At 41.2% G+C, this 57,671-nt stretch carries 52 protein-coding genes and 3 pseudogenes (2 of these 55 running past the window's edge); 27 read left to right on the top strand and 28 right to left on the bottom strand.

Features of this window, described 5'->3' with window-relative positions:
* Positions 1 to 654 carry the 5' portion of a glycosyltransferase family 4 protein gene (locus V7K76_RS15445; protein ID WP_334780137.1) on the bottom strand. 612 nt of this gene lie to the left of the window's left edge, so only the first 654 of its 1,266 coding nucleotides appear in the window; it begins with the start codon at positions 652 to 654; the stop codon falls past the left edge of the window.
* A 406-nt stretch (positions 655 to 1,060) separates the two neighbouring features.
* Here V7K76_RS15445 and V7K76_RS15440 point away from each other — a divergent pair, with 406 nt between their 5' ends.
* Entirely contained in the window at positions 1,061 to 1,468 is a 408-nt protein-coding gene (locus V7K76_RS15440) for a hypothetical protein (protein WP_334952792.1), read from the top strand.
* Positions 1,469 to 1,705: 237 nt separating this feature from the next.
* Here V7K76_RS15440 and V7K76_RS15435 read toward each other — a convergent pair.
* Positions 1,706 to 2,515: pseudogene (locus tag V7K76_RS15435) on the bottom strand (proprotein convertase P-domain-containing protein); the annotation flags it as partial.
* Between V7K76_RS15435 and V7K76_RS15430 the strand changes: the two are divergent.
* Positions 2,501 to 3,327, top strand: a pseudogene (locus tag V7K76_RS15430) (RNA-guided endonuclease InsQ/TnpB family protein); the annotation flags it as partial. The pseudogenes V7K76_RS15435 and V7K76_RS15430 overlap by 15 nt on opposite strands.
* Before the next feature lie 74 nt (positions 3,328 to 3,401).
* Here the strand turns inward: V7K76_RS15430 and V7K76_RS15425 are convergent.
* Complete coding sequence (locus V7K76_RS15425; protein WP_334780135.1) at positions 3,402 to 3,650, bottom strand: Ycf34 family protein; 249 nt, start codon at positions 3,648 to 3,650, stop codon at positions 3,402 to 3,404.
* A gap of 86 nt (positions 3,651 to 3,736) precedes the next feature.
* On the opposite strand from V7K76_RS15425, the gene V7K76_RS15420 reads away from it, so the two are divergent.
* From V7K76_RS15420 to V7K76_RS15405, 4 genes are all read left to right on the top strand, one after another.
* Entirely contained in the window at positions 3,737 to 5,053 is a 1,317-nt protein-coding gene (locus V7K76_RS15420; protein WP_334780134.1) for a CCA tRNA nucleotidyltransferase, read from the top strand.
* Positions 5,046 to 5,252, top strand: coding sequence for a hypothetical protein (locus tag V7K76_RS15415; protein WP_334780133.1), 207 nt, complete (start codon positions 5,046 to 5,048; stop codon positions 5,250 to 5,252). Before V7K76_RS15420 ends, V7K76_RS15415 begins: the two co-directional genes overlap by 8 nt.
* A 218-nt stretch (positions 5,253 to 5,470) precedes the next feature.
* On the top strand, positions 5,471 to 5,650 hold the full coding sequence (locus V7K76_RS15410) for a hypothetical protein (RefSeq protein ID WP_334780132.1): 180 nt from the start codon (positions 5,471 to 5,473) through the stop codon (positions 5,648 to 5,650).
* Entirely contained in the window at positions 5,637 to 5,855 is a 219-nt protein-coding gene (locus tag V7K76_RS15405) for a hypothetical protein (protein ID WP_334780131.1), read from the top strand. Before V7K76_RS15410 ends, V7K76_RS15405 begins: the two co-directional genes overlap by 14 nt.
* 128 nt (positions 5,856 to 5,983) lie before the next feature.
* On the opposite strand, the gene V7K76_RS15400 is transcribed toward V7K76_RS15405, so the two are convergent.
* From V7K76_RS15400 to V7K76_RS15390, 3 genes are all read right to left on the bottom strand, one after another.
* Complete coding sequence (locus tag V7K76_RS15400; protein WP_334780130.1) at positions 5,984 to 6,133, bottom strand: Na-translocating system protein MpsC family protein; 150 nt, start codon at positions 6,131 to 6,133, stop codon at positions 5,984 to 5,986.
* Complete coding sequence (locus V7K76_RS15395; protein WP_334780216.1) at positions 6,123 to 6,191, bottom strand: hypothetical protein; 69 nt, start codon at positions 6,189 to 6,191, stop codon at positions 6,123 to 6,125. Before V7K76_RS15395 ends, V7K76_RS15400 begins: the two co-directional genes overlap by 11 nt.
* A gap of 151 nt (positions 6,192 to 6,342) precedes the next feature.
* The gene (locus V7K76_RS15390) at positions 6,343 to 6,624 is read right to left on the bottom strand and encodes a hypothetical protein (RefSeq protein ID WP_334952796.1); all 282 of its coding nucleotides are present in this window, start codon (positions 6,622 to 6,624) and stop codon (positions 6,343 to 6,345) included.
* Positions 6,625 to 6,879: 255 nt separating this feature from the next.
* On the opposite strand from V7K76_RS15390, the gene V7K76_RS15385 reads away from it, so the two are divergent.
* Together V7K76_RS15385 and V7K76_RS15380 are read left to right on the top strand one after the other, a co-directional pair.
* Positions 6,880 to 7,362 carry a tetratricopeptide repeat protein gene (locus V7K76_RS15385; protein WP_179065562.1) on the top strand — a complete coding sequence of 161 codons (483 nt, stop codon included), beginning with the start codon at positions 6,880 to 6,882 and terminating at the stop codon, positions 7,360 to 7,362.
* A gap of 162 nt (positions 7,363 to 7,524) precedes the next feature.
* Positions 7,525 to 7,701, top strand: a complete 177-nt coding sequence (locus tag V7K76_RS15380) for a hypothetical protein (protein ID WP_334780129.1) — start codon at positions 7,525 to 7,527, stop codon at positions 7,699 to 7,701.
* Positions 7,702 to 8,209: 508 nt separating this feature from the next.
* On the opposite strand, the gene V7K76_RS15375 is transcribed toward V7K76_RS15380, so the two are convergent.
* From V7K76_RS15375 to V7K76_RS15365, 3 genes are all read right to left on the bottom strand, one after another.
* Positions 8,210 to 9,439, bottom strand: coding sequence for an ABC transporter substrate-binding protein (locus V7K76_RS15375; RefSeq protein WP_334780128.1), 1,230 nt, complete (start codon positions 9,437 to 9,439; stop codon positions 8,210 to 8,212).
* Positions 9,440 to 9,627: 188 nt separating this feature from the next.
* The gene (locus V7K76_RS15370) at positions 9,628 to 9,906 is read right to left on the bottom strand and encodes a type II toxin-antitoxin system RelE/ParE family toxin (RefSeq protein ID WP_334780127.1); all 279 of its coding nucleotides are present in this window, start codon (positions 9,904 to 9,906) and stop codon (positions 9,628 to 9,630) included.
* Positions 9,903 to 10,166 carry a type II toxin-antitoxin system ParD family antitoxin gene (locus V7K76_RS15365; protein ID WP_334780126.1) on the bottom strand — a complete coding sequence of 88 codons (264 nt, stop codon included), beginning with the start codon at positions 10,164 to 10,166 and terminating at the stop codon, positions 9,903 to 9,905. Before V7K76_RS15365 ends, V7K76_RS15370 begins: the two co-directional genes overlap by 4 nt.
* 297 nt (positions 10,167 to 10,463) lie before the next feature.
* On the opposite strand from V7K76_RS15365, the gene V7K76_RS15360 reads away from it, so the two are divergent.
* The 3 genes from V7K76_RS15360 to V7K76_RS15350 all read left to right on the top strand — a co-directional run bounded on the left by V7K76_RS15360 (position 10,464) and on the right by V7K76_RS15350 (position 14,128).
* On the top strand, positions 10,464 to 11,813 hold the full coding sequence (locus V7K76_RS15360) for an FAD-binding oxidoreductase (RefSeq protein ID WP_334780125.1): 1,350 nt from the start codon (positions 10,464 to 10,466) through the stop codon (positions 11,811 to 11,813).
* A gap of 166 nt (positions 11,814 to 11,979) precedes the next feature.
* Entirely contained in the window at positions 11,980 to 13,026 is a 1,047-nt protein-coding gene (rtcA, locus tag V7K76_RS15355) for an RNA 3'-terminal phosphate cyclase (protein WP_334780124.1), read from the top strand.
* A gap of 499 nt (positions 13,027 to 13,525) precedes the next feature.
* Positions 13,526 to 14,128: a hypothetical protein gene (locus V7K76_RS15350; protein WP_334780123.1), complete on the top strand. Its 603-nt coding sequence runs from the start codon at positions 13,526 to 13,528 to the stop codon at positions 14,126 to 14,128.
* 330 nt (positions 14,129 to 14,458) lie between these two features.
* On the opposite strand, the gene V7K76_RS15345 is transcribed toward V7K76_RS15350, so the two are convergent.
* The 5 genes from V7K76_RS15345 to V7K76_RS15325 all read right to left on the bottom strand — a co-directional run bounded on the left by V7K76_RS15345 (position 14,459) and on the right by V7K76_RS15325 (position 16,737).
* Complete coding sequence (locus tag V7K76_RS15345; protein WP_334780122.1) at positions 14,459 to 14,563, bottom strand: element excision factor XisI family protein; 105 nt, start codon at positions 14,561 to 14,563, stop codon at positions 14,459 to 14,461.
* Entirely contained in the window at positions 14,548 to 14,664 is a 117-nt protein-coding gene (locus V7K76_RS15340; protein ID WP_334780121.1) for a hypothetical protein, read from the bottom strand. The genes V7K76_RS15345 and V7K76_RS15340 overlap by 16 nt, the downstream gene beginning before the upstream one ends.
* On the bottom strand, positions 14,661 to 14,810 hold the full coding sequence (locus V7K76_RS15335) for a hypothetical protein (RefSeq protein ID WP_334780120.1): 150 nt from the start codon (positions 14,808 to 14,810) through the stop codon (positions 14,661 to 14,663). The genes V7K76_RS15340 and V7K76_RS15335 overlap by 4 nt, the downstream gene beginning before the upstream one ends.
* Positions 14,798 to 14,935, bottom strand: coding sequence for an element excision factor XisH family protein (locus V7K76_RS15330; protein ID WP_334780215.1), 138 nt, complete (start codon positions 14,933 to 14,935; stop codon positions 14,798 to 14,800). The genes V7K76_RS15335 and V7K76_RS15330 overlap by 13 nt, the downstream gene beginning before the upstream one ends.
* 350 nt (positions 14,936 to 15,285) lie before the next feature.
* Positions 15,286 to 16,737: an MFS transporter gene (locus V7K76_RS15325; protein WP_334780119.1), complete on the bottom strand. Its 1,452-nt coding sequence runs from the start codon at positions 16,735 to 16,737 to the stop codon at positions 15,286 to 15,288.
* 74 nt (positions 16,738 to 16,811) lie between these two features.
* Here V7K76_RS15325 and V7K76_RS15320 point away from each other — a divergent pair, with 74 nt between their 5' ends.
* The gene (locus tag V7K76_RS15320) at positions 16,812 to 17,321 is read left to right on the top strand and encodes a phosphoribosyltransferase (protein ID WP_334780118.1); all 510 of its coding nucleotides are present in this window, start codon (positions 16,812 to 16,814) and stop codon (positions 17,319 to 17,321) included.
* Positions 17,322 to 17,696: 375 nt separating this feature from the next.
* Positions 17,697 to 18,257 carry a 2'-5' RNA ligase family protein gene (locus V7K76_RS15315; RefSeq protein WP_334780117.1) on the top strand — a complete coding sequence of 187 codons (561 nt, stop codon included), beginning with the start codon at positions 17,697 to 17,699 and terminating at the stop codon, positions 18,255 to 18,257.
* Between the two features lie 272 nt (positions 18,258 to 18,529).
* On the opposite strand, the gene V7K76_RS15310 is transcribed toward V7K76_RS15315, so the two are convergent.
* The 4 genes and pseudogenes from V7K76_RS15310 to V7K76_RS15295 all read right to left on the bottom strand — a co-directional run bounded on the left by V7K76_RS15310 (position 18,530) and on the right by V7K76_RS15295 (position 21,727).
* Complete coding sequence (locus V7K76_RS15310) at positions 18,530 to 19,132, bottom strand: hypothetical protein (RefSeq protein ID WP_334780116.1); 603 nt, start codon at positions 19,130 to 19,132, stop codon at positions 18,530 to 18,532.
* 82 nt (positions 19,133 to 19,214) lie between these two features.
* The gene (locus V7K76_RS15305) at positions 19,215 to 20,264 is read right to left on the bottom strand and encodes a J domain-containing protein (RefSeq protein ID WP_334780115.1); all 1,050 of its coding nucleotides are present in this window, start codon (positions 20,262 to 20,264) and stop codon (positions 19,215 to 19,217) included.
* A 260-nt stretch (positions 20,265 to 20,524) separates the two neighbouring features.
* Positions 20,525 to 20,680, bottom strand: a pseudogene (locus V7K76_RS34605) (Tab2 family RNA-binding protein); the annotation flags it as partial.
* Between the two features lie 237 nt (positions 20,681 to 20,917).
* Complete coding sequence (locus V7K76_RS15295) at positions 20,918 to 21,727, bottom strand: ice-binding family protein (RefSeq protein ID WP_334780114.1); 810 nt, start codon at positions 21,725 to 21,727, stop codon at positions 20,918 to 20,920.
* 787 nt (positions 21,728 to 22,514) lie between these two features.
* On the opposite strand from V7K76_RS15295, the gene V7K76_RS15290 reads away from it, so the two are divergent.
* The gene (locus tag V7K76_RS15290; protein WP_334780113.1) at positions 22,515 to 23,387 is read left to right on the top strand and encodes a phosphodiester glycosidase family protein; all 873 of its coding nucleotides are present in this window, start codon (positions 22,515 to 22,517) and stop codon (positions 23,385 to 23,387) included.
* A 2-nt stretch (positions 23,388 to 23,389) separates the two neighbouring features.
* Here the strand turns inward: V7K76_RS15290 and V7K76_RS15285 are convergent, their stop codons facing one another.
* Both V7K76_RS15285 and V7K76_RS15280 read right to left on the bottom strand, forming a co-directional pair.
* A complete protein-coding gene (locus V7K76_RS15285; RefSeq protein WP_334780112.1) occupies positions 23,390 to 23,542 on the bottom strand; it encodes a hypothetical protein in 153 nt (50 codons plus the stop codon).
* Positions 23,543 to 23,580: 38 nt separating this feature from the next.
* On the bottom strand, positions 23,581 to 24,063 hold the full coding sequence (locus V7K76_RS15280; RefSeq protein ID WP_334780111.1) for a DUF4174 domain-containing protein: 483 nt from the start codon (positions 24,061 to 24,063) through the stop codon (positions 23,581 to 23,583).
* 265 nt (positions 24,064 to 24,328) lie between these two features.
* On the opposite strand from V7K76_RS15280, the gene V7K76_RS15275 reads away from it, so the two are divergent.
* A complete protein-coding gene (locus V7K76_RS15275; protein WP_334780109.1) occupies positions 24,329 to 24,541 on the top strand; it encodes a hypothetical protein in 213 nt (70 codons plus the stop codon).
* Between the two features lie 250 nt (positions 24,542 to 24,791).
* Here the strand turns inward: V7K76_RS15275 and pbpC are convergent, their stop codons facing one another.
* Positions 24,792 to 27,125: a penicillin-binding protein 1C gene (gene pbpC, locus V7K76_RS15270; RefSeq protein ID WP_334780108.1), complete on the bottom strand. Its 2,334-nt coding sequence runs from the start codon at positions 27,123 to 27,125 to the stop codon at positions 24,792 to 24,794.
* A 692-nt stretch (positions 27,126 to 27,817) separates the two neighbouring features.
* Here pbpC and V7K76_RS15265 point away from each other — a divergent pair.
* On the top strand, positions 27,818 to 33,487 hold the full coding sequence (locus V7K76_RS15265) for an alpha-2-macroglobulin family protein (protein ID WP_334780107.1): 5,670 nt from the start codon (positions 27,818 to 27,820) through the stop codon (positions 33,485 to 33,487).
* A 323-nt stretch (positions 33,488 to 33,810) separates the two neighbouring features.
* Here V7K76_RS15265 and V7K76_RS15260 read toward each other — a convergent pair whose 3' ends face one another.
* A complete protein-coding gene (locus tag V7K76_RS15260) occupies positions 33,811 to 34,044 on the bottom strand; it encodes a Nif11-like leader peptide family natural product precursor (protein WP_334780106.1) in 234 nt (77 codons plus the stop codon).
* A 551-nt stretch (positions 34,045 to 34,595) separates the two neighbouring features.
* Between V7K76_RS15260 and rplU the strand changes: the two genes are divergently transcribed.
* Positions 34,596 to 35,003, top strand: a complete 408-nt coding sequence (rplU, locus tag V7K76_RS15255; RefSeq protein ID WP_292850704.1) for a 50S ribosomal protein L21 — start codon at positions 34,596 to 34,598, stop codon at positions 35,001 to 35,003.
* A 29-nt stretch (positions 35,004 to 35,032) separates the two neighbouring features.
* Positions 35,033 to 35,332 (top strand): 50S ribosomal protein L27, encoded by a 300-nt coding sequence (gene rpmA / locus V7K76_RS15250; protein WP_334780104.1) that lies wholly within the window; start codon positions 35,033 to 35,035, stop codon positions 35,330 to 35,332.
* Positions 35,333 to 35,770: 438 nt separating this feature from the next.
* On the opposite strand, the gene V7K76_RS15245 is transcribed toward rpmA, so the two are convergent.
* Positions 35,771 to 36,763 carry a hypothetical protein gene (locus V7K76_RS15245; RefSeq protein ID WP_334780103.1) on the bottom strand — a complete coding sequence of 331 codons (993 nt, stop codon included), beginning with the start codon at positions 36,761 to 36,763 and terminating at the stop codon, positions 35,771 to 35,773.
* Between the two features lie 404 nt (positions 36,764 to 37,167).
* Between V7K76_RS15245 and V7K76_RS15240 the strand changes: the two genes are divergently transcribed.
* The 3 genes from V7K76_RS15240 to V7K76_RS15230 all read left to right on the top strand — a co-directional run bounded on the left by V7K76_RS15240 (position 37,168) and on the right by V7K76_RS15230 (position 39,435).
* Positions 37,168 to 37,425 (top strand): hypothetical protein, encoded by a 258-nt coding sequence (locus tag V7K76_RS15240; RefSeq protein ID WP_334780102.1) that lies wholly within the window; start codon positions 37,168 to 37,170, stop codon positions 37,423 to 37,425.
* 686 nt (positions 37,426 to 38,111) lie between these two features.
* The gene (locus V7K76_RS15235) at positions 38,112 to 38,708 is read left to right on the top strand and encodes a cytochrome b/b6 domain-containing protein (protein WP_334780101.1); all 597 of its coding nucleotides are present in this window, start codon (positions 38,112 to 38,114) and stop codon (positions 38,706 to 38,708) included.
* Positions 38,709 to 38,715: 7 nt separating this feature from the next.
* Positions 38,716 to 39,435 (top strand): molybdopterin-dependent oxidoreductase, encoded by a 720-nt coding sequence (locus tag V7K76_RS15230; RefSeq protein WP_334780100.1) that lies wholly within the window; start codon positions 38,716 to 38,718, stop codon positions 39,433 to 39,435.
* Positions 39,436 to 39,448: 13 nt separating this feature from the next.
* On the opposite strand, the gene V7K76_RS15225 is transcribed toward V7K76_RS15230, so the two are convergent.
* From V7K76_RS15225 to V7K76_RS15210, 4 genes are all read right to left on the bottom strand, one after another.
* Positions 39,449 to 40,237, bottom strand: coding sequence for a Uma2 family endonuclease (locus V7K76_RS15225; RefSeq protein WP_334952868.1), 789 nt, complete (start codon positions 40,235 to 40,237; stop codon positions 39,449 to 39,451).
* A 90-nt stretch (positions 40,238 to 40,327) separates the two neighbouring features.
* Positions 40,328 to 41,203, bottom strand: coding sequence for a GNAT family N-acetyltransferase (locus V7K76_RS15220; protein WP_334780099.1), 876 nt, complete (start codon positions 41,201 to 41,203; stop codon positions 40,328 to 40,330).
* Between the two features lie 320 nt (positions 41,204 to 41,523).
* Positions 41,524 to 43,614, bottom strand: coding sequence for a LysR family transcriptional regulator (locus V7K76_RS15215; RefSeq protein WP_334780096.1), 2,091 nt, complete (start codon positions 43,612 to 43,614; stop codon positions 41,524 to 41,526).
* A gap of 174 nt (positions 43,615 to 43,788) precedes the next feature.
* Positions 43,789 to 44,838, bottom strand: a complete 1,050-nt coding sequence (locus V7K76_RS15210) for an LLM class flavin-dependent oxidoreductase (RefSeq protein WP_334780095.1) — start codon at positions 44,836 to 44,838, stop codon at positions 43,789 to 43,791.
* A 666-nt stretch (positions 44,839 to 45,504) separates the two neighbouring features.
* Here V7K76_RS15210 and sfnG point away from each other — a divergent pair.
* The 3 genes from sfnG (at position 45,505) to V7K76_RS15195 (ending at position 49,432) form a co-directional block, all read left to right on the top strand.
* Positions 45,505 to 46,602: a dimethylsulfone monooxygenase SfnG gene (gene sfnG / locus V7K76_RS15205; protein WP_334780094.1), complete on the top strand. Its 1,098-nt coding sequence runs from the start codon at positions 45,505 to 45,507 to the stop codon at positions 46,600 to 46,602.
* A 197-nt stretch (positions 46,603 to 46,799) separates the two neighbouring features.
* Entirely contained in the window at positions 46,800 to 48,008 is a 1,209-nt protein-coding gene (locus V7K76_RS15200; RefSeq protein ID WP_334780092.1) for an SfnB family sulfur acquisition oxidoreductase, read from the top strand.
* A 371-nt stretch (positions 48,009 to 48,379) separates the two neighbouring features.
* Complete coding sequence (locus tag V7K76_RS15195; protein ID WP_334780091.1) at positions 48,380 to 49,432, top strand: hypothetical protein; 1,053 nt, start codon at positions 48,380 to 48,382, stop codon at positions 49,430 to 49,432.
* A gap of 323 nt (positions 49,433 to 49,755) precedes the next feature.
* Here V7K76_RS15195 and V7K76_RS15190 read toward each other — a convergent pair whose 3' ends face one another.
* Positions 49,756 to 51,390 (bottom strand): iron uptake porin, encoded by a 1,635-nt coding sequence (locus V7K76_RS15190; protein WP_334780090.1) that lies wholly within the window; start codon positions 51,388 to 51,390, stop codon positions 49,756 to 49,758.
* 656 nt (positions 51,391 to 52,046) lie between these two features.
* On the opposite strand from V7K76_RS15190, the gene V7K76_RS15185 reads away from it, so the two are divergent.
* The 3 genes from V7K76_RS15185 to V7K76_RS15175 all read left to right on the top strand — a co-directional run.
* Positions 52,047 to 53,231, top strand: coding sequence for an acyl-CoA dehydrogenase family protein (locus tag V7K76_RS15185; protein ID WP_334780089.1), 1,185 nt, complete (start codon positions 52,047 to 52,049; stop codon positions 53,229 to 53,231).
* Positions 53,232 to 53,675: 444 nt separating this feature from the next.
* Entirely contained in the window at positions 53,676 to 56,102 is a 2,427-nt protein-coding gene (locus tag V7K76_RS15180) for an arylsulfatase (RefSeq protein ID WP_334780088.1), read from the top strand.
* A 496-nt stretch (positions 56,103 to 56,598) separates the two neighbouring features.
* Positions 56,599 to 57,671, top strand: partial view of a hypothetical protein gene (locus V7K76_RS15175; protein ID WP_334780087.1) — the 5' portion only. 217 nt of this gene lie beyond the right edge of the window; only the first 1,073 of its 1,290 coding nucleotides appear in the window; the start codon lies at positions 56,599 to 56,601; its stop codon lies off the right edge, out of view.

The following is a 57,671-nucleotide window of genomic DNA, read 5'->3' as shown; positions in this document are numbered from 1 at the left end:
AAATTCAAATCTGGCTGCTTCTCGCCCAATGGAACCAAACTGCTGAATATTTGTACCACAGGGAATGATGTCGATATTGCCTTTAGTGGAAACTAGCGATCGCATGTGTTCTTGTTCTTGTGGACTTGTGGCCACAATTCGCTCTGCTGTTTCCAACACTTGTTTTTCTACTGCTAATCGCACACTAGCAATCAGAGGAATATTTTCTATAGTGTTATATTTTACTGCCCCTAAGGAGTGGTAGGTGTGAACTTGTTGACTCCCTTGGATTTTCTTTAACTCCATTCCCACCCAACTAGAGAGCCAGTAATTAGTGTGAACTAACTGGTATGTAATCTCATTTTTTACTTGAAATTTGAGGAAATTATCGATAAATTCAGGCAGATAATCAAAAAGCTCATCTCGCGGCACAAACTCAAGAGGGCCAGCTTTTAAACGAATAGTTCGACAATTGTCACTGTGTTCAACAATCGAGTCTTGCTCCAGACTCACCTTGCGGGTAAACATATCAACTTGCCATCCTAGCTGCGCTAGTGCTTCACCCACCTGGCGCACATAAACATTTTGTCCCCCAGCTTCTTCTTTCCCTATTTCAATCGCCGGGTCTCCGTGGACGGAAATCAAGGCGATACGTTTTTCGGTGGTAGAGTTCATAGTTTGTGTGTTGCTGATTTTAACAAAGTTTTAGGCTGTTCCAAGCTTGTGAATAACACACTTGCCTGAATTGTTTAGGAACTTTGATTAATATTGAATTTATTTTAATTTACTATACCTAATCTTTTTTTACATCCTCTGTCAGAAGTATACTTTTAGATTAAATACAAATATTTAATCTGTATTTAATTTCTTTAGATATAGGAAATTTTTATATTCGTATCTCATACTTTTGATAGATGAAAATTCTATTCTTAATTCAAATCTATAGGATTACTATTTGATTTTTGAACAAAATTATAGGAATCCGGTTTGATTTCTGAATCACTCGTAGAGGTAAGGAACTGGGGACTGGGGACCGGGAAGAAGGAATAAAAGTGTACTGAGTTTTGTTCAAAAATCAAATATGAGTCCTATAGGTACTGTATGTAATGGCGTGTCAAGGCTAAAATGTTGCAAAAAAATTGTAGCGACTGTCTTAAAAGTCAAGCGATCGTTACCTAAGAAAGCGGATGCAGCATACTTGGAACAAGTTGCTTGTATACAAAATGCTGGGTTTGCAACTTCCGTTATTTATTGGAAGTCGGCGGGAAACTCCATCCACAAGGGGATGGAGAGGGATAGCCGCCCGCTGATTTGGGGCATTGGGCATTGGGCATTGGGCATTGGTAACTTCTTCCCCATGCCCAAAAACTCCACCCACAAGGGGATGGAGTTTTTTATTTGGAGTCTCTGGGATCTGCGTTTAAATTTCAACTTTCAATTCACCACGAATTTATATGAAAGGGAATGGGGAGTAGGGAGTGGGGAGTAGGGAGTGGGGAGTAGGGAGTGGGGAGTAGGGAAACTAAGAAAGCTTTTCCAAAAAGCGGGGTTTCAACCAATATGCGATACAAGGATTTTATCGCCCACAAGGGCGAGGCTTAAAACCTAAATCGAGGGCTAATTTCTTCCCCTACTCCCTACTCCCTACTCCCTACTCCCGCCCCGAAGGGGTCGTAAAAAGGTTGGATAGAGCGATCGCTCTATCCATCCAACAATTATCCTGAACTCAAAATCCAATTTCAATGGTCAAACTCCGAATCTTTCCGATATCTGCGTTAGCTTTATCTGCAACTTCTAGAGTCCAGGTTCCTTGAGGACTTTTACCTTTGAAGGCAGCAAGTTTAGGGGTATTTACCTCATCATAAGTTGTTTTGATGTTATTTGTAGCTCCCCCCTGGCGATCGTGCAGAACTATTGGCAGTATGCCGATTTGCACTGGGGGAAGGAGAGTAACTATAAGATCCCCAATATAAGTATGCTCGATATCTACTAGAACTTTGATGGATTTCAGAAGGGTGGTATTAGCGATCGCCAACGATAATGTTGATACTTGCAAGTCATTAATTGGAATATCTTGGACTGCTTTAAATATGCTAATGGGCGATGTTTGAGCAGGCTTGGCTAATTCTACAGCTTTGAGAGCATTGATTCGACCGTAACCGTAGAAAGGGCTGTGACCATTGGCATCATACTTACCTCCAGTGGGATCAATGCGATCGCTAGAACGTTTAAAAATATCTCGCACTTCATCCCAACGCAGATTTGGATTTTTGGCAAGAATCAAGGCTGCAACACCTGCTGCACCTGGGCAAGCACTGGAAGTTCCGCCAAATTCATTTGTGTAGTTGCCTGCGGTGTCACCTAGATTCTGATTACCCGAATTATAACCAAGTACACCAGAGCGATCGGTCGTCCAAATTCCAGAGGTTTGAGAACTATCACCATTGTTGCTGGGGAAGGCGCACCAAACCGCTTGACCAAAGTCACTGTAAGCGCTTCTTTTACCGTAGTCATTAATTGCCAGTTTTGCATCGACCAAGACCGAATAGAAAAACGACAGCCAACTAATAAAACAGTTGGGTTAGATGTTGGTTTAAACTACTTTCTGACCGATAGTGATGGAAACCAAGTTGAGAATCCTCTTGCTTTGAGAAAGTCGGAAAAATCGGTTAAACGATTGCAACGTCGTTTCTCTAAAACCAAAAAAGGTTCTCAGAACAGGGCTAAGTTTAGAAATAAATTAGCCCGTAAGCACCTCAAGGTAAGTCGCCAACATAAAGACTTTGCTGTGAAATTAGCAAGGTGCGTAGTGATAAAACTTCATATCAGCTACGCTGTTGTTGTTGTTGTTATTTATGATTTAATAAGAGATAAGACATTGTGGCGTATGAAGACTTGAAGGTGCGAAATATGGTGAGCCAGCGCGTTGGGCGGGTTTCCCGACTTGAAGCGACTGGCGAACCCGTAAGGGTGAGGAACCATCACAAAGCCTTGTCAATTAGTGATGCAGCGTGGACTCAATTCCGGCAATGGGTTGAATATTTTGGCAAAGTGTTTGGCGTGGCAACTGTTGCGGTTCCACCCCATAACACGAGTCAAAATTGTTCTAATTGTGGTCAGGTTGTCAAAAAATTTCTTAGCACTAGAACTCATTCATGTCTCCATTGCGGAACGGTGTTAGACCGTGACCATAATGCAGCACTGAACATACTTGAGATCGGACTCCGTACCGTGTGCCCCACGGGAACGTTAACGTCTGTGGATGAGAACGACCTCTACTTGGGTGATGCAAATCCTCCAAGCAAGCCGACTCGTAGAAGCAGAAAACCTAAGAAGGCAACTTCTTAGAATTCCCGCCATTTATGGCTGGGGTGGATGTCAATTGGTGGATATTGAGAGGGCTGCATACTACTCTTAAATTATCAAGTCGGCACTAATTCACCAGGACGCAACTTCGACCACTTACCCGTTTCCCGCTTAAAGCTTAGACAACCAACAACGTCCCATTCCATTTCAATTACATCATCTTGAGTCCGAATGTTGACATTGATAGAAGGTTCATTCGGATCAAAATCTGGTGTTTCAGTCAAGTGAGGCTGTTGGTGCTGCCCTTCCACGGCATGATAGGTAACACAGGTGTCTACATAGTGGCAGTTCACGCAAATACACATAATAGAACCAACTCCAGGGGCCTTTATTGTTAATGTAACTTAAGCCCAACTGTTATTCATGAGTTGATGGGTTGATTTTTATTACAATGTACCAATCAGTTCCTTCTAGCCTAGCTCCCGAAAATTGGCCTTTTAGCTTGGAATTTTTGCCACAACCTGCTTATATGGTAGGTGGCGCTGTCCGAGATGCCATCCTTGGCAGAACTCGCGAATATCTGGATCTAGATTTTGTTATCCCATCTAAGGCGGTAAAGGTAGCGAGAGCGATCGCTCATCATTATAAAGCTGGTTTTGTGCTACTCGATGCCGAGCGACAAATTGCCCGTGTGGTTTTTCCCCACGCCACAGCAGACTTTGCCCAACAAGAAGGAAATAGCTTAGAAGTTGATTTGCACAGACGGGATTTTACAGTAAATGCGATCGCCTATAATCCCCATACGCAAGAAATTATCGATCCTCTGCAAGGTTGTGTAGACTTACAACAGGGCATTTTGCGAATGGTTTCACCCGCAAACCTAGAAGACGATCCTTTACGGTTAATGCGAGGTTATCGCCAAGCTGCCCAACTAGATTTTACTATTGAGCCAGCTACCCAAGCCGCTATTCGCTCTTTGGCATCACATATAAGCACAATTGCAGCCGAACGATTTAGGGTAGAAATTGGCTATCTACTGGCCAATTCTCTGGGTACTCCTTGGATTACAAGCGCTTGGGAAGATGGTTTACTTACTCCTTTCTTCAAAAACGCCACCCGTGAAAGCTTACTCAAGCTAGCAGCAGTTGACAATGCAGCTGCCTTACTTACAGAAAATTGGCAACAATTAGGGGCACAACTACAAGAGTCTGTCCGCGATACTATCAAAACCACTTGGTTAGGTATTGCCAAACTTGCAACTCTTGTCAACCCAAATCCAGAATTAGCAGAAATAGAGCTACAAGAACTAACTTATAGTCGTGCCGAAATCCGGGGTGTAACCACTGCACTGAAACTGTTACCGCAGTTTCAAGTAGTGGATATGTCCTTGCGAGAACAATACTTTTTATTCTATGATGCAGATATTGTGTTTCCTGCCACGGCAGTGCTAGCTGTAGCAGTTGATAATTCCGTAGAGGCGATATCTGGTGACAAGCTATTACACCCAGCAGTCGCTACAACAGAGGAAACCAAAGCAAAACGCTGGCAAGTCTTAGCATCTTTAATTAACCGCTACCTGAACCCTGATGATCTGGTCGCTCATCCCACTCCGCTACTGAGCGGGAAGGAGTTGATTATAGCATTAGATATTCCGGCTTCGCCAATCATCGGCCAATTATTGAAAGAAATTGCCGTAGCACAAGCTGAGGGGAAAGTCTCAACACCAACAGAAGCGATCGCTCTTGCACGTCAGTTACTTGATGGGTGAACTACCTGATGCAATGCCTGGGGCGATCGCTAATCTTTGTCGCAGTGCGGGATACACTTACGCAATTTTGGTATCTTCGCGTAAGGCTGGTAAATCCACAACCCCAAGTCCTTTACGTGTCACCTACTTAATAAAAAATCGCAATTCTTTTAGTCAACCTTTGCAAATACATACATCAGTTATGCTAATATTTGCTTGATGTTATGGTTATCTTGTTATATTGTCCCCTAAAATTCAGTGAAAATGAGCAATTTAATGGATTATACACCAGCCTATTCGTTTTATGCCTTAATTAGTTACCTGAATACGTCCTCGTACATTTACTTAAGTGCTTACTATAAAAAAAGACCTCAATCTTTTCCTGATGAATGGAATACTTATGCGTAGACTTTATTGGACAGGATTAACTGCTTACTTATGAATGAACAGCCTTTAATTTTGGTTGTAGAACAGAGTCTACATGATTTAGAACTACTTAATTCTCATCTAGGAACATTAAATTTCTCATGTATTTGTACCAAACAAGGAGTGAGGGCTGTGATATTGGCACAAACTCATCAACCAGATTTAATTTTGCTAGATTATGATGCTATCTAATTTGAGTGCAAACCAAGTCATTGATGACCTCAAACACGACTCAAAAACTGCTACTATTCCAATCATTGCAGTAGCACCTCCAGCAATGGCACAAGATGAAGCATCCCCAATGTTCACAGGATTTGATGATTGCATTACTAAACCCTATGATTTTAATCAATTAGAAGTAGTAATCAATCGCCACATCAGTCAGCCACATTCCTGACGTTTACCTTGGGATATAGATTTGGGATTACGAGCCTCAGATAATTGATTGAAAACCACAATAATTCCGGTACGACCTGTTGCTAAATTTGTGTTTATCATGAGGTCAAAGAGTGGCTTCCCAATAATTTACTCAATCAAACTTTTCAATTCTGGTTTAATTATTTTCTCTAAATATAATCGTACTTGTTCAGCTAAATTATCATAACCTCCCTTCAGTAGAGTTTTTTCAGTTTGGGTAACTGAGTTTTCTAGAGAAATGACAATTTCAGTATCCAAAAAAATGGCAAATGATTTGGCTATGAGGCTTACCTATTCTATCATTATAGAATTTGATGATCCGCTGTGATATTTCTCTTTCTAATGTTCCTAAGCGTTACATCTCCCAATCCAAGAATTAGGTTTTTTCATGGTATAAAAAAATATGCCTCACCCGTGCTTACAGCATCAACCCCAGCATCCATCCAAAATTCCCTGTCCTGCTCGTATCAGAGAACCAAACTTAAGCATTTAGCGAATTCATTGGAAGTCGGCGGGAAACTCCATCCCGCAAGTGGCGTGGAGAGTGAGCCAACTTGGGGCATTGGGCATTGGGCATGGGAATAGGGTTTAAGCCAAATTTTCAAGACGTTCACGGACACGAGAAAGCAAATCTGTAAGCATCTCAATACAGTTCGGTTAAGGTTTTTTGATGAAAATTCTAGATCGCTAAAGACGCGATAAATCGCCGTCAAGACAAAAGACTGATTATTGTCTTGACGGCGATTCATCGCGTCTCTTGCCCTAACCGAACCGTATTGGTAAGCATCTTGATTCTGAATTCCTGGATTCTGAATTCTAAATTCTTCTTCAAGACTCTAAATATCTAGCATGGTATTAGTCACATTGCTGGATACAGTCAAGAACACAGAAAATTCATAAATAGCAATTAATCACTGCAAATTTAAAGATGACTTTAAAAATGATTTAATCGATATATTTTGTGAGAAAGTTAATACAAAGGTATATTCACTGATTTCAAATTTATGGATTCTTTATCTATCAATTCCTTACTTGAAGAGTTAAAAAACCCCGATGCCACAGTTCGGGACAAAGCAACCAGAAAAATCTGGCGGATCTGGTTTCAGCAAAAGGGAATCTATGGGCTGGAAATAATTGACCGCAGTCAAAAATTACTGGATGCAGGCGAAATTGCTGAAGCTGAAACAGCGCTGACAGCACTAATTAAAGACCAGCCAGACTTTGCTGAAGCCTGGAATCGTCGAGCTTTCCTGTATTACAGTGTTGGTGATTATCAAAAATCTCTAGCAGATTGTCAGATGGTTGTGCAGATAAATCCAATACATTTTGGGGCACTTCACGGTATGGGTTTGTGTTATGCCGCACTAGGAGAGTATAGTCAGGCTATCCGAGCCTTTCAGCGCGCTTTAGAAATTCAGCCCTATTCGCTAGTGAATCAAAAGTTGATTCTAGAATGTACATTTAGATTTAGCTACAACGGCAGATAGGAGAGAAAATTATACTGTTTTATGAATCCGTGATCATCCTCATCAACAGCAATTCATCGCCTTAGTCGCCGCAATTTTATTCAATACGGTTCCATCTGCATTGGTAGCAGCGTTATTGCTGCTTGTACTAACAACAACCAACCGTCAACTAGCAGTTCTCAGTTGAATAAAGTTACCTTTGGTACAAACTGGATAGCACAAGCAGAACATGGTGGATTTTATCAGGCGATGTCTACGACGGGCTGCGCTGGCCCTCAGATTCTCGGTGGTACTCAATTGTTGATGGGGAGTGCGGTAGATTTCTTTATGGGTTATGGCATGAATACCTTGAACGTGTAGCACAAAATATTCCCAAAATCACAGTCACAGCAATTTTCCAGAAATACCCCTGGTGTCTGATTGCACATCCCAACCCAGCAATTAAAACCCATGCCAATCTTAAAAGCAAAGCAATTTATGTCTCTGTTGCTAACATTATTGGCCATTACTAGAAGCTAACTATGGTTTTACCGACGATCAAAAATGTCCCTACAACTTTAACCCGGCTCTTTTTCTGATTAACAAAAACTCAGCACAGCAAGGCTATATTACGTCTGATCTCTGTGCCATTTAAAAGCAGAGAGATTTTCAGCCAGTGGGATTTTTATTAGCAGATTATGGTTATCAACCGTATGCAATCACTATTGAAACAAAAAAATAACTAGTAGAAAAAATCCTGAATGAGTGCAGCAATTTGTTGATCCCTCAATTCAAGGTTGGTAATGTTACTAATACTTTCTAAGGTTTTGAGTTTTAACTAATAATTATGTTGACTATCAAACATGTTTCCAATTCGGTAATATTGCAACTATTTTATGCTTAAAAAAGAAAATTTACCATTGATCCCATTTGGCTCCATCTTAAGTTGAGCAACGTAAAACTCTTTTTGAATTACATCACCTACTGGTGTAAAAGCAATTTCACCGAGAGGAGTTTGAAAGCTTTTTGTTAGTAATTCCTTATTCAATTCTGCACGCAACTGTGGTAGCTTCAATTTGTTAATGTTGCTTTTTTTATCTAAAGATTGAAGAGACTCTACATATACCTGTAAAGCAGTAAAAGCTTGAGCGCTTACTTGGGGTGGTTCTCTATGATATTGTTCAAGATAGGCTTTGCGAAATGCGATGTTAATTTCACTGGGATATACAGGGCTATAAGCTTGAGCCACAATCACACCATCACAAAGCGCCCTGCACACAGAAAATATATGAGATGTGTTAAAACCATTGCCACCAACAATTATTCCTTTATAACCAAGTTCTCGTAATTGTTTAACTAAATTACCTCCATCTACAGCTAACCCGGATATAATCACTAAATCTGGTTTTAAATTAATAGCATCGCTGGCTTGAGCTTGAAAGTCTGTATCTGTAGTTTGAAATTTTTGGACTGTAACTAAATCCAATCCTAAATTTTTAACTGTTTTCTGAAATATTTCTGTTTCCGACTTATTGAAAGCATCATTTTGAGCGTAGAATACAGCTACTCTTTTGATTTTAGGATTTTGTTTTAGTGCAGCTTTCACCGAATAAGGAGCGACAACAGCGACAGATGAAGAAACACGAGCCACATAATCACCAATTTCGGGAATACCTTTAGCAGTATTTGATGCTCCAATAACTGGAACTTGATTGCGTTCTGCTACAGGATCAGCGCTAAAAGCTTGTTGTGATAAGGTAGGGCCAATAATACCAACAACTTTATCTTTACTAATTAAAGTTTGAAAAGCATTAATAGCTCCAACTTCATCGCCACTAGTATCTTGATAGACTAATTTAATTGGTCTACCATTAATACCTCCTTTGTTATTAAAATACTTTTCAGCAATTTTGACTCCATCAGTTCCCTCTTGACCAAGTAATGCTACATTGCTCGTTTGGGCAAAGGCAATACCGATAGGAATAGCATTAGCTACACCTGTTGTCACTGTTGGATTATTTGCAGAATTTGCATCATTATTGCCACTTTTACCACAAGCTACCAGCAGTATAGAGTATGTAAATAGTAAGGCAGTTTGATGTATGAACGCTTTTTTCATAATTATTAATTACATTGCAAATCACAGCTGTTGCTTTTATCGCTGCGGCTATTTCTGGTTTACTCATGGCGGTTTTATTCACTCAAAGCAAATGGATTTAACGCAGCTTATTTCCTTATGCAGTAATTTTACAAACAACTCTGATAGTTGCGATCGCATTCACAACTAAATTAATAATCTGAAAACAATCACTTCAAATCTCGCTTTTCACTAACAACACGGACAATTGTAATTTCATCTTCGATTACTTTATACAAAATTATATGACCATCGACAGGGATTCCTCGTAAAAAGGGAGCAATATCTTCGTAACTACGCCCCATATTTGGAAAATTTACAATGTTTTTGCACTTTTTCTCAAACTCCTGTATGAAACGTTCCCCAGCTTCAATATTAATATTTACAAAGTAATCTAAAATTTCAACCAAATCTCTGCTTGCAGTTTGAGAGATAGTGGAACGACTCATTTTTGAGCCTCGCGTTTTTGAAGCAATTTCTCTTTAAGTTGGTTAATGACAACTTCGGTATCTAGAACATCACCTCGTTCAATTTCTTCCAAACCAACTGCTACTTTTTGGCGAGTATCATTTAACCAAAGAGTATATTGGTCGTGTTCTTCCAATAATTGCAATGCAGTAGCAATTACTTCGTCTGCATTTGCGTATTTCCCGCTTTCAATTTTAGATAAAACAAATTGCTCGTGAGTAGGATTAAGCGATATGTTCATTTGTTCATCGTATATTTTGAGTACCAATATTTGATTATTTTAGCAATTTTCTATATGTTATACCACTTAAATATTAGGATATGTTAGCAAATGTTGAGTTTGCTTGCGTCAAAGCAAGGGATAATATCAAGTGATGACCTTCATTTGGTCGTAAAGCATCGCATTCACAACTAAATTAAGAATCTGAAAACAATGTTTTTATACTTTTTCTCAAATTCCTAGATAAAATGTTTCCCTGCTTCAATATTAATAATAAGCTATGAGGGGAAGCAACTTGGATACCCTGATTAATAAGTCATGACAAAAACTAACTTAGATGCCCTGATTAATTCTCTAGAAGGCATAGAAACCATCACCGATTCCGCCCAAGTCGCAAAATTATCCCAAGATTATCACACCTTTAGCCCAGTGCTAGTACCAAAACTAGAGGGAAAAGTCGGGGATATCGTAGTGCGTCCCGCCAATGAAGCAGAAGTTTTAAAAATTGCAGCCGCCTGTGCTAAATACCGCGTACCCATCACTGTACGGGGTGCGGGAACAGGGAATTATGGGCAATGCGTACCGTTGCATGGTGGCGTAATTTTAGATATGACGCGGATGCAAGAGATTCTTTGGGTAAAACCGGGGGTAGCGCGGGTAGAAGCCGGGGTAAAGTTGGCAGCTTTGGATAAAAAAACACGAGAAATCGGCTGGGAAATCCGCATGGCACCCTCCACGTACCGCACAGCGACAATTGGCGGATTTATTGCTGGGGGTAGTGGGGGCATTGGCTCAATCCAATATGGCTTACTAGCCGAACGCGGTAATATCTTAGCATTGCGAGTGGTAACTGTAGAAGATGAACCCCGTGCGATCGCATTACGCGGCGACGATGTGCAAAAAGTGAATCATGCTTGGGGAATTAATGGCATTATCACCGAAGTCGAAATCCCTTTGGGGCCAGCTTATCCTTGGGCAGAAGTCATTGTGACATTTGATCAGTTTATGACAGCAGCAAAGTTTGGTCAGGCTCTTGGCAATGCTGATGGCATGATTAAGAAGTTGATTTCTGTCTTTGCATCCCAAATTCCCCAATATTTTCACGCCCTACAAGAGTATATTCCTGAAGGAACTCACCCAGTATTTTTGATAATTGCTGAATCAAGTTTGGAATTCTTACCAGGTTTGGTGCAGCAATACGGCGGCCAGATTACATATAGAAAACCAGCAGAGGAAGCGGCTAAAGGTATACATTTAGCAGAATTTGGCTGGAACCATACCACCTTACTTGCCCGGAGTGTAGATACGGGTATTACTTACTTACAAAGTATGTTTCCTGGCAAGCACAGTTTGCAACTAATAGAGCAAATGTATCATCACTTCGGCGATGAGGTAATGATGCATTTAGAATTTTTTCGGGTGAATGGTGTTGTAGTTCCTGGTGCTTTGCAACTTGTGCGTTACACCACAGAAGAACGCCTCAACGAGATTATCCGCTATCACGAAGAACAGGGTGTGAGTATTGCTAATCCCCACACATATATTATTGAAGACGGCGGTAGAAAAGTTATTGATCCTGAGCAGTTAAAATTTAAAGAAATTGTTGATCCTTATGGGTTGATGAATCCCGGTAAAAGCAAAATTATTCAATTCCAAATTCAAAATTGAACTGGGGATTGAGGATTGGTAAAATTTGCATGGGTATACCGTAGCTAGTTTTTCTGTATATTTGTGTAACCTCATACCAAAAAGCTAGTTGCTGGGCGTTTATAATTTGTGGTTTGATTTTAAGAGCCGTGGAGATAACCCAAAATCCAACATCTCAGAATCGCCCATGATTGAAATTGACGGTTCCTACGGAGAGGGAGGCGGACAAGTTCTTCGCACTTCCTTAAGTCTAGCAGCCATTACTGGCGAACCCATACGAATTACAGGCATTCGCGCTGGACGCAAAAAACCAGGGTTAGCAGCACAACACTTAACAGCAGTTCGGGCTGCGGCAAGAATTTGTAATGCCCAACTACAGGGTGATGCTTTGGGTTCAACGCTGCTAGAATTCATTCCAGGTAGTGCTGTGCAAGCGGGAATTTATACCTTTGATGTTAGTAAAGCACAACAAGGTGGTTCGGCGGGTGCGATCGCTCTGGTTTTACAGACAATTCTCTTACCTTTAGCACTAGCATCTGGTAATTCCCAGGTAACACTTAAGGGCGGAACTCATGTGAACTTTAGCCCAACAGTGACATATATTGAGCAAGTTTATTTGCCGATACTGCAACGTATGGGAGTGGAAGCCCAAGTCAAGTTAGGCGCTTGGGGTTGGTTTCCCCAAGGTGGCGGAGAGGTAGAATTACAGGTGGATGGCGCTGGTAAACTCGGCGGGATCAACTTGTTGGAACGGGGCAATTTACAACAAGTGCGGGGAATAGCAGTGGTGACGGAATTGCCTTCGCATATTCCCCAACGGATGGCGAATCGGGCCGAAAATTTGTTACGTGAAGCCCATTTGAAAGTTGCTATACAGACTTTGCGAGAAAGAGGTGTAGCACCAGGGGCGGGTATTTTTCTCACTGCTGAGTATGAAAACAGCTTGACTGGCTTTGGTGGATTTGGGCGTTTGCGGTTGTCGGCGGAGACAGTTGCAGAGATTGCTTGTCAGCAACTCCTTGAGTTTCATTACACCGGCGCAGCAGTAGATGAACATTTAGCAGATCAGTTATTATTGCCAGCTGCTTTAGCGTCACAGGAAAGTCATTATCGGGTGGCTGAGGTGAGTAGACATTTGACGACAAATGCAGCAGTAATTGAACAATTTGGGCTGGCGCAAATTACAGTAAATGAAGCTGAGAGAATAGTGTCAGTAAAGAGTTTGACTAGATGAAATAAGTGTTTATCGAACAGAATTCAGTAGTCAGGAGTCAGAATTCAGAATGAATTTTGACCGAAAAAGCGGATAGTGTAGCGTTAGCGAGTCTTCTCCCAAGGGGAGACGCCAAGGGCGAACGAGCTTCTGAATAACCGGCGTTTTTGCACCCCCACAAAATCGTAGATTTGGTGGTCAACAAGAAAGTAGCGGGTCTGAATCCCCGATTGATTGATTCTGACTCCTGAATTCTTCTTCAATAGTGCTTTCTGATCAAGTATCATTGCGACGTTACGGGGCAGGATTACGATTCCATCATGCAGGAAGAGCTATGATCGAGCTACTTTGTTTGTTAGAGAGAGCGATCGCATTTTCCAAGAATCTGAGTCAATGATAGCGTGCCACTCTTTCAGTTGCGGAAATGTGTAGCGGTAATGGCGTGACTATGCTGTGTGGTAAAAGCAGAGTGATTACAGAGGCGATCGCGCTAGCTTGAAAAACAGATTAGGAAAACTTTATGCCTTATAGTAAATTTACTCTGAGTAAAGCTGTAGATGATTTTCAACTGACGATCGTTGAAGGCGATCCCTTTCTGTTAGAGATTTCCCCTGTCAATCCGACTTCTTTACTGAAAGATACGTTGAAAGAAACCCTGCCTTGGGCGATCGCAGTGAGTAGTGAAAAAGCGCGTTCTGAAGGCATTATCAATCCAGTCTTGCTAGAAGTTAAACGTCAGCTTAAAGGACAAATTAGCGTCTTTTCGGGTGAAGAGTTCAACGTGCAGCCAGAGGTTGATTTGACAGGCTATGTCGATTTCCTGATTAGTCGCTCTCCAGAGCAGTTGTTTATTAAAGCCCCGGCGCTGGTTTTGGTGGAAGCAAAGAAAGAAGACCTGAAACCAGGACTGGGACAATGTTTAGCCGAAATGGTGGCAGCACAACGCTTTAATCAACAGAAGCAGCAGCCGATTTCCACGATTTACGGAACAGTGACGAGTGGTACGGTTTGGCGGTTTCTCAAACTAGAAGGGCAAACTGTGACGATTGACTTGACTGATTATCCACTGCCACCAGTCGAGCAAATTTTGGGCTTTCTGGTTTGGATGGTGCAGAATGGTTGATGTAGGCGATCGCAGTTGGGTGAGGAAGTTGCGTAGGCCTAGCCCGTCGTAGACATCGCGCTCAGGTTAAAATGGCTTTGATGAAAGATGGGTGATCGCTATAAAGTTGTTATTTCCCTAATTGCCGTAGATTTCCTAACTCCTATGTCCTTCAACTAGCAGCAAACTCAATGAAGAGTGCTGAGTTCCGAGTGCTGAGTGCTGAGTTAAAAGACCGCCCACAAGGGGCGGGGTATCAACCTTCTCCTTGATAAAAAGATTCCGCCCACAAGGGGCGGGGCTTTTACCCAGTGCGAAAGTACTGAGTACTCAATCTTCTTTACTCAGCACTCAGCACTCAGCACTGAGTCTTGTAAATTTTCGTTTGTATGGGGCTTTAAAAGCCAAAACTATATCTTGTTTAGGAACTCCAGCTTCTACTAATTCATTAGCCACTCCGATTTCCGTTCCATCGCGTTCGATCCAAATTTTGCTTTAATTTCTACATAAATAATACAACCAAATATTCGCGTTAGCTCTTGCCAACCAATATTCATAACTTGATAGCGATGCCTGCGGCGGGGCAAAGCCCAACGCGCTCAGTATCAAATAAAAATTTGACTTCTGTCTGACTATTTGAGCGATTTTTGACATGAGTTTCCAGAATTTTTTGGACTATTTCTTGATAATTTAGTCTCTCCATATAACTATCTCCTCTAGCTCTGGATTAAAAATTAGTAATTTTAGTTGATATTCGCCAATAATTCTTTGAATAAACTTCCGACTAAAAAACTCATTATAAACATCTACCGGAACGGCTAAATACAAAATCCGAAGAATCAAGCTATAAAGCCAGCATTTGAGCGTTTATTTTCTAACAGAATGACTTAAATCAAGGTTTTTTCGCAAAATTATTATTCTGTAAGGATTCTAGATTATTCTCTAGCAGAAGTGATAAAAGAGGGCTAAGTAGGTTGGTACAATAAAAACCCCTTTAAAATCTAGTTTCCAGCCTCTTGGCTGGAAATGCACCTCAAAGCGGCTCTGCCGCAAGTCAAGAGGCGGAGCCTCTCATAGGCATTCCCAGTCAGAGACTGGGAACGAGACAATCCCCTCCCTCAAAGTTTCGTAGGAAAATGATGTAAAGCAACCGATTAAAATTATTTCCCCCTGCTCCCTTAACTCCCCCTCTTCTCTTGCCGTTCTTTGAGTTTCAGCATGATTTCTGCGTGCATCTCGCGGGTAATTGGGTAAAAATACGTTAAAATCAAGCCCAGAATCAAACAAACTGTAGGTATGGGGCCGACGGCAACGCGAATCGCAAACAGTGCCGATGCCGGTTGGATGGGCGATGGACTTCCGGCTACAGATGCTTGAAAACCGGCTACTTGCAAAGCATTTCCCACCAAAAACAGCCCGAAAGCTAAACCAAATTTTTGCAGCAAAACCATGAAGCCATAGAAAATGCCTTCTCTGCGTTGTCCGGTTTGGAGTTCATCTAATTCAATCACATCTGGAATCATTGACCAGGGAATTAAATAAGCTGTGGATACGCCAAAACCTGCCATCACAGCCATCACATACATCAAAACTATTTGACCTGGTTGTAAGAAAAATAGTCCGGCTGCGGCTATAATCCATAAACTCATTCCCAGAAAATAAACAACTTTTTTCCCAAGTTTTTTACTCAGCGCCCCCCAGACAAATAGCATTAGTAGGGCAGTTCCTTGCACTGCAATCAGTATTGTCGGCACATCTGATTGTTTGAGACCCATGCAATTTACTACAAAATAGGGAATAATGCTGGCTGTAATCTGCACACCTAGCCAAGAAAAAAGATATATACCAATAACAAATAGAAAAGGTCGGTTGCTGAAGACAATTTTTAGCTGTTCCAAGAAGGGGAGAGATGCAGGTTCCTCAGTTTGGATGCGTTTGGACTCAAAAGCCATGATGCGATCGCGGACTCCAAAAACGCACCAATATAATCCTACAATCGAAATTACCGTACAAATTGCTGCTAAAACGATAACTTGTTGTTGGGGATCGGCAATTTGGGAAAAAACAATTTTCATTAAAATCAATGACAGAATGCTACCACCAATAGAAAATGTAAAGCGAAAGCTGTTAAGTCCGGTGCGTTCGTCGTAATCTTGAGTTAGTTCTGGAGTCATCGCCGTATAAGGCAAATTTACAACCGTGTAAAAAGACTGAGATATCACCCCAATAATTACGTAATACCAGAATAACGGCCAAATATTATCACTGTGATTTGCACTAAATTGCGGTATAATCCACTGCAAGAAAAAGAAAATCCCAAAGGGGATTGCTCCATAAAACATCCAAGGAAGACGACGACCCCAGCGACGAGATTTCGTTTTATCACTCAGGAACCCAACAAGCGGATCGTTTACACCATCCCAGATTTTGCTAATCATCAAAATGCTGCCAGCTAAACCCGCAGGGATACCAGCGATATTGGTAAAGAAAAACAGCAGATAAAAGACGGAGATATTTGCAGTGATTGCTGGGCCTAAATCTCCTGCACCGTAAGCCAGCTTTGTTTTTAAATCGAGTTTTTTACTGAGAATATCTCGTTGGGCATCGCCATCAGCAGCAGAATCGTTCATAATAACTTGCACTCATACTAAGATAAATTTGCAATCGCCATCAATATTAGCTATCTACCACTCCCCTTAGCCTTATGCCAGACCTTTATGTTTCTTGGTCAGATTATCACCAAAAAATCGAACAACTGGCTATTCAGATTTATGAATCCGGTTGGAAATTTAACCAGATTATCTGTCTTGCTAGAGGAGGACTAAGAGTTGGAGATATTCTTTCTCGGATATACCAGCAACCACTGGCAATTTTAGCAACCTCATCTTACAGTGGCCCTAGTAAACAAGATAGAAGTAATTTAATTGTCTCCCACCACTTAACAATGACTGCTGAAAAGCTAGGTTCGCACATTCTTCTAGTGGATGACTTAGTGGACTCTGGGGTAACACTGGAACAGACTATACCTTGGCTCAAGCAATATAGTGATTTCCCCATTGAGGAAATTCGCACCGCCGTACTTTGGTATAAAGCCTGTTCAGTTCTAAAACCCGATTACTATGTCGATTACTTAGCTAACAATCCCTGGATTCACCAACCCTTTGAACACTACGAGCAGATGAACCCCGCAGAACTAGCGGCTAAGGCGAGTTAAGGAGACAGGGGGCAGAATGAGAAAGGGTTTGAGGCTTATTTACTTTTCTTCACACAGTTTGCTTTTATTGTGCCGACTTACTTATAGACCAATACGGTTCAGTTAGCGCCAAAAACCCCTCAGATGCGTAGGTTGGGTGGAGGAACGAAACCCAACATTTTCGCGGGTTTGTTGGGTTTCACTTCGTTCCACCCAACCTACGATTATCCTTAACCCAAGCGTATTGACTTATGGACTTCCAAATAAAAAATATCCAATTAACTCTTGTGGGGTGGGCATCTTGTCCGCCCTATGAACTAGGCGCTCATGTTGCCCACCCCACAAAATTGGATAATTTATTTATTGGAGTTCCCTTACGAATTACGAATTATTTTAATGAGCCGTTTTTTTCTCGCCCTTTTACCACCGCAAGATATTCAAGATTACGCTAACCAGGTTAAACAGTACTTTGCCGATCGCTATGCTAGTAGCGGGGCGCTAAAGTCTCCGCCTCATATTACTTTGCAACCGCCCTTTGAATGGGCAGATGCTAACCTGTCATTGCTAGAAGCATCTTTGAAAGAGTTTGCTAGTGGACAACAGCCAGTAGCAATTACACTCAGGGGGTTTAGTGCCTTTGTGCCTCGCGTCATATACATAAATGTAGTTATAAGTCAAGAGATTTTAACTTTGCAAGCTGATTTAATGGCTTACACAGAAAGCAACTTGGGAATTGTTGACAAGGTTTCTAAAACTCGCCCTTTTGCACCTCATATAACGGTTGCGTTTCGGGATTTAACAAAGCAGAATTTTAAAGCTGCTTGGCCAGAATTTGAAAAGCGTCAGTTGGATTTTGAGTTTACCGCCGACAAATTAACGCTACTGCTTCACGACGGTAGGCGCTGGAATGTTAAATCGGAGTTTGCTTTTGCTGATGATGGTTTAATTCTCAGTTAGTTTTAACCGCAACTGGAAGCATGATTGTAAACTCTGTTCCTGGCTAATAGCTTAAGTCTACTGAAGTAGACTGGAGATTTTTGACGATATTTAATTTAGTCATCTGAAGATGACTTTAGCTATGAGACGGGAATTTCAATTCCCGGCGGACAAGCGGTTTCGTGTGAAGTTGACACCAATGGCCGACGGCAGCCCCTTCATCCCCTTTTGTAGTAATTTGAATAATGATTGAGTTTTTGAGTGTGGCAACTGGTGACTATGACTTGAAAATTTTAAAAGTCATTATCCGTAAAGGGAACTATGGATGGTGAAAACATTTTCAGTGATGGGTAAAATTCTAACCTCGCGGCATAATCGTCTGTTTGTGATACTTCTAATTCAATTGTTTGCTGATTTTTATCATCAAAGAGTAACTGGATTTGATAATTTGTCCAGAATTGCTCACCTAGTTCATCTTCTAAATCGAAAAGCTTTTCTTCATCACCCCAGATATCTGACCAAAGGACTATCCGGTTAGCGCGAAAATGATTTTGACCTTTGATATCTGCAATGACAAAATATACTTCGACATTTAAATTAAATCCAAACTCATCAAGCTCTATCTCTTGTATCGTACAGTTAACCACAATTAAACTATCAGGGTTAACGTTTACTACCTGCTCTTGGCGCTTTAATAATTCTTGAAGCACGAAATCAGGCAACAACTGAGAACTCTCCTCAATTACTTGTTTTTGAGTTTCTGGGGAGTAACGAGTTTTTAATTCTTGGGTTATTAGACTTAAGATATCACCTGTGGCTAAATTGACAACTATCTTTTTATTTGTGGAATTAAGTAAACATCCGTGATTCAGATTAATGTGTTTTTTAATTGGCATAGTTCTGGAAAATTTTTTGAATTTGATTAGATAAACTACAAATCTACAAAGCAAGCTAAAACTTGTTAAGAAAAATCAATTACTATCTCATTAATTCTGACAACATCTGCTCAAGAATATCTGACATAATTTCCTCGTCTAGGGAGTGCAGAGTTTGTGGGCCACCGAGAAATTCTTTGATAGTGATTTTCTGTTCTCTAAAGTCCTTGACAAAATCCCGAATCTGAGAAACAAGGTTAATTTGATTTTCTATCGTTTCTACCATCAAAGCCATAGAGTCAATGCCTTTTTTAGCAGCTTTGCGAGAATCAGAAACCATAGATCCTTCGGGAGTATTTTTTGCTAAACGCAGTTCCCGTTTCAAATTTTCATATTGAGTGAGAAGAATTTGATTTTGCTGTTCTATAGTTCGACATTTACGAGTTAAATCATCTTCGCTATTAAGATCAATAATTTCTCCCACTTGGTGAAGTCGCTCAATTTCTAGAAGTCTTGCCAAATCGCCTTCTTGGTAGGCTTGATTGATTGATTTCATGATTTCTGTATGATCTGTCTGTGTCTGGCTGTCTTTTACCTTGTCGGGGTGGAAGATTTCAGCTAACCTCAGAAATGTTTCACGAATTTTTCTCTTATCTTCTGTTCTAGTTACAGACTGAGATTCTACAGATTCTTGTGCTTGCCAATGTTGATAGCGACCTTCAGCAGTTTCCCTGGAAAAATCTGATTCTGGCTCGGGGTTGTCAAACAATTCGTCTAGCTCTGTTGAAAATTGTTTGCCATTGGTTTTTTGACTAATGATTCCTGTCAACTGGAGTTGAAGGTAAACTGCCTCTATATTTTTGAAGGTTTGTTTACCAAACTTTCTAGTAGTAAAGATTTCATCAAATAGAGCATGAATATCCTGGTCTAACTCAGCCATTTTTTGAAAGCTGGGACTAGCTTGTTGAAAGATTTCTGTGGCGAAAATTCGCGTCTGTTCAACAAAGTTATTCAGTTCTGTCCGTTTTCTCTTAATCTGCTTGAGCAGTGATTGGTGTTCTTTTTCTAGAAACTGTAAGCGGATATGTAGTTGAGAGAGAGCCAGTGGAGTTGTAACAGTCGAGTGGGATGAAGGTGGGGTTTTTCGAGGCATAGAAGATTTATGCTTTTTTCAAGGGAAAAAACTCTAACGACAATTGACACCTCAATGATGATACATGAATGTGTACTGAAATTAATTTCCTGGAGACAGCGTTGCTTGTAACTGCTGCACTTGCTCCACTGTTAAACCTGTTAAGTAGGTGGGCGTAAATATTTGTCGTTGAGATAAGGCAGGAGGCAGAAGGCAGGAGGCAGTCCTGATGAAACAAGTTTCACAGCCTTGAATGAAAGAATAACTGGGGACTGGGGACTGACTGGGATTGTTGATGCCAAACCCAAATTTATCGGTTTGAGATGTTCTGGGATGTGCAAAATGGGAATGGGGCGATCGCTAAATCTCGTTTCTACATCACTAGCAGCTAGAGTCGCAAAACGCCATTGTTCTCCCCAGAGGTTCTCTGGTAATGGTGGAATGGCACTAAGAAAAGATACAGCCCTTGCTCTGACTGGTTCCCAGCCTCCAGGCTGGGAACCCATTCTGGGAGGCTCCGCCTCCAGTAGCTTGACGAGAGGCAGAGCCTCTTTTAAATACATTCCCAGCCTGGAGGCTGGGAACGAGGTGACACAAGCCTTTGGGCTTTTCTTAGTGCCATTCGGTAATGGTGCTGGAGTGCCAATCAAGTATTTCAAAAAAATATTTGCAATCTACCACCCTTTTCTAAATCTTTTGCGGAAGGCGAATAACAGACCCACCATCCCGGAGCCGAGAACACCAAGTGATGAGTCAGGTTCTGGAACCACTGCTACTTCCTCCACTGCTACTTTCTGTGGCTTTGTATCGCAGGCGTTGGAGACCCTGTTGGTATCCATCGTCACGGCACCATTTTGCGCCAAGGCTCTACCACACTCAATATTTACGCCAGTAGTCAGGGTGATGCTCGTGAGCGCTAGAATATTTCCCATGAAATGAGTGCCGGAGCCGAGAGTCGCGGAGCTGCCGACCTGGAAAAACACATTGGGAGCTTCACCGTTGGTCGTGACAACAGACGAGTTGCTTGCGGTCGTGAGCGTGCTGCCTATCTGGAAAACGAAGAGCGCATTGGGGTCGCCTAGATTGTCGAGCGTGAGTGTTCCGGTCAACTGAGCCGATGAGCTAAAAGAATAGACGCCAGGTGTGAGCGTGAGTCCACCCAGATCCTTACCTGTCAAGTCCACATTGCTACTCAATCCTGCTAGAAAATTGTACGCAGTTGCGTTATCCGCCTGAGCCTGAGCCGCGACTCTATCAGATGTGAATATCGTTCCGGTGACGCTCCCTGGAGAAAAGCCAGTGGCTGAAGAACCTGTGCTGACACCCAGAGATTCCGTGATCAGGGACGGGCCGGTATTAGTCACCGTCGAGCCACCCAAGACCCCGAAGCTATTCGCCGTTCCCAGAATAGAAACGGCTTTTGCTGGAGCTTGAAAACTGGAGAATGCCAGGATTCCCAAAACTATTGCGTATTTATAATTCACTTTTAAGTGTTATTACCAGTGTTTAATTTGTCTTAATAAATACAAGTTTGCTTGATCTCAAAGGAAAAAATTGTGCTTTCTTTAACCTTTACGTAATCTTTAGCATTGTATAAAGGCAGGATAAAGAAAGCACTTGACAAAGACCAAAGTAGTCAAGCATTGCTGGCAGAAGCTTTAAGCGGGTATTAAGTATGATATTGGGTTTATACTGGCGAAGCCCCTCTGGCGCGATTCACGAAAAACCTTTGGCTTTTATTTTTACCCGGCGCTTGAAAACTAATCTATGTAAGACTTCTGAGAAAAATAGTCTGTAAATTGCTTATCAAATAAAAAGGAGTCAGAAGTCAGAATTCAGAATTCAGAATTGGTGAATTCTCTACCCATGTACCCTTACAGGGAAGCAAGCTACGCGCAGCGTCCCGTAGGGAAGGGATAGAGTTTTAAATGAGTGAAAAAATTTAATACTAGTTTCGCGCCACTTGCAGGCGTTAGCGCGTAGCGGGACGTTCGCGGTAGCGTCTCTAAGAGTTGTACGGTTTTAAACCAATATTCATTACCCAGTCGTACAGAATTCATACTGAATTCTGACCGGAGGCGGAGCGTCTCCGGCTCCGCTCCTGAGTTCTGAATTCTTCTTATAAAAGCTTTAAAAATTTATTGATAATTAGCTAAATAATTGTCGGGAATGGAGTGTAGTTTGCCGCCGTAGGCATTGCTCAGAAGCTAGTATCTATACTATCTATGTCATCTGCATTTGAGCTTATCAAAGAGGATTTGGGGGAAACAAATGAGAAAAATTGGGTTGCTAGGTTTGACACTAGTTAGTTTGGGAACGTGGTTTAGCTTGCGTTCCTCACCACAATCTATATCTTCTGTTGCGCCCTCACCACCAAAAACTATCCACTACCTTGAGCGCATCTTGCCCCAAGGCATAGCTCACATTTTGTTAATTCCAGCCAATAGCAGATTTGTGGTAACTGGGGCATTATCAGCCAAAGCAAACACCGTAGAGGAATTTGCCCAAAAACGTCAAGCGATCGCTATCTTAAACGCAGGCTTTTTTGATCCAGCCAATCAAAAATCTACATCCTATGTTGTTGTTGCTGGTCAACTTGTGGCTGATCCCAAAGATAATGAGCGGCTAGTGAATAATCCCCAGTTAAAGCCCTACCTGAATCTAATTTTTAATCGCCGCGAATTTCGCCGCTACCGATGTGGGCAAACCGTCCGTTATTCGATTGCCTTGCACAATGAATCACTACCAGCAGATTGTCGCTTAGTTGATGCCATAGGTGCTGGACCGCAACTGTTACCAGAACTCACCTTAGTACAAGAGGGTTTTGTAGATAATGCCAAGGGACGCGATGCACTAGGCAGCAACCAACTCAACGCTAGAACTGCTGTAGGTATTACTCGTGATGGCAGCATTATTTTAGTAATGGTAGCGCAAAAACCTTCACAACCAAATAACTCTGGCATATCTCTACTGCAACTAGCAGACTTAATGAAAATCCTTGGTGCGTCCGAAGCGATGAACTTGGACGGAGGTAGTTCATCTTCGCTTTATTACAAGGGTAAAACTTTTTACGGAAAAGTTGATTTACAAGGAAATCTCATCAAGCGACCCGTGAAATCAGTTTTAATGGTTCAAGAAAAGTAGTATTATCCACCACGCCCGTAAAGGACAAAACAGACAATGTGCGGATTGTGAGTGTAGAGATGGCAGCGATGCCGTTCGCGGAGCGTCTCGTAGAGAAGGCGGGCTACGCCTACGCAGTCGGGAATTTTCATAGCAGCAGTGTACTGCTTTGTCACAAGCGATCGCTTCCTCGCTTGTATTTTATAGTTACTTTCTACCTCGAAGAGCGCATTTCTTGCTGGCGCATGGGCATAGCGTCAATTTGCTCAAAGATTGCTGTAGCTTTGACAGGTGTAGTGTCTTGGCGCTTAACACCACCATCTTTGCCTACCAAAATGACGCGAAAATTTTCTTTATCAACCCCAAAGCGATTTCGCAACTTGGCAGCAGAAGACTGATCTATTAACTGTCCGTTGGCATAGCTTTTATCTGTTGCCAAAACCTGAACGAGAACTAAATCCCGGTCTTGAAAACCGTTTTGGTGCTGGTTAAATAACTCCATCTGTTGCTGATAGTTATGGTTATCAACCGACGGTGCAAACACTAGTAACACACGGTTTTGCCATTTTTGGGAACTAAGGTTAAATGAAGACATTTTGATGGCTTGGGTTGAACTTGGGACAGTACCAGCAATGCTGACTGGTGACACGGCTGTACAGGCGGTGAGAGTAAGGGCAATTAATACTGACTTATTCACGCTCTTGGTTGTTTTCTTATTCCATCATCTCAAGCTATCATCAGTTTTCCCACTCTGACTCTATCTGGTGGTTTATTTTGGGTATTAGGTAGAGGTAGTGCAACTTTTTCTCCCTGGAATTTTTAAGTGCGATGCCTACGGCGGGCGGTTACGCCATCGCACTTAAGCGATATCCTTAAATCCTAGAGCGCCACTTTGTAAGTGCTAAATCTGGTAGTGATTCTAGAGAATTACAAACATTGTTGTTTCGCCTAATTTCGGTCTAATGAATAAAAAACAAGTTAAAAATTCTCCGGTTTATACTTATGATTATCCGGTTCATGATTATGCAGATAACAGTATTTATCTAGTTATTTACTGCAACGGTAAAAACATTAAATCTCTAAAAAATGAAGATGCACAGTGGTTACTGAAGGCTTTAGAAATCTGGACAAGTCCAGAAGATATTCAAGCACTCTTAAGTTCGTATCACTACTAGACATCTCCGAAAAAGAACGTAGAGACGTAGCACTGCTACGTCTCTATAAGGGTTCTGGGTAACGCATATTTAATTTCTGGAGATGTCTACTAAATTAGCGGAATATTACCCGCTTATGAAGATATAACACTAATTCTTTCGTTGGGCGATCGCTCTGGTAATAGAAGTGAAATTTCCCTTAAGAGATGGTGACTCAAGTCTCGAAGTTAGCTATCAAAGCATTATACTCATTTTTCTTCCTTCTTTTTGTTTAAGTCCCACTAATAGAAAATCCTCGACGCGTAGGTTTAAGACTAGCTAACTCTACCTGAAAACTCACCTTGTCGCTCATTTCGCCACTTCTCGCCTCTAAAGTCCATTTTCCAGGACGCAAATACCAAAATAAAGAATTAGCTGAGTTGGTATCTAACTTTTCACCATTCAGCCACCATTCTACAGGTGCAGATTTATTTCCCACTAACTTAAATTCAAGTTTCTGCTTCGCTTCTTCACCTGGATACACTAAGAATAAATCGCCATGATGGGGAGATAAAATTCTCAAATTATTAGAAGTAGTAAAATTTGATTGCTGTTGTTTCGCCAACCATTCATCATACTCCGGCGGCAAATTGAACTGATTTTCACGTTCGTAATTATTTTTATCTTCTGGATAGAAATATTCCTGTACCACTGAGGTACAATCTGGTGTTGGTCGTAACCCCGAAATTGCACAAATAGGTAATTGCACCAAACCTTCTGGAGGCTGAAAACCTGCTGGTTCTTGATGTTCGTGCAGATGTAACATGATTCGATTCCACAAGGGTGCTGCGCCTGTCACACCTGAAACTTGACGCATCGGTTCACCATTGAAATTACCTACCCAGGTAGCGACGGTGTAATCTGTAGTGAAACCAACCGTCCAAGTATCGCGAAAATTGGAAGAAGTGCCCGTTTTAACAGCCGAAGGAAAGGGTAAATTTAACACCGAGTTTACACCAAAGGCTGTTGCACGAGCATGGTTGTCACTGAGTATGTTCGTAATCAATTGCCAAATTCTGTAATTAGAGAGTGTATAACTTGTAGAGACGCGATTCATCGCGTCTGTAGGGATTGGGTAATTAGAAAATGTGCTTACTAAAGGAATCGCATCTCCAAATCGTGCTATATTCAGGTAGGCACGGGCTAATTCCCAAAGACTCACTTCACCACTACCAAGAGTCAAACCCAAACCATAATGTTCTGGTGTTTGATTGAGGTGTTCAAATCCCAGTTGATGCAGCCGTTCTAAGAAAGTTTCCACACCTACTTTTTCTAACACCCTGACTGCGGGTACATTTAGGGAATTTGCTAAAGCTATCCGTACCCGCACAGGGCCAAGAAACTTTTCGGTGTAATCAGTTGGGCTATAAAGTTTCGCACCGGGAATGGCGTAATGGGCGGGTACATCTGCCAAAATGGTATTTGGACGAATTAAACCTTTTTCTAAAGCTAATTCATAGACAAAAGGCTTGAGGGTAGAACCTGGTTGACGTAACGCTTGCACTCCGTCATTGCGTCCCAGTTTGGCTTCATTAAAGTAATCAGGTGAACCGACATAAGCCAAAACTTCCCCAGTATGGTTATCAATCACCAACGCCGCTGCATCATGGACATTGTTAGCGGCGAGAGAAGAAATTACCTGTTGTAACTGTGCTTCGACAAACTGCTGCAAAGGGCGATTTATGGTGGTGCGGATAGGGGAATTTTGTTCTGTTTGCGTCTTATCAAACTGATTGGCTAACCAAAATAAAAAGTGTGGTGCCGCGATAATTCCCCGTTGGCGAGATTGAAACACAATTTTTTCGGCGGATGTTCGGGTTGCGTAGCTTGCCGCCGTAGGCATCGCCTCACTAATATACTTTTCCTGTACCATCCGATTAAGGACGTATTTTTGTCGCTGTTTCAGCCGTTCCCAATGTTCATAAGGGTTAAAGTATGTGGGATTATTGGGAATAGCAGCCAACAAACTAGCTTGAGCAAGATTCAATTCACTCGCTGGGATAGAAAAATAAATCCGTGCGGCTGCTTCCACACCATATATATTCCCTCCCATTGGCAGCCGATTGATATATGCAGCCAGAATTTCATCCTTATTCATCCCTGCTGCTAACCGCCAAGATAGCCAAATCTCACTCAGTTTACCAGAGAAGCTGCGCGGCACTGGATCTAACATCCGCGCCAACTGCATAGTAATAGTGGAAGCGCCGGAAACAATTCGTTTCGCATGGATGGCTTCTTTAGCAGCGCGGATAATTGCTTTCATATCCAACGCCCCATGATGGTAAAAGCTGCCATCTTCGGCGGCTAAAATGGCATGGATAAACTGGGGCGAAATTTGATTTAGTGGTACTACTGATGTATGCTCTTGGTCACGAGTGAGTAGTGTTCCTAATGGTAAACCATTGCGATCGCTAAATTGCATTGCCAACTGATTTTGGGCAATATCTGCGGCTCGAACGGGCGCAAAATAGGGTAGTAAACGTATAATCAAGCAGATTAGCAGCACAGCCAGGATAACTTTGCTACTGTGCTTAAGTTTGAGTAGCGATCGTGAAACTAGTTTCATCAGGGAATACCCTGTCTAAGAAAACTTACCTTTACTTTCCCGCAGACTTACTTATATCTACATCAGTAAATATATCAAATACTTAATAATTTATTATTACTAACTTAGCAGATAGAAATTAATGTTTGCGAAATTTAAATACTTCTTTATAGTTAAGAATTGTAGTTATTTTTTGGAACAATCACACTGAGTTAGTTATCAATATAAATAAACATAGTTAAATCCAAACCTTGGGTACAACTAACTAGTCGTCAGGGCTATTTCATTCCCATCTAGCCCGCCTCAGAATGAATTCTGAGTCTAATAGCAAAAGTCGTCTAAAGACGACTGATAAAAGGTTATAGTCCGTTTTAACGGACTTTAGTTATGAGCTGCGGAACTTTAGTTCTGGGCGGTTTATATCTAGAATGAAATAGCCCTGAACTAGTCGTACTGCGTCCTTTATTAGCCTTGACATTGCCCAATACATAAGGTAATACAAACTTTTATTCGTTATAGTTTGTGAATTTTTAATTACTAAAAATATGATTATTAGAGCTTTACTACGTTTTCATTATAAAATTATCCATCTCTTCCTCGGCGTCCTTGGCGTCCTTCTCTTCGAGACGCTGCGCGAAGGCGGTTCGTTAAAAAAAATCTCACATCGCAAGAAAACAATACAGTTTCTTCTACTCTTTACATTTACACTAGCAATGACAGGGTGTAACTTCTTTAGTATCAACTCAACCAAAGAACAACTCCCAGTAGTCTCTCCACTCACACCACCAAAATTACCAGACTGGATTGAACAAATTAGTCCCATTGGGGATGCCAAACCTCTTAACCAAATTCGCATCCGTTTTAAAGAGGCTTTAATCCCAGTTGAAAGCCTTGACAGCCCAGAACAGCAACAATTATTACAAAAATTTGCCCTTTGGCCGCCTTTACCCGGTCAATTTCGCTTTTTGACACCGCGTATGGTAGGATTTCAAGCTGATAAAGCCTTGCCAATAGCGACAAGATTTCAAGTCACCCTCAAAGCGGGTTTAGCAGACTTAAAAAATCATCGCCTAGACAAAGATTTACCTTGGACTTTCAATACCGCATCTATCAACCTGACGAATTTACCAGGTGTCAATCCCATTGAAAAAGCTGATATTGAACCAATTGATTTACAACAGAAGTTACAGTTTACTTCTAATGTCGAATTAGATTTAAATTCTGTACAAGAACATTTACAGTTAACCCCTGAAGGAAAAAACAAGGGTGTAGGTTTCAAAGTCGAATTAAACAAAGAAGAAAAACCATTAAAAAATGAAGAAGACCCTTTAGAAAAATTTGACCCTTCAGCAAGTAATTGGATTTATAACCTCATCCCCCAACAAAATCTCGAAAAAGCAACCCGTTATCGCCTAGTATTTTCTCCTGGAATACGCCCGGCTTATGGCAATCTACCTACAGAGAAAGAATTTGCCAGTAAGTTAGCAACTTATTCGCCTTTGGCATTTCAGAAAATTAACTTTTATGGACAACCAGATTCAGGGGGAACTTTTGGAAGATTTCTCAAAGGTAGTCCGCAGCTAGAATTTAATAATGTTTTATTGCCAGATTCAGCTAAAGAAAATATTTCTATTAATCCTGCACCAAAAGAGATTGCGAGAATTATCCAAATAAATGATGAAGATAAAATTGTCGGCATCAATCCTTATGCGCTAGAACCTGCCAAGACTTATACAATTACTATCGGCGGAAATCTCAAAGATAAATTTGGGCAGACTTTGGGTAAACCTCTAACACTTAAATATGATACTGGAGATTTAGCTGGGGATATCTGGGTGCCATCAGATTTGAATATTTTCCCTACAGGTAAAGATTTACAGCTAAATATTAGTACGGGAAATCTGCCAGAATCTAAATATAAAGCAGCTTATCGAGTAGTTAAACCGACAGATTTAGTTTATTTTAATAATGGTAGTGATTTATTACCACAACCTTCTGAATGGCAAAGCTTTCAGGTATCGGGTAAGAAAAATCAATCAGTTGATATCGCTGTTCCTCTGCGGGAAAAAATTAGTGCAGCGACGGGAATGTTAGCTTATGGAGTCCAAGCCCGCACGAATAAATATCAGGATAATGGTAAAGAACTGTGGCGAGAACCTACGACTTATGGCTTAGTTGAATTGACTAATTTGGGCGTATTTACTCAGTGGTTTCCTGAGTCAGGTTTAATTCGCGTCAATCATCTTACAGATGGTTCGCCAGTTAAAAATGGGGGTATAGAAATTTATCAATCCAAATTACAAGCAAAATCTCGCCCCGAAGCAGTACCTTGTGCAACAGGTAAAACTGATGAAAATGGAATTTTCAGAATTGTTCGTGAAGGACTACAGCAATGTTATTCTGGGAATGAAAGCTCTAGTAAATCACCACAATTATTAGTAATTGCCCGTGAAAATCAAGATTGGGCATTCGCTAGAACCGAAGAATATAGCGGCGTTTATGGCTATGGTATTGATGCGGGTTGGCAAGATGCTAAACCTGAATCACGTGGGGTAATTTTTTCGGATAGACAATTGTATCAACCAGGTGAAAAAGCTTGGTTGACTGGTTTCGCAGACTTCTTACAAAATGGCGCAATTCAGCAAGATAAAAATGCTGCTTACCAATTAACTTTGGTAAATCCTGATGGGCAAAAAACCAGCTTGGGTACACAAACTACAAATGAATTTGGCACATTTTCTCTAGAATTGCCAATCAAAACTACTCAGCGCTTAGGCTATTATACAATCCAGGCGAAGGGGAAGAATGGACAAGAAATTTCTGGAGAATTTCGGGTAGCTGAATTTAAGCCACCGAATTTTAAAGTCGAACTTAACTTAGATAAAGAATTTGCTCTTATTGACGAGAAAGTTAATATTAATGCTACAAGCAATTATTTATTTGGCGCACCTGTAGAAGGTGGAGAAGCAAAATATTTTATCACTCGCCAGCAAGCAAATTTTGTTCCTAAAGGTTGGGAAGAATTTACTTTTGGTAGGCAATGGTTATGGCCAGAGGAAACTCCTAGTATATCTAGTGATGTCTTGCAAACTAATGCCCAGCTAGATGCTAATGGTAAAAGTAGTCAAACTGTGAATGTGGCTAATGATTTACCATATCCGATGACTTATCAGGTGGATGTGCAAGTTGCAGATGTTTCTAATTTGTCTGTAGCCAATTCCAAAACTTTTACCGCCTTACCAAGTAATCGCCTCATCGGGTTAAAAAGTAATTTCATCGCTGATGCTGGCAAGGCTTTTTCCATTGAATTAATTGTTACTGACCCTACAGGAAAACCGATAACAGGTCAACGAGTCCGGGTAGAATTACAGCAGATAAAATATAGCAGCGTCACGCAATTAGTTGAAGGTAGCCGAACACCAAAAAATCAAGTTGAATATAAAACGGTAGGACAAGCAGAAATTACATCTGCTAGTAATCCACAATCGGTAAGCTTGACAGCACCTGAATCTGCTTCATACCGGATTAGAGTTAATTTTAGCGATGCCAAAAGCGAATTAAGTGCGACAGATTTACAAATTTGGGCAACTGGAGGAAATTCTGTATTTTGGGGTTCTAAAGAAAAAGATGTCTTAGAAGTTAAATTAGATAAAAAAGAGTTCAAACCAGGCGATACCGCTACTGCACTAATTCAATCTCCCTATCCAGATGCAGAATTGTACTTTGCTGTAATTAAAGACAAACCCCTTTATCAGCAAGTTATCAAAGTTCAGGGAGGCGCACCACAAATTCAGTTTCAAGTTACGCCAGGAATGCTGCCAAATGCAGCTATTGAAGCTGTGTTAGTCAGACAAGGTAAACCCATAAACCAGGTAGAAGCGGGAAGTTTAGATAACTTGGTTAAGATTGGTATTACACCTTTTAAAGTTAAGTTAGAAGATAAGTATTTAAAACTGCAAGTTAAGCCGGTACAAGCATCATTAGAACCTGGTGCAGAAGAAACAGTACAACTAGAACTGAAGGACAATCAAGGAAACCCCACCAAAGGACAGTTTACAGTCATGGTGGTAAATGAAGCGGTGTTACAACTTTCTGGTTATCGTCCGCCAGATTTGGTAGATACAGTTTATGCAGAACAGCTGATTTCTACCCGCTTTAACGATAATCGCGCAAATGTCATATTACAAGCACAAGATGTAGCTAAACCCAAAGGTTGGGGTTATGGCGGTGGTTTCTCAACTGGTGCAGCAAATACTCGCACTCGCACCGATTTTCAAGCCTTAGCTTACTACAACGGTTCTGTTCTCACCGATGCAAATGGGAATGCACAGATAACCTTCAAATTACCGGATGACTTAACTACATGGCGGGTGATGGCTGTAGCCACCGATGGAAATCTACGTTTCGGTAATGGAGACGCGACATTTATCACCACCAAGCCACTGCTAACTAATGCCATCTTGCCACAATTTGCCCGTCCAGGCGATCGCATCCTCGCTGGTTTATCTGTAACTAACAACACCGGGAATTCAGGAAATCTCTCAATTAATGGCGAACTTAGCGGTACGGTGAAGTTTGCTGATAAAAACCCCACAGCAACTTCTTTACAAACCAAAGCCGAATCCGCAACTCACGCTTATCGCTTTCCAATGATGGCGGATAGTGTGGGAACTGGTAAAGTTCGGTTTACCACTCAGCTAAATGGTACAGCCGCAGATGCTTTTGAAGTACCTTTGGAAATTAACCCAATTGAAATTACAGAACAAGTCGTGGAAACTGGTGTTACTGAAAAACAGGTGAAGATTCCCCTGAATGTTGATAAAAATACCTTCCCTGATGCGGGAGGTTTAGATATTCAGTTGGCGAGTACTTTGATAACGGAGATTCAAGCACCAGCCAAGCAGGTTTTAGAAGATGATGATTTGCCGTTTACTGAACCAGCTGCAAGTCAGTTAATAATTGCTGCCAATCTGCAAACTATTTCCCAAAAATATGGTCAGACTTTTGCAGAATTTAATCCTAGCCAACAGGCAAATAAAGCAATTGAAAAGTTACAAAAACTTCAAATAGCCGATGGTGGTTTTGCTGCTTTCCCCGGACAAGAAAAATCTGACCCTTGGGTTTCTTCCTATACAGGTGAATCTTTAGCTAAAGCCAATCAGGTATTCCCGAATTTAGTCGATTCGGCAATGGTGTCTCGCCTGAAAGCTTATTTGCAAAAAGTTCTGGCGAACCCCGGAGAGTACGACTTTTGTAAACAAATACTCTGTAAAAGACAACTGCAACTTCATGCTTTAATCTCTTTAGCAGAATTGGGAGACAAACGCAATACTTTCCTCGCAGATATTTATGAACAGCGCAACAACTTTGATGTAGTAACTCAAATTAAACTAGCGCGATACTTATCTCAATTCCCTGAATGGCAAGATGAATCTCAACAATTAGTCAACAAGCTGCAACAGAATATCTATGAAACTGGCCGCACAGCTGTTGTAAGTTTACCAGGTAATTGGGGATGGATGAGTTCATCTACCACAACGCAAGCGCAAGCTTTACGTTTATTTATTGCCAAACAAAGTAAACCCGAAGTTATAGATAAGTTATTCCAAAGTCTTTTGGCATTGCGACGGGATGGCACATGGCAAACTAACTATAATAATGCCCAAGCATTAACAGCTTTGGTAGAATATAGCCAACTACAACCCACACCACCGAATTTTGTTGCCACAGTGGAATTAGCTGGTAATAAGTTAGGAGAAAATCGCTTTAATGGCTATCAAAATCCTAGTTTACAACTAAATGTGCCGATGAATAAATTACCTCGTGGGCGTAATGATTTAACGCTGCAAAAATCAGGTAATGGCACTTTGCACTATTTGGTTGCTTATAATTATCGCTTGCAAGGCAATCAACCAGGCAGATTTAATGGTATACGCATAACACGAGAAATTAGTCAAGTAAATCAAGAGAAAATTTTGCAAAAAACAGGTCTTTATGCTTTCGATAAACCCTTGACTTTAGCCTCTGGACAGGTGTTTGATATTGGTTTAGAAATTATTGCTGATCATCCTGTGGATCATTTGGTGATAAAAGATCCGCTACCATCAGGTTTTGAAGCGGTGGATGCAAGTTTTCAAACTACCACAGCTGCATTACAAGCAAAAGCCGATAGCTGGGAACTTGGCTTTAAGAATGTGTACCGCGATCGCATTATCGCCTACGCCGACCATCTGGAACCAGGAGTTTATAGCTTGCACTACCTAGTCCGTTCTGTCACCCCTGGGACATTTTCTTGGCCTGGTGCGGAAGTTCACTTGCAATATGCACCAGAAGAATTTGGGCGAACTGCTGAGTCTACATTGGTGGTTGAGGATAAGTCGTAACAACTATCGTCGGATTGTTCCAAGATTGTGCCCCCAGAAAATCTCTTGTTGTTTTACCATGTTTTACAACAAGTTTTTCTTTGAGGCTGAGGTAAATAATTATAGCGGTTCCCATTCAGTAGCGATCGCACCACACCATCTTCACCTTAGGGGTCAATTCTTTATCCCCCAAAAATTCATCTCACGCTCCTAAGAGTGAGGTATGGGATGAATTTTTATTTTAACAAGAATGCCCCTAAAGGAGATGATGCAACAGTATCCCCTTGAGGAGCAAAACTTGTCAATTCAATTGTTCCTATACTTTCGATTTCCCAGAGCAAGAATTATCTAGGATAAATGTGGCGTCTAGTCCCCCATCCTGGATTGACAATGGCGGCTAAATCTTCTTCAGATAATTTGCTAATTTCACTATCCAGTTCTCTGGTGTTGAAATCATAGCCACGCTCTTGAGCAATTTTGATGAAGGCTTCTGGATCATCTGTTGCTTTGAGTCTTTGCTGTAATGCTTGATCTTGTTTTACAGCTTGAAAAAGTCGAGCAGCGTTTTGCTGTGTCATGACAATCAATCTCCTGTTTGAAATATCAGGTTTGAATGTGGTAATTTAACTTTTGGGGATTCACTAACTTCTGCAAAGAATTTCTAAATTATGCAATCTCACATTTGATCTTAAAACAAAGAAGAAAAATGTGTTGATTTTGATAAAAAAATATAAATTTTATGCTAATCTTAATATTATTTTTTTTAAATTCAGTCCTAAGATAGTAGCAATTTTTATCTAAAAAGTACTACTTCTGACTTATTGTAAATGCAATTTAGATTTGTGCGAGTGGGCAACATCTAAGACTGACTACACCTACATCAATAACCACTGTTGGCTAATTCCTCCCCACTCTTGGAAAATGAGTTTTCATTTTCAGGCAGAGGAGACAGCAATGCCAAACCCAAAAATCCTGTTAAAGCTTGACTTGACGACTGTTAATAAAATAGTATGTTAGATTGTCTGTCTAATTCCTGCTCGGATCAGGTAGACATATTACAAAGGCTGGCAAAAGCGTCTCTATAAGAGATAAAACCAGCTACCTGTACGGCAACCTCAAGGACAATTCCATGACCTACGCAATTATTGAAACTGGCGGCAAACAAATACGAGTAGAGCCAGGTCGGTTTTACGACATTGAACTGCTTGCGATTGAACCAGACGAAAAAGTTACAATAGATTCCGTATTGCTCGTGCAGCACGATGGCGAAGTCACCATTGGACAGCCACTAGTGACGGGGGCAACTGTAGAAGGGACTGTATTGCGACATTACAGAGGTCGTAAAGTCCTGGTATACAAAATGAAGCCGAAAAAGAAAACCCGCAAAAAACGGGGGCATCGTCAGGAAATTACCAGACTTTTGATAGACTCCATCACCCTTAACGGTGCAGTATTTGCTGCCCAAGGAGAACCGGAGAAAGAAACCCCCGTTATCGATGAAACTCCTGCCGAAGAACTAGAAACCGCTGCTGAATAATAAAAGAAGTAGATACACAAGAGGAAATTATGGCTCATAAGAAAGGAACAGGTAGTACACGTAACGGTCGTGATTCTAATGCTCAACGTCTGGGTGTTAAGCGTTATGGCGGTCAAGTTGTACGTGCAGGAAACATTCTCGTGCGTCAGCGTGGTACCAAATTCCACCCTGGGAACAATGTCGGTATTGGTAGCGATGACACTCTGTTTGCCTTAATCGACGGCGTTGTAACCTTTGAGAGAAAGGGCAAAACCCGTAAAAAAGTTAGTGTTTATTTACCTGTAGCTGCTGCTGTTGAGGCGGCTCCTGCTGAAGCAGTAGCAAGTTAGAGTGTTAGGGTGGGCATAATTCAATTCCCACCCTAATTGCTAGTTATAGCGTTTCCCATTCAAATGGGTTACAACGTTATATCACAAGGTGTAAGGGCACGGTCTGCCCATTGGTGTCAACTTAACGTGAAAGCAAGTCTAGAATTAGCTTTTAGATTACCTCGTTCCCAGTCTCCGACTGGGAATGCTTGTCTTTGAGGCTCCGCCTCTCTTACTGGCGGCAGAGCCACCAGGAGCAGCATTTCCCGACTCTGGCTGGAAACGAGGTTTTAAAGGAGTTTCAGCTTAAGTTGACACCAATGGGTACTGCCGTACCCCTACACCTTGCGGTATAATGTTGTACCTCATCTGAATGGGAACCGCTATATAGCACTGATATGACAATCAGATTTGCATAAATATTAATTAATATATATTCACTTAACTTTTACCCCTTACTTACTCTAAAAAATAAGTTCCTAACTCTTTTATTCTCTCTACCCAACCTTTTACCTCATCACCCACTTTATACTTCCATTGAAGTTGAAGTACTTCTCTAGTATGAGAATCATCAAATATAACTTTGTCTTTGTTTTCAAAGACTGGCGCCAGAAATTCTACTTTAGCAGCCTGGGCAAATAAAGTTGACACTTGGCTAATACTCAAATTTTCAGGCGCAGCAAGGTAATGTCTTCCTTTGGAGCCAAATCGCGCTACGCCAATGTAGCAGTCTGCTAAATCTTCAACATGAATCCACGCGGTCATAAAATCTGGTGGAAATGGCTGAGAGCCTTGGTGTGGTTTCCCTGTAATGAACTGCTGAATTGCAAAATCCCAGAAACCGCCACGAGTTGGGGCTGAACCATACACTGATGAAGGATAGACAATCGAGGCGTTACCGCCATTGCTGATATATTCTTCTACTAGCCCATCTTTCAACACATTTACACCTGCTAGTAAGTCAAGACATACTAAATATTCGGGCAGTGTATAACCTTTTGGCGGAGGTGTTTCTGTTATTCGTCCTCCATTGGTGGTAATCAAAGAGAAATTCCCACTGGTTGTAATTACATGAATATCTGGTGAAACTGCACTAGCACCGTGTAAAGCGGCTTCTAATGGTATACGGTCGAAAGCGAATTGAGCTTCTTTGGTTGATTCTAGAGGCATGTGCCACGCTACATTAATTACTGTTGTAATATCATGTTTGCGAATTGCTTGTGCAACATCATTGCTGGAAATATCTGCCTCTTGAGAGCGGATTATTTCTTTGCAGAAAGGCTTTATACCCTCAATATCACTACTCGGTCGCACAAGTGCCAATGCGGCAAAATCTTCTGTCTGAGAAAACTTACGGCACAGCGCTCCGCCAATATAGCCGCCTGCTCCTATAATCAGGACATTTTTAACGGAAGAGCTTTTTTCGGATGAAAATTCTTTGTTGTTTGACATATTTGAAATTTGTAGCTAATCAGCTTTTTAATATTTCTAAAATAGCGCTTAAGACAAATTAAATATAGGCTGTGGTCTTGATTACCATAGATACCTGAGAAAATGCTGAGAATTAACTAAATTTTCTCAAGGGATAAATTTATGAAAATTATGGCTTTGTTTCAGATAGGCTTCAGTCCTAACAGAGATACTTTGGATGTTCAGGATAACTCAAACATCAGTAGTGTTATAACCGAAGACGTTATTTGATTGCAATGTAGATGCGATTGCAGTAACAAGAATCTGATGGAGTCCTTTACAAGAAGACATCTTCTTTACTCCAATAGCCTTTATAAATCTGCTTTTAGCTTAGTTTCCTCCGATCAATCAATACAAAAGAACTATCCAAAGGACGAAAGAAGACTATGAACTGGAAAATACTTTCTTTAATTGCTGGTTTGATTTTAACTACCAGTCTCACTGCTTGTTCTAGCAGTCCTGCAAGCAACAATCAAATTTCTCCTAACGCCTCTCCTGCTATGAGCAAAGACAAAGCCGGCGATGCTATGGGCAAAGATGCAATGGGTAAAGATAAAGCGGGTGATGCGATGGGTAAAGATGCAATGGGTAAAGACAAAGCGGGTGATGCGATGAAGCAATCGCCTGCTTCCACCAAACCTTAGCCACAACTAGCTTTGCATCTCACTTTTCTTGTACTGGGTACTAGTAGTCTGTCCCATTAAATTTGAGAGATAAAAGAACGAACCGCATTCGCGCAGCGTCTCCCTTTGGGAGAAGGACGCAAAGAGCGCAAAGTTAAGAGGTAAAGAAGAGAAATTGGAATTTGATTCACCTATCAAAATTAATGCGATAGACAACTAGTGGTCTGTCCCAAAAGTTTTGAGAGGTTAGTGGTGTTTAGATCCCCGACTTCGCAGAAGTTGTCGGGGATCTAGCAGCCCAACAAAATTAATGGGACAGATCACTAGCTCCATTCTTTCCCACTCAATCCCTGTGAAACGTGCCAATTTTAGATTTTGGGTTAGAAGACTCAATCCAAAAGTCTAACTAGGAACAATGTGACATACTCCTACACGGACTGCAAGCAGTGCAGTGTAGGCTTCTCACCCAATCCGGCTATTGCTTAGGAGGCGATGAGCTTTATTAAAGAGACGGAATGCCCTACCGCCCCTATTTATTAATTTTAACTTGGATTTGTTCGTTTCCTCCACATCCCTTTTTCCCGTGCTTTACACATCCAAAAAGGGATAGTCGTCACCTCACTCGCATTCATCTCACACTCCTAAAAGTGAGTGTGAGGCTTCTGCTGATCCAACTAAAAATCCAAAATCCAAAATCCAAAATTGGTATGATTTCATCTAAACGCAAAGTCCGCTCAACACCAAGTCAGACTTTCTTATCAAAAACCTTTCACTGGATTAATATCATCAGTCTCATTTTGATGATCTCTAGTGGACTGCAAATCTATAATGCTAATCCGGTATTTGGAGGGCGTGCAGGTTGGCATTTTCCTGACTTTTTGTTGCTGGGAGGTTGGTTAGGGGGTGGGCGACACTGGCATTTTGCTGCTATGTGGCTGTTTTCAATGAATTTACTTTGGTATGGACTTTATATCTTTGTAACTCGTCGTTGGCAGCGTCGCTTTGCTGATGGCGGTGATTTAAAAGCATTGCAAGTCAGCCAGAACCCAAAGCGCAAGAATTACGCATGGCATCGTCTAGTTTATACTGCTATCATTCCAGTGCTGCTGCTGGCCATCTTGAGTGGTTTGGCGATGTACAAACCTGCTCAACTGCATTGGCTTTCTGGGCTGTTTGGTAGTTGGCAGACTTTACGGACTGTTCACTTTATCACTGTTCCCACTGTCATACTATTTACAATTGCTCATTCCTTACTTGCCCTGAAGGTAGGAAGCATCCGTCTAGTTAAATCTATGTTCCTGTAGAGGTTCTATGAGTCTGATTCTTCCCAAACGCACATTATCCCGTCGTCGGTTACTGCAACTATCTGGACTTTCAGGGGTAGGTTTTCTTTTAGGTGGCTGTGGGACAGATTTGTTCTCAGATAATCTCCGGCAAATATCTGAGCCACTAAACCAAAGTTTTGAAGCACTCCTGCTAAGTCAAAAACTAGTACCTGAATTTTCTGTCAATGCCATAGAAGCAGACAAATTGCTAATTAATTCCTTTAACTTCACTCCGCAAATTGATCCGGCGCGGTTTCGCCTGACGATTGATGGTGAGGTTAATAACGCGATGCAATTGAGTATGGCAGATATTCAAAAACTTCCCTTGACTTCAATGGTAATTCGCCATGTCTGTGTTGAAGGCTGGGCTGCGATCGTTCAATGGGGAGGTGTGCGATTGCGAGATTTAGTAGCGCTGGTACAGCCTAAGTCAAACGTCCGCTATGTCTATTTTAAATCTGCTGATGGCTATTATGAAAGCTGGGATATTGCCTCTGCTATACATCCCCAAACTCTCATGGCTTATGAAAAGAATGGACAACCATTATCAGCTGATAATGGTGCGCCTATGCGCCTAGCATCTCCAATTAAACTGGGATACAAGCAAAGCAAGTGGGTAACTCAAATTACATTTGTCAGCAACTTGTTACCTACTGAAAAAGGCTATTGGGAGGATAAGGGCTATGAGTGGTTTGCAGGGTTATGAGGCAGGCAAGAAGCTAATCTAGATCGGGTTCAACGCCTAGCGATCGCAATTGTGCAATCAACCGTTCAGTCCGTTGTCTTTCTTGTTCAGCTCGTTGACTTTCTCGTTCAGCCCGTTGACTTTCCTGTTCAGCCCGTTGACTTTCTTGTTCTGTAGAAGTCAATACCCAATTGAGAGTCCCATCATACCACCGTAACCAGGGCTGTTCTACATCTTGATAGCGTCCCTGCCAGACACCCAAGCCTAATTCTAGTTCTGGTATCCAAAGACGTGACTCTGACAACGCTATCTCAGCATAACGACCGCCATCTAATTTAAACACCCTTAATTTATATTTGTACCGATCAAATACTGCATAATAAGGCACACGTAGAATCTGCTCATATACTTCCCATTTTCCTGGTGGTTGCTTGATATCCCGCAATGTCTGCCCCAAATCTTCCTTTTCAGTGCCGGGAGACAGCAACTCAATCACAATAAAAGGGTGAACTCCCTCTTGCCAAACGACATAACTTAAGCGTAAATCCCGTTGTTCGTAGAGACGGGAAACACCTAAAGCGGCAAACCAATCTGGTCGCTTATGCCACAGTGGATAGCGCGGGTCATAATAAAGATTCAGATCGCTAGCAACAAATATTTCGTCGCTAGGATAATTTGGTGGACGAAAGGTTTCGTCTAACAGACGAGGTTGCAATAAATGAAACTGATCGGGCAAACCAGGCTCCTGTGGATCTTCACTGGGAAGATCATACATGGTCGGCAATACATCTTTTGGCGATCGCGGCGGGTCAGTTTGATACATCATAAAGCAGTCCTGATGATGAAACTCTCAGTTCTATTATGATTGAATGCACTTTGAATAATTGAATCCAAAATCCAAAATCTAAAAAATCTAAAATTTCGATGTTTCTTTAAATAACACTAAGCCATATTTCTCGCCAGTCGGCAAAAAGCCAATTCCTCGATAAACTGCTTGGGCTGCTTGGTTATTATCACCTGTAAATAGTATGGCACGTTTGACTAAGAGCGATCGCGCATTTAACAACGAACCTGCTACCACACTTTTAGCGTAGCCTTTACCCCGCAATTCTGGCGGTGTCCAAACTCCACCAATTTGCACAATATCAGGTAGGCTGGCATTAAAGGCAGAGTAAGAAACTAGAGTATCTCCTGCTACCAAAACCCAATGCGTAGCCGTAGCTTGACGGGCTTCAATTACGAGACGGCAAGCTGGATGCGAACTGGTGGTTTCTATTTGCCCTAAAGCTTCCACGTTATAAGCAACGCACCATTCAGTGAGTAATTCCAACTCATCTGGATGTGGTAAACGACACTGCACTTTTGCCGATGCTAAGGCTTGGGGTATTTGTAAATCTGGCAGTGCTAGAGAAAATAAAATCTCAGATTCATCAAGTTGAGTTGTTCGGTTGCTAAGTCCCAAAATGCTTTTTGTTGCTTCGACTTGTGTCGCTGGCCCGCTAATTCCAGAGATGGCACGTCCAGATTGTGCCACAACTGCTTGCACCACCTCTGATAAATATACAGGGGCCTGGACTATTACCATCCCATTCCAAAAGTGGGCTGCAACTGCAATTATAGTTTCATCTATGTAGGCTGCTATGTAAGTTCCTTGAAATCTGGCACCTTGGTCAAGCAGTCCCGCAGCTCGCCAATTAGAGCGCAAAAACATAGAAGTATCAGTGTGTTGCAAGAGAAATGCTTCCAACAATACTTCGTCTCCAGGTTGCAGAGTTCTGAAAGTAGGCACAAAAAACTCCTGAGAAAATATACCAGGGAATTAGAAATCGCGGCTACACAAACTTTCATCCGCCTACGGGGACTCAAAGAATTTTAAACCCACGGAGGTGGGTTTTGTCTGTATAGCCGCGAATTCCATTCGCCAGGGCTAGTGGTCTGTCCCATTAAATTTGAGCGTTAAGAGAACGAACCGCATTCGCGCAGCGTCTCGTTAGAGAAGGACGCAAAGGACGCAGAGTAAGAAGGAAAGAAGAGAAATTTAAATTTGATTCACCTATCAGAATTAATGGGACAGACCACTAGGTGTGTTTTTACCATACTCAGCACTCTTCATCCTGTTTCAACAGGCGTTGAACCCTCATAAATTGGCAAAGGTATTGGTAGCGGTAGATTATCTTTATCATAGAGGACTTTTAGATGTCTGCTAAACTGTTCCTCAACAAAATAGCTGCTAGAAAATTCACTTGCAAAAGAAACTTGATGAAAATGATAATCTAGATTCAGCAAATTGTAGACAAGTCTTAAAAAATAATCATCTATCCAAAAATCTACATCAAATAGTGAAATACCATATTTTCCTTCTAACCGACGATTTAAAGTTTTCAGTAACCAAGACCATTGAGGTTTGAGGGTCGGATCGATACGATTACCAAATACAGGATTAAAAAACTGATTTACTTGAGTTGTCCTAACATCACTCACTTTAGTTAATAAATCTGCCGCATTAATGGGAGATGAATTAAACCAATAGTTAGCAACTACTAAATCATGTAAATAAGCAACTACAATTTTTGGATTTTCTTTAATAAACTGTGAACGACAAACAATTCCTCTGATTGATGGAATTCTTAAACTAATGGTTTGAGATAAAGGTAGTTTTCTAACAAAAGCATAAGCTTCTAAAATTGAGGCAAAGGTGTGACAGCATACGTAAGCATCTATAGTTTTATTTGCCAAACTCTTGCTGGCTTTCCGAGGATCTTCATTCACTAATCTGCAATCTTTACTGACATCCAGATCATAGAGATCAAAAAGAGTGATGATGAACCTATGAGCATTTGAACCAAATAAAGTGGAAATTCGTTTACCTTTTAAATCCTGGACAGTGTTTATCGAAGAATCTTTATGCAGAACAATATTTATATCTTGACCCAAAATATTATAAGAAGCAATCCCAATTAATTTAGAACCAAAACTTAAATCATCAAAAAATTGGCTACCATTATTTAAAAGAGCAATATCGTCTAAAATACAAATATCTAGTTCTCCCCGTTTCATCTGACGGTTCATTTCTTCCCCAGAAGCAAACGGCAGAATTTGTAACTCAAAATCTCGATTAATTTCAACATTTTTGAAAATAGCCTGTTCCAGTGATGATCCTCTTTGTAAATCAGAAATATACTTAGTTCCATACCCAGCAATAAACTGTCCTATAGAATCCCTCTGAATACCTATCCTCAGAACATTTTCTTCTTTGGGAGAACCGCTACCTAAAAATAGATTTACATTAGGTAAACTTTCTAAGTTATCTTGATCGAGTCTAAAACTTCTCACCAAACTCTCTGCGGATATTAACAATTCACTAAAGCGAGGAACATGAAGATAAATTCCATATTCGTTAATATCTTGAATCGGAAAAATTAAGGCTTCGTATTCAGATATTATATCAGCTTGACAAAAGTCAGGTAAAATCGTTAGCTTTTGATTTTTTGAAGCATAGTTGAGTACATCTTGATAACTTTGTAGCACTTGTACGCCACTTAATTTATTTATCAAAAATCCATTTTTAGATAGCTCCTGATGAACCTCGTCTAAAAGCACAACATCAGCCAGATCAATATCATTTATTTTAACTAAGCTATGCTCATTGAGATATTTACTTGCTCCAAAGGATACCAACAGCATTTTATGAGTTGTTAATCTAGTGCAGTGGTGTTCTTCTTTATATCCAGCACAACTGTTGAGCAAGAGATCCATTTCTATGAGTTGAGAATTTGAAAAAAAGCTGCTATCTTTAACTGCAATCTCTTTAATATTTCTACCCGGAAAACAAAGCTGAAATCGCTGCAAATATTGTTGGAACCAGACTTCTAAAATTAAATTAGTAGCTCCCAATGTCAAATCTTCGCCCTCGGCGCTAAATGTTGCCTGAAATTCTTCTTGCAGATTTTCTACAGTTTCTACGACATTAAGTGTCTGGGAAATCAATTTCTTGCCTTTATTAGTCAAGCATATAGAGCCAGGAGAGCGATTTAGGAGAATTACTCCGAAATAATCCTCTATTTGCTTGACCTTTTTACTAATTAATGCTTGACTATATCCTAGCTTTTGGGCGGCTTTGGAGAAGCTACCACAGTCATCTACTGCTTTTAAGATTTTCAGGTGATTTAGGGTAATGTCTTCGAGTTTAATCTTATTCATGCTAGATAGAGCAAGGTTTTTAATTAGGGACTTCCAAGAAATAAATTATCCAAATAAACGTAGACGCGGAGCGGCTTGCCGCAGGCTACCACAGAGACACAGAGAACACAGAGAAAGGAGAAATAGAGAGGGTTTTTGGGTCAGTTTTGGGACATTTTTTTATTTGGAAGTCCCTTACAACGTAATTAAGCTACTTTGTTCTGCATATTCGGAAATAACTAGTTTGTGAAAGCGAGTAGTGTCTTCCAACATAGATTCAAATTTGAGTACTATTAAGTCAACGCCAACGGCTTCGTATTCTTTCAGACGATTGATAACAGTATAGCGATCGCCAACCAGTTGAGCAGATAAACCGAGATTGGCTTCAATGGTTTGACTGATATCTAGTTTGTTGTGGGCAACTACGTTAGGATCGATTTGCTCTTGAAAGTACTTAATCTGCTCCTGATCCGCAGAACGATAAATCGCTTCTAATCTGGCTTCAGCTTGGGCGGTATGTTCACCAACGATCGCAAAGGCACTCATTGCCACTTTAATCTGACGACCGTAGCGATCGCTAGCCAATGTTTTCACTTTCTGTACCAAGGCTGCTGTTTTTTCAGGATCATCAGCGTTGATAAATAAATAATCTCCCAGGCGAGCTGCTAGGTTAATCGCCCTGTCTGATTCCCCAGCAATGAAAATAGGTGGTGTTGGTGTCGGCTGATCTGCAAGAATACCACCCTTAATGGTGTAGTATTTGCCCACATAATTAAAGTCTTCTACTGTCCACAGCCCCTTGATTACCTCAATATACTCTTCTAATCGGGCGTAGCGATCGCTATGAGGTAGCCAGATATCTCCATAGCTTTCTACTTCTAATTTCCACCAACCTGCAATTCCACTGAGAGCAAATCTGCCGTTACTAAGTTGATTTTGAATGTTTGCACTCAAATTAGCCACCACCGCAGGCAATTTAAAACCAGGTTGTACAGCCGCCACAATCTTGATCTTCTTGGTGTTCAAACTTGCTAAAGCTGCTGTAATCCAAGCGTCAGCAACATTATAGTTAGGCCCATGAACTGCATTTAAGTAATGTTCAGGAATGTAATAGAAGTCATAACCTAACTCGTCTGCTTGAACTGCCAGCTTTACCAAATCTTGGGTGGATAAATTAGCCTCATGGTTGACAACCCGCAACCATCCACCACAGACCGGCGACCAAATTCCAAACTGAAGCGGCATAAATGTTTTCCCTGTGCTTTTTTTTACGAGGCATCAACCAAACTACGGTATCTACATCTTTTTACCGTAATTTAGTAGTCCACACTACCACATTTATTTCTGCTGTGTACAGTTGCAGATGATACATGAAAAGCAGTTTCCTATCACGATATGGAATAGTATAGATATTTTGTCGAGTCCTGATTCCTAATTGTCCTGACTGAATCAGGATAACAGCCAGCAAGGTTAACAATTCAAAATTCAAAATGACGCTCTCTACGAGACGCTTCGCGTAGCTTGCTTCTCTGTAAGAGTACGCGGACTCGCTAACGCTGCGCTAACAAAATTCAAAATTAATACACAGGGAAATTGGGCAGTATTCCAAAATGGAATATAGAAATGGAGTTTAAGTATATCGAGTCACTACATCAGAAAAATTGTTGTGATACAGTCTGATTCATTCAGAACTACGGTAGCGCGATCGGGTTATGGTATATTATTGCCATCAGAGATTTGTCTACTTGTAAACTCAAAGTAGTTTCCAACCGCTCTCAAGCTTTCGATTTTGACTAAGATTTTGCCTTATCAAGTTTTAGCTGATTTGTTAGTGATAACAAATTCGGCTTTGTTGCATCACTTGCAAACTTAGATAAATAACCAAGCAGTTTCAATTACAAACGCACAATTATGGTAGATATTAAATTCGCATACTGGATTCCCAACGTTAGCGGTGGGTTAGTTGTTAGTAAAATTCCCCAACGCACAGATTGGACTTACGAATATAATGCTCAACTGGCTCAGACGGCTGAAGAAGTTGGGTTTGAATATGCTCTAGCACAAGCCAGATTTATCGCCAGCTACGGCGCTGAGTATCAGCTAGAGGCACTTACAACCGTATCGGCTTTGGCTCCAGTCACCAAAAAATTGAAGCTAATTGCAGCAGTTCACCCTGGATTGTGGCATCCGGGAGTAGTTGCCAAAATCGGTGCCAGTATTGATTTTCTCTCTAACGGTCGGTTTGCTTTAAATGTAGTTAGCGGCTGGTTCAAAGATGAATTCACTATATATGGTGAACATTGGTTAGATCATGACGAACGCTATCGTCGTTCAGAAGAATTTATCCGTGTTCTCAAAGGTTTGTGGACTGAGGATGAATTTCACTTTAAGGGCGACTTTTACCGCATTAACGGCGGTTGGGTGAAGCCTAGACCAGTTAATCAGAATCCCCACCCGGAGATATTCCAAGGTGGTAACTCCAAAGCCGCGCGGCGGATGGCTGGCCGCGTCTCCGATTGGTATTTCATGAATGGCAACACCATAGAAGGGGTGAAAGAGCAGATTGCAGAAGTATCTGAATTAGCGAGTCTTGAAGGACGCACAATTAAGTTTGGTCTGAATTCCTTTATTATTGTGCGAGATACGGAAGCAGAAGCCCATGAAGTATTGCGCGATATTATTGCCCAAGCTGATGTAGAAGCTGTGAAAGGATTTGGCGAAGCCGTGAAACAGGCGGGATCTTCGACTCGTGAACGTCAGGGAATGTGGGCGAATTCCAATTTTGAAGACTTGGTGCAGTATAACGACGGCTTCCGTTCCGGCTTGATTGGTACGGCTGAACAAGTCGCTGACAAGATTCGCCAGTTCCATGAAGCGGGAGTTGATTTAATTCTTGGTGGCTTCTTACACTACTCAGATGATTTGCCAGCATTTGGTAAGACAGTAATACCACTTGTGCGCGAACTTAAATCTAATCGTCGGACTGCTGATGAGTTAGTTGTAGTGTAGATTAACAGGCACATATTTTGTAGGAGTGGGTTTTGTGGAGCTAAACCCACTTCTACAGCAACTAGCGAAACGCTACGCAGACATCAACGCCTAATTGCATAAATTTCCTCAATTTGGGATAACTCTGCGTACCTCCGCGTTTTCCTTAGCGTTCCTCTGCGTTTAAAGATGATCAATCACAATCAAGGAGTTTTATCATGACATCAGTAATTAATACCGAACAAAAAGCCCATATTATTCGGGATGACAAAGAAGCGATCGCGATCGCTCACGAATTAGCAGCTGAGTTTGCCAAGGGAGACTCAGAGCGCGATCAAACTCGGCGTTTACCTGCTGAGGAGGTAGAAAAGTTCTCCCAGAGTGGATTATGGGGAATTACAGTCCCGAAAGAATACGGCGGTGCTTTTGTCTCAAGTGCCACCCTGGCAGAAGTAGTTAAAATCATCTCCGAAGCCGACTCTAGCCTTGGTCAAATTCCCCAAAACCACCTCTACATGGTCGAAGCAGTCCGCTTGGATGGCACCGATGAACAGAAAAAGTTCTTCTTTGATTTGGTTCTACAAGGCAAGCGCTTTGGTAACGCCTTCTCGGAAGTAGGTACTAAATCTGTCACCGATGTGCAGACAAAGTTAGAACCATCTGGATCTGACTTCGTACTCAACGGACGCAAATACTACTCTGCTGGGGCATTACTGGCACATTGGGTTCCCGTCATTGCCAGCAATGCAGATGGTAAGACAGTGGTGGCATTTGTCGAAAGAGATGCCGAAGGGCTAACCCTACTTGATGATTGGACGAGCTTCGGACAGCGTACCACTGCTAGTGGCACTACCATTATTGAAAATGTGAAAGTTAAAGCAGAACACGTGATTCCGCACTATTTAGCCTTTGAAAGGGCGACTCCAATGGGTGCGATCGCGCAAATCATCCAAGCCGCCGTAGACGTAGGAATTGCCAAAGCCGCAGTCCGTGACACCATCCACTTTGTCCGCAAGCATACCCGCCCTTGGGTTGACAGCAATTTAGAAAAAGGCTACGAAGATCCGCTGACACTGTACAACTTAGGCAATGTCCAAATTCAGGTTCACGCTGCTGAAGCATTGCTGCGTCGTGCAGGCGAATTTCTTGACGTTGCCAACCAGTCAGGTTTAGAAGAACCCAAGGTAGTTGAAGCATCAATTGCAGTTGCCGAAGCCAAAGCCTTAGGCACCGAAGCAGCATTACTAGCTACTAACAAGTTGTTTGAACTAGCAGGTACTAAGTCCACATTGGAGGAATTCAACTACAATCGCCACTGGCGAAATGCCCGCGCTCACACACTCCACGATCCCGTGCGTTGGAAGTACTACGCTGTTGGTAACTACTTCCTCAATGGTGTCTACCCTCCACGTCATCCTTGGCTGTAATTGCCACATTCTCTATTGGGGTGACTCAATTTTGGATTTTAGATTTTGGATTTTGGATTAGGAAATTTTTTCAATCTGAAAGACCCTCATAGATTCGGCTTAGGGACTTCCAAATAAAAAAATATCCAATTAACTCTTGTGGGGTGGGCGTCTCGCCCGCCCTATGGACTGGGCGGGCAGGATGCCCACCCCACAATATTGGATAATTTATCTCTTGGAGTTCCCTTAACTAAGCGATCGCAAATCTAAAATTGAAAGATTTTTTAAAATTTTGGGTTTTGAATTATTAAATCCAAAATCCAAAATTTAAAATCTAAAATTTCCCAGAATGCTTTACCCCTGATAAATCCAACATTATTCAAGTTAATACTATGAGCGTTGCAAACCCAACCCAGAGGCGGAGCATTTGGAAAAGCCAGCCATTTAAGGGGCTACTTTTCGTTGCTATAATTGCTGTCATTAGCTATATTTTTGAACTCATCTTTGGTCAAGTTATTCAGCTGAATGTGGGCACAAAGTTGACTTACATCACGATATGCTTCGTCTGGTGGTGGCATATAGGTTTTTCCCTCAACGGCTATCCAGGTTCCCGCTTTTCCTCCACCCGATTTGGACGAGGAACAGTTAATTTAGTAGTGCTGTTAGCGCTAGTTTACATAACTGGAGAAGCTTGGAAATTCATCTCTGCAAAAGTAATTCTCACTGATACACCTGCTGGCTTATGGGGACAAACAGCAATTATTGTCGCAGCCGCTAGTTTGTTCTTCTTTGACAACACCATTGTAACCACTGACGAAGTACGTAACTGGCATCCAGTAAGCGGCTTTCTCAATGTCTTTTTTGCAATCTTCTTTATTGCCCCTGCCCTCACATTTTTTCCACAAATGTGGGGACTTCAACCGTTTTACATTCCTTGGTACTGGTTTCCTTGTTCGACAGTGTTCGGTAGTTTCTTTGAACGTTGGCCTTTAAACAAATTGGAACTAGGAATGCCACGTTTGGGGTTACTCCATACAGGTATTATTTTGTTACTCACTCTGATTACAGAATTGTTCCTCAAACAGCTAGGACTGGATTTGTTTACCACAACGACAGGACCAACCTTTGCAGCTATTTGGACAACTGTTGGTTTAGGATTTGTTTGGCAATTCAATATGTGGCCTTTCACTGAGTTGTCACAGCCCACAAAAGGCATAGTTGCATCTGTTGCTAGTTTAATAATTTCGGTCTTATTCTACCTGGTGACAGTATCCCTAATAGGTCAGGAAAATATTATCCAAGGGCTTTACTGGTGGTTTAATATCCTTTGGGTTCAAGTATTCTTAATGGCTCCAGGATTATACGACGGAATTAGTCTTTGGCAGGATGTGCCACCAATAGTTGAAGAACAGCAACCCCTCAGCTTGAATCGTGAAGGGCGTTAGAATAATTCGTAATTCGTAATTCGTAATTAAGAATTCAATTACGAATTATGAATTAGCTATTAGATTGGGTTGAGGCACGTAAGCTGTTACGTATACAACTTGCATTATCAGGGCGGGCAAGATGCCCACCCCAGAATCATAGTTCCTGAGACGAATGGCACTAAAAAAAGCTATAAGCTTTGCCCTAACTGCTTCCCAGCCTCTAGGCTGGGAACCCATTCTCGGAGGCAGAGCCTCTTGGAATACATTCCCAGTCTGAAGACTGGGAACGAGGTGACACAAGCCTTTCGCTTTTTCTTAGTGCCATTCGTTGCTGAGACTATTTAAAAGGTGAAGGTTGTCCTGACAGTACCAATTACCGCATCTTGATTGTCATTGTTTTGAGCCGGAGCAGTGATCCAAATTACGCCAGGGGTGATGGCAATGTTATCTGTCAGCTGATACTTGTAAAAGCCTTCAATGTGTAAGGATAAATCGTTTGCAGGCGCAGGATTACCACCCCGATAAGGTTCTGCACCCACAAGAACACCACCAAGGTTGCCTTGTTTACCTAAATCTGGGAATGCCAATCCCAGAGCATAGTACCAAATATCTGCACTACCACTACCTGCCAGATTCTTGGCGTTAGTGTAGCCAAAGAAGCCATTGACTGCAAATCGAGGACTAAATTTATAGAAGGCTTCGACTCCGTAGGAGTTGGTAATCGTCCGCTCAAATGGAGTATTAGCTTGTTGTGTTCCGACTAGTGTAAAACCACTACCAAGGTCAAATATTCCTCCCCGATTTTGGTAGGCATTTATGTATGTCAAACCAATGCCAGAGTTATTGTTGGGGTTCCATGCTATTTGTCCAAAGGCGCTGTATTGACCATTAAAAAAACCACTATCTGGCTGAGGATTGGCATGATCTCCTGCTAAGTAAGCCAAGCTCAATACCAATTGGTCACTTAATCGATAATTGAATCCTCCACCGGCACCACCACCAATACGGTAGATAGGACTAGAGGAAGCGAATTCTGTCAAAGCACGACCACCGCCTGTGGCACTATCCAAATAGGGACTCAGAGTCGGAACAAAGTCAAAAAATACTCCGTTTACGGCTCCTATATAAGCATCGATTTTGCTGCCAACTTGGAAGTAGTAAGAGAGCCAATCTACGGATAATTGGTTGTTACTAGGAGCAAGATTGAAGGTTTGCAAACCTTCGGCTGAACCACCAGGAAGCTGCAAAGTAGTAGTGTTTCCAGTACTTAGACGAGTATTTAGAGTGTCTTTACCTGTAAAGCTAGTTTTGAAAACGAGGCGAACTCTATCTTGAAAAACGGTGTTATTCCCATTAACTGTGCCTTGGAAGGCATTTGTCATCGCAAAAATTACTTCCGCAGAAAGCTTTGTAGTTGTGGAAAACTGATTGGCTTCTAGTTCCGCAGTCCGAGTTTCTAAACGATCAACACGACCTCGTAGAGTTGCTAGTTCAGGAGTGAATTCTTCTTGCAGTCTTTGGACGGTAGTTAAGTCTTCTTTGGTAACTAAGTCAGATGTAGCTGTTGCAATTAGCTCATTGATTCGAGATAAACAAGCATTTAAACCTGCTGCAAATTCATAGCGAGTGATGGCGCGGTTTCCTCGATAAGTGCTATTTGGATATCCCGCAATACATCCATAACGCTCAACTAAAGACTGGAGTGCTTGAAAAGCCCAATCAGTTGGTTGCACATCTGAAAACTGAGATACAGATGTTACTTGAGACATCCTGTTTGTCTGTTGGACATTTATATCACTATTGATTGCAGGAATTTTAGGCGTTTGGGCAATGGTTATTATCGAGGTATTGTCCCTAAAATTGGCGGTTTCAGGCACTAATTTCCTGTCTTCGGCATGGGCTGATGTGCTGACTAGCAAAGTAGCCCCCAAAATCACCGATTCCATAAATAAATTATGAAATGAACGATTGAACATTTCTATCATTCCTCACATTGTTGATTTGAAAAATTTAGTGAAAGCCATCAGACATCTCGGTGACTTGTCCAGCTAAAAAACTTATGACTGCCCTGAGAAATGTTGAATTACTCTTACACTTAAAAGGTTTCACCAATATTGCTACACTTACAGATATAATCAGATACATCAGTTAATTACTGAAGTTTTATCTGCATATTTTAGTGTCAAAAAATACTTTTTTCACAACAATAGAATTCCTCTAAAAGCTGGTATGTTTGCCAAGGAAATATCTATCTGTAAAAATATTTAAACTTTTAGACAAAAATCTAATTTTTGTCCATTGTTTACTAACTACTGTTTGTCAACCAAGCTAGAGTAGGTTAGTGCATTCAAGTTACTAATATTGCATATATTTTCTTGAAAAACAAGTATATTAAAATATTTTTTCTAATTTACTTTTTTTCTGTTCGACTCTCAAATAAATATTTTTTTATCCGCACTAATAAGCTATAGATTTAGCAATAATAATTTAATTTTAACTTGCTTTATTAGTTCAACCATGCAATACTATAGTGATAGTACGGTAGTTTTATCGAAACACTGTAAATTGAAAGTTTTTCCAACCAAGTTTATAGTTACTCCTCAGAAAAAGTTAGCAGGAAAAGTTGCAAGATATGCAATTAATCGAAACTAAAGAGTCCCAAAATTATCTTGATATAGCTAAGTCTTTAGCAAAGGAATTTGCCCAAACTGCTGTAGAGCGGGATGCCAAAGGTGGAACACCAAAATATGAACGCGATCGCTTGCGTCAAAGCAGCTTACTGAAACTGATTATACCCACAGAGTACGGTGGTTTCGGACAAAACTGGATTACCGTTCTGCAAATTACCCGCGAGTTTGCCAAGGTTGATAGCTCCATTGCTCACGTCTTTTCTTACCATCATCTAGGTGTAGTCATTCCTCATATCTTTGGTTCGGCGGAGCAAAAACAGCGATATTACTCAGAAACTATTCACAATAATTGGTTTTGGTGCAATGCCCTCAACCCTCTAGATAAAAGAGCTACTCTGACACCGGAAAATGATTATTTCCGTCTGAACGGGATTAAAAGCTTTTGCTCTGGTTCTCAAGACTCAGATATATTGCCGATCACTGCCACTCATCAAGAAACCGGTGAATTGAGTATTTTGGTAATTCCCACCCAACGGCAAGGCGTTACTGTTCATCATGATTGGGATAATATCGGGCAACGCCAAACAGATAGTGGTAGTGTGACTTTTGAGAATGTGTTGGTGTATCCTGACGAAATTCTTAGTAGTAGAGACAAACAAGGTCAACCCTTCACCACTATTCGTGCCTGCTTAACTCAATTGAATCTTGCTAATATCTACCTGGGAATTGCTCAGGGAGCCTTTGAAGCTGCTAAAACGTATACTTCCACTAATACAAAACCTTGGCTGACATCAGGTGTAGAGAGTGCAACCCAAGATCCTCATATCGTTCAGCACTTTGGCAAAATATGGGTTGAACTCCAAGCAGCTAAGAGCTTGACTGAGCAAGCAGGAGAATTACTACAAGCGGCTTGGGAAGAAGAATGGTCACTCACCGCCGAACAACGTGGGGAATGTGCGCTTTACGTCGCTACTGCCAAAGTTGCAGCGACTAAAGTTGGTTTAGACATTACCAACCGCATCTTTGAAGTTATGGGCGCACGCGCTACTACGGCAAAATATGGCTTTGATCGCTATTGGCGTAATCTCCGCACGTTCACTCTCCACGATCCAGTAGATTACAAAATTCAAGAGATCGGAAATTGGGCGTTAAATGATGAACTGCCAAAACCTAACTTTTATTCATAGTAGTGTGTCAAATTCATTAGACATCTGGTGAAAAAGAATTGTTTTGACGTAGCAGTGCTACGTCAAAACAAGGTTTCTGGGTAATGCATATTTAATTTCTGGAGATGTCTATTTTCATTTTGACGGTTGGAGAGACGCGATAAATCGCCGTCTCTACAAGGAATCTACCCATCAATTATTTATTGTCTTTTACCAATAGTCTGCGATCGCCTCTTTAAAACTAGCTAGGCAATATTAGCGAGTCGGAGTACCTTTACTTCATACTACGATAATTCGATCAACATATAGTATGATATTTGCATTTATTTGTACTAGAAACAAAAAACTCTTATTCCTCCGTGTCCTCTGCGCCTCTGTGGTGCGATTTTCTATCACCTCTGCGTAAGTCATGAGGTCTGATGATGTGTTGGCTTAACTACTATCGCTTGTCAGGAGGCAGGTCTGTTGAACAGAAAACGAAATTCATCATTCATTCAAAAAATCAAGCAAAAACTTGTTTCACCCATCGCTTGGTTAGCAGTGGTTACGTTTAGCATTTTGCTAGTTATTAGCACAACGATCGCTAGCAGTTTCGCCCAGAACCCTGCTCAGGAAGCAGGTAATGCAAGTACACAAGCCTATGCGGGATTTAAAGGCAAAATCGGCAGAACCTTGGCAGAATCAATACCTTGGTGGACTCCACAACCGCCATCAGCCAAAACATCTCTAGCTTCATCCTCTACCACCGCAGCGCCAAAAGAGGCTCCCAATATTGTTGTTTTCCTAATTGACGATCTGGGGTTTTCCGATTTAGGCCCCTACGGCTCAGAAATTAGTACACCGAATATTGATAAATTAGCAGCTAACGGACTGCGGTTTAGCAACTTTACCACCCATCAGCTTTGTTCTCCTACAAGAGCCTCCTTACTGACAGGATTAAATGCCCATTCTGCGGGTGTCGGTTGGGTTGCTGAGGGACACCCTGGTTTTCCCGGTTATGCGGGTGAAATTCAGAGTAATGTTGTGACTCTGGCAGAAATTTTACGTAGCAACGGCTATTCTACCCTGCTGACCGGTAAGTGGCATTTGACTCAGACTTACGATCGCACCGCCACCGCTTCCTTCAATTCTTGGCCGTTACAGCGGGGGTTTGAACATTTCTTTGGTTTCTTAGATGGATTGGAACATCCCCAGACACCCCATATTCTCTACGAAGACAATACACCGATTTCAGTCGATCGCTATCCTGAGAATTTCCTCACCACCGATTACTGGACAGAAAAAGCGATCGCATTACTTAAAGATGCAAAAACGAAGTCTCCAGACAAGCCATTTTTCTTGTATTTTGCTAACAATGCTGTTCATTCACCATTTAATATTCATCCAGCAGACCTCGCCAAATATCAAGGCAAGTATGATGCTGGCTGGGACGTGCTACGCCAGGAACGCTACCAGAAGCAACTTACATCAAAGCTAATTCCTGCTGACACTCAACTACCACCCCAAAATCCAGGGGTTAAAGCTTGGGATACACTGTCAGATGAAGATAAAAAGCTATTTGCTCGTTATCAAGAGGCCTATGCAGCCTTCGTTGATAACTTAGATCAAAACTTTGGCAAACTCTATGACTATTTAGAGTCCACCAAGCAACTCGACAACACAATTATTATTGTTGCTTCTGATAATGGCGGTTCTGGAGAAGGCGGGGCAAATGGTACAACGAATGTAGCTCGTCATTACTCCGGTTTACCAGACGATAAAGCCCTAGATATCAGTCGGTTTGAGTTAATTGGTAGTCCTCAGACTGCGCCTCACTATCCCATTGGCTGGGCAACGGTTTCCAATACACCCTTAAAGCGTTACAAGTTCTTTACTCTTGGGGGCGGTAGACGGAATCCACTGATTGTTTCCTACCCAGCAAAAATCAAAGATCAGGGTGCTACCCGCACACAATTTACGCACATCACAGATATTACACCTACTATCCTGGAATTAACGGGGATTAAGCATCCTGACAAGTTTAACGGTAAACCGACAAAACCCCTAGAAGGTATCAGCTTTGCCTATCTCTTAAATGATGCCAATGCGCCGGAACAAAGAACTGAACAATACTATGAGAATTCCGGTAATCGAGGGTATTACAAAGATGGCTGGTATGCTGTCACCGAACATCAGACTGGGAAACCATTTAGTGATTCCGAGTGGCAATTATACAACCTGAACAAAGATTACTCTGAAAGCAACAATGTGGCGAAGGAGTATCCAGAGAAAGTCCAAGAACTGGCAGCAGCCTTTGATGCGGCGGCATTTAAGTATCAAGTTTATCCCCTGTTAGAATCCCCCCAACATGGAGGAGTACCGCCTTATATCAAGGAGAAAGTCAAACCGAAGACATTCCATACGGGTGACTCGGTACTAGAACCTGATATTTTGCCCTTGGTGAGCGATCGCGATTATACCATCCAGGTGCAGGCTCAATATAAAGCAGGCGATCGCGGGGTGATTCTGGCCCACGGTGGACAGGAAGCTGGTTACATTTTCTATATTGACAATGGCAAGCTGTTCTATGAACACAATAACTATGGTCAGTCGATTAAATTTCCCCCAGTCTCGTTACAGCCAGGTAAACTTAACATCGATTTGAATTACGATGCACTGGGCAAACGCCAGGGATCTGGAACACTCTCTGTTAACGGCAAGCAAGTCGCAGCAGGTAAGCTGGGACTAACCTTTGGTGGCTTTCCCTATGAAGGATTGGACATCGGTAAAGATGCCCGTAGCCCTGTATCATGGGATCTCTACAAAAAATATGGGGTCTTTAAATACACTGGTGCGATCGAGCAAGTCAAATACGTACCGGGTTCCCCCGCGCCTGATGCCAAAGGGGAGTAGGGGTTAACAATTCAAAATTCAAAAATAAGTAGCGTCTCTGCTTCTCAACTAGTTAGAGTTGTTTTTGTTTGTAAAGTGCGCTTCCATTGGAGGCGCACTTTTGTTTAGCTTTTTTAACTTGTAGTACATTAACTCGTTCTATATAATACAATAACCTCACCTTGACAGTGAGAAAACTAAAGTAGGTTTCAATACGGTTCGGTTAAAGTTTTTTGATGAGAATTATAGATCGCAAAGATACGATAAATCGTCATCAAGACGAAAGACTGATTATTGTAAAGACGGCGATTCATCGCGTCTCTTATCTTAACCGAACAGCATTGAAGTAAGTTTCTCGCTGAAGTTTAGATTTAAAATTTGAAATAAATTAAATAAATTTTAAATTTTGTTGTTAAAAGTTTAAGAGGATATTTTAAAAAGCAATCATTGACAATAAATATCAACTTCAGATAAAAGCCAGTCTATAACCCAACTTTAGCAAATAATTGGAGGTAAAATGGTTTCTAATCAAAATATAACTGATGTAACTGATGATGATTGGAATTTAAGTGCAAGTAGGACACTGATTCAAGCACTGATCAAAGATTTTTACAAGAATAATTTAAATAGTTTTACAGATCCTCTTAAACAAGAAGGATTAATTGCAGCAGGAAAAGAAATATCTCAAATAATTATCTTGTTTAATCGACTGCAAAAACTCATCAATAGAAACGCACCACAAAATATTTGGTGGGATAGAATACCAAGGCTATTTATACCCGACAATAGGGATAAAACTCAAAGAGAACTGACTGAACTATCTAAAGCTTTAATATTTGCCATAGAAGCTCTACGCGAATCATCATCGAATATAAATATTGCTCAAGCTATTAGATTTGACGTTGAACAAATAGTTTGCAAATATGAGCATCCTTTGACAGGATTTATTATTAACCCATTTCTCTCAGTCCACCGTTCACCATCAACGACGACTAAAGTAATTTTTGGACTTATAAGTGCCGTTTTCATCTATGGAGGAATTACTTCTTCTTCTATCGCCGGACTTTGGATTTTTTCAGAACTTGCTAATTATTATAATAACAATAATTATAATACAAATAGAAAAATATTACAAAATGAAATCAAAGAAATTCAAAAATATACAGATAACCGAGTAGAGCAAATTCAAAATAATGCTGAACAACAAAGTCAGCCAGAAAGCAAAAATCCAACTTCTGCAAATGATATTAATAAATTAAAACAAAGTAAAGAAGAAATTAAAGAGTTAAGTATAATATCGCAAAAAAATGCAGAATTTAAGAGTACAGAACTAACAACACTAAAGAGTAATCTTGCTGAATTAAATGCACAATATAGCAAAAGGCAAGCTGCAAACGAGAAATATAATGAATTTCTTCTCCAACTAAGTTTAGCTATTTCGGCAGGAACATTAGGTAGTATTATCAGTATCTTAATCAGAATTGAAGAATTTCAGAAAAAGAAATATTCTGAGCCACTAACTCCATTTCTTGTTGGTGCTTTTAAACCAATGATTGGAGGAGCATTTTCTGTGTTATTTTTAGCTTTAAT

The sequence above is a fragment of the Nostoc sp. genome, assembly GCF_036917975.1.
In the GTDB taxonomy this organism is placed as follows: domain Bacteria; phylum Cyanobacteriota; class Cyanobacteriia; order Cyanobacteriales; family Nostocaceae; genus Nostoc.
This window is presented reverse-complemented; position numbering and strand designations above follow the sequence as displayed.

Coding starts and splice junctions, on each gene's coding strand:
- V7K76_RS15310 (WP_334780116.1), bottom strand. CDS start 19,132: ATGCCAATTAAAAAACACATTAATCTGAATCACGGATGTTTACTTAAT.
- V7K76_RS15190 (WP_334780090.1), bottom strand. CDS start 51,390: ATGTTCAATCGTTCATTTCATAATTTATTTATGGAATCGGTGATTTTG.
- V7K76_RS15415 (WP_334780133.1), top strand. CDS start 5,046: ATGGGTGAACTACCTGATGCAATGCCTGGGGCGATCGCTAATCTTTGT.
- V7K76_RS15290 (WP_334780113.1), top strand. CDS start 22,515: ATGAGAAAAATTGGGTTGCTAGGTTTGACACTAGTTAGTTTGGGAACG.
- V7K76_RS15195 (WP_334780091.1), top strand. CDS start 48,380: ATGAGCGTTGCAAACCCAACCCAGAGGCGGAGCATTTGGAAAAGCCAG.
- V7K76_RS15410 (WP_334780132.1), top strand. CDS start 5,471: ATGAATGAACAGCCTTTAATTTTGGTTGTAGAACAGAGTCTACATGAT.
- sfnG (WP_334780094.1), top strand. CDS start 45,505: ATGGTAGATATTAAATTCGCATACTGGATTCCCAACGTTAGCGGTGGG.
- V7K76_RS15200 (WP_334780092.1), top strand. CDS start 46,800: ATGACATCAGTAATTAATACCGAACAAAAAGCCCATATTATTCGGGAT.
- V7K76_RS15370 (WP_334780127.1), bottom strand. CDS start 9,906: ATGAGTCGTTCCACTATCTCTCAAACTGCAAGCAGAGATTTGGTTGAA.
- V7K76_RS15245 (WP_334780103.1), bottom strand. CDS start 36,763: ATGTCAAACAACAAAGAATTTTCATCCGAAAAAAGCTCTTCCGTTAAA.
- V7K76_RS15240 (WP_334780102.1), top strand. CDS start 37,168: ATGAACTGGAAAATACTTTCTTTAATTGCTGGTTTGATTTTAACTACC.
- V7K76_RS15390 (WP_334952796.1), bottom strand. CDS start 6,624: ATGAATCGCCGTCAAGACAATAATCAGTCTTTTGTCTTGACGGCGATT.
- V7K76_RS15230 (WP_334780100.1), top strand. CDS start 38,716: ATGAGTCTGATTCTTCCCAAACGCACATTATCCCGTCGTCGGTTACTG.
- rtcA (WP_334780124.1), top strand. CDS start 11,980: ATGATTGAAATTGACGGTTCCTACGGAGAGGGAGGCGGACAAGTTCTT.
- V7K76_RS15275 (WP_334780109.1), top strand. CDS start 24,329: ATGAATAAAAAACAAGTTAAAAATTCTCCGGTTTATACTTATGATTAT.
- V7K76_RS15215 (WP_334780096.1), bottom strand. CDS start 43,614: ATGAATAAGATTAAACTCGAAGACATTACCCTAAATCACCTGAAAATC.
- V7K76_RS15385 (WP_179065562.1), top strand. CDS start 6,880: ATGGATTCTTTATCTATCAATTCCTTACTTGAAGAGTTAAAAAACCCC.
- V7K76_RS15305 (WP_334780115.1), bottom strand. CDS start 20,264: ATGCCTCGAAAAACCCCACCTTCATCCCACTCGACTGTTACAACTCCA.
- V7K76_RS15375 (WP_334780128.1), bottom strand. CDS start 9,439: ATGAAAAAAGCGTTCATACATCAAACTGCCTTACTATTTACATACTCT.
- V7K76_RS15360 (WP_334780125.1), top strand. CDS start 10,464: ATGACAAAAACTAACTTAGATGCCCTGATTAATTCTCTAGAAGGCATA.
- V7K76_RS15340 (WP_334780121.1), bottom strand. CDS start 14,664: ATGAATATTGGTTGGCAAGAGCTAACGCGAATATTTGGTTGTATTATT.
- V7K76_RS15315 (WP_334780117.1), top strand. CDS start 17,697: ATGAGCCGTTTTTTTCTCGCCCTTTTACCACCGCAAGATATTCAAGAT.
- V7K76_RS15265 (WP_334780107.1), top strand. CDS start 27,818: ATGACAGGGTGTAACTTCTTTAGTATCAACTCAACCAAAGAACAACTC.
- V7K76_RS15335 (WP_334780120.1), bottom strand. CDS start 14,810: ATGGAGAGACTAAATTATCAAGAAATAGTCCAAAAAATTCTGGAAACT.
- V7K76_RS15350 (WP_334780123.1), top strand. CDS start 13,526: ATGCCTTATAGTAAATTTACTCTGAGTAAAGCTGTAGATGATTTTCAA.
- V7K76_RS15440 (WP_334952792.1), top strand. CDS start 1,061: ATGAGTCCTATAGGTACTGTATGTAATGGCGTGTCAAGGCTAAAATGT.
- V7K76_RS15320 (WP_334780118.1), top strand. CDS start 16,812: ATGCCAGACCTTTATGTTTCTTGGTCAGATTATCACCAAAAAATCGAA.
- V7K76_RS15365 (WP_334780126.1), bottom strand. CDS start 10,166: ATGAACATATCGCTTAATCCTACTCACGAGCAATTTGTTTTATCTAAA.
- rplU (WP_292850704.1), top strand. CDS start 34,596: ATGACCTACGCAATTATTGAAACTGGCGGCAAACAAATACGAGTAGAG.
- V7K76_RS15225 (WP_334952868.1), bottom strand. CDS start 40,237: ATGTATCAAACTGACCCGCCGCGATCGCCAAAAGATGTATTGCCGACC.
- rpmA (WP_334780104.1), top strand. CDS start 35,033: ATGGCTCATAAGAAAGGAACAGGTAGTACACGTAACGGTCGTGATTCT.
- V7K76_RS15235 (WP_334780101.1), top strand. CDS start 38,112: ATGATTTCATCTAAACGCAAAGTCCGCTCAACACCAAGTCAGACTTTC.
- V7K76_RS15325 (WP_334780119.1), bottom strand. CDS start 16,737: ATGAACGATTCTGCTGCTGATGGCGATGCCCAACGAGATATTCTCAGT.
- V7K76_RS15260 (WP_334780106.1), bottom strand. CDS start 34,044: ATGACACAGCAAAACGCTGCTCGACTTTTTCAAGCTGTAAAACAAGAT.
- V7K76_RS15210 (WP_334780095.1), bottom strand. CDS start 44,838: ATGCCGCTTCAGTTTGGAATTTGGTCGCCGGTCTGTGGTGGATGGTTG.
- V7K76_RS15185 (WP_334780089.1), top strand. CDS start 52,047: ATGCAATTAATCGAAACTAAAGAGTCCCAAAATTATCTTGATATAGCT.
- V7K76_RS15425 (WP_334780135.1), bottom strand. CDS start 3,650: ATGTGTATTTGCGTGAACTGCCACTATGTAGACACCTGTGTTACCTAT.
- pbpC (WP_334780108.1), bottom strand. CDS start 27,125: ATGAAACTAGTTTCACGATCGCTACTCAAACTTAAGCACAGTAGCAAA.
- V7K76_RS15405 (WP_334780131.1), top strand. CDS start 5,637: ATGATGCTATCTAATTTGAGTGCAAACCAAGTCATTGATGACCTCAAA.
- V7K76_RS15420 (WP_334780134.1), top strand. CDS start 3,737: ATGTACCAATCAGTTCCTTCTAGCCTAGCTCCCGAAAATTGGCCTTTT.